We start from the raw sequence: 50,576 nt of genomic DNA, 5'->3' as shown, positions 1-50,576 counted from the left end.
AAAAATGTCAAAAATAAGAATTCGTTAAAAATAAAAAATAACGATTAATAATTGAAAAAACATAAAATAAAGAAAAAATATGTAGTTAAAATTTAAAAACAATAAAAATTAAGAAAAAATAGATTTATTGACAATGCCCTTTAAAACTAATATATTGTGTAAATTAACTTTAAATTATAATAAAAAACTTGATTAAAAATTAACAAAGTTTTTGAAAGTATTATTAATACTCTATTTTTATATAATATAAATCATATAAATAAACTCATATTTCGGTGAATATGATGATTATTAAAGCTGATGGAAAAGATATGGATACTATTTTAGAATATATTGGTAATGATTATGGTAAATGTTTGTATATATACATCGATTTGAAAAAATATGGGTTTACTAATGAAAATTTTAATGTTTGGATACAATATAATAAAAATGGTGAAATTTGTTGTATTATAAGTGAGTATTATAAAGGTATTCAACTTTTCAGTAAGAACTATAATTTAGTTGCTAATGAAATTTCTGAATTTATATTACAAAGAAATTCCGATGTAATTTTTGGTATGAATGAAGTGATTAACCGCATCAAAGAATATTTGCCTGAATTTACTGAAGAATTAGGATTTGTGGGTCACTTAACAAAAAGCATTGATTTATTAAGTAATGAACCTTATTCTGCTTCTTTAGATGAAATTCATGAAATTGTAGAATTAGTAGTTTCAGATGAGAATATTGGAAAGCCTTATGGTTTTGATTCATTATATGAACAGTATTATAGTAGAAAAGTTGAAAATTTTGGTCGTAATTTTGTATTACGCGATAATTCCACAAATGAAATTATTACTCATGCTGGAACTTATGCTGAACTTCCAGAATTAGCTATTCTTGGTGGTGTAATAACCTCCATTCCTTATCGTGGACATGGTTTTTCTAAAATAACTTTATCCTCATTATGCAATGAACTAAAATCAGAAGGAAAAGAAATATTTTCTTATTATTATATTCCTTCTGCAAAAAATATGCACCATAGTATAGGCTTCGAAGAAATTGGAATTTGGGCAAAATTAATTAAATAATATATTTATGATTTGTTGGGGTGTTTTTGATGTTAAATTTTAGCGTTGGACCTGTAATGAGTAGTGGGGAAGTTCTAAAAGTTGGTGGTGAACAAACTCCTTATTTTAGAAATGAAGAATTTTCGCAGATAATGTTGGAAAATGAAGAATTAATGAAAGAATTTGTTTATGCGGATGAAAATTCAAGGGCAATATTTATCACGGGTTCGGGAACTGCAGCCATGGAGGCTACGGTTATGAATGTTTTTAATAATTCTGATAAAGTTTTAATTGTTAATGGCGGTGGTTTTGGTCAAAGATTCGTTGAATTATGTCAAATTCATGATGTGTCTTATGATGAAATTAAACTTGATTTTGGATGCAATATTACTAAAGAAATATTAGATTCTTATTCTAATAAAGGGTTCACGGGATTTTTAGTTAATATTTGTGAGACGAGTTCTGGTGTATATTATGATATAGATTTAATATCTAAATTTTGCAGGGATAATAATCTTTTTCTTGTTGTTGATGCCATCAGTTCCTTTTTATGCAATCCTCTAAATATGTCTGCCCATAATGTTGATGTAGTTATTACTGGATCTCAAAAAGCATTAGCTTGTCCGCCAGGAATATCTATAATTGTTTTAAGCCAGGATGCATTAAAAAGAATTGATGATAATCATGTAAAATCTATGTATTTTAATTTAAAAGAATTGTTAAAGGATGGTGAAAGGGGACAAACACCATTTACTCCTGCTGTTGGAATATTACTACAAATCAATGCAAGATTAAAAGAAATAAAATTTCATGGGGGTGTTGAAGCCGAAATTAACCGAGTAAGTAATTTAGCAAAAGATTTTAGGGAAAAAATAAAAAATTTGCCAATGGAAATTAATACAGAATCTCTTTCAAACTCGGTCACAGCAGTATTTTGTAATAATGCTTCAACTATTGTTGATAAATTAAAATTTGATTATGGAATATGGGTAAATCCAAATGGAGGATATTTGTCTAATAAAATGTTTAGGGTGGGCCATATTGGTAATTTATCAATTCAGGACAATGATAAATTAATTAAAGCATTATATGATTTGCATAATGAAGGTGTGTTTTAAAATGAAAAAAGTTATTACATATGGAACATATGATTTGTTTCACTATGGTCATCAAAGACTTTTAGAACGAGCAAAAGAATTGGGTGATTATCTTATTGTTGGCGTTACTGCAGATGATTTTGACAAGCAACGTGGTAAAATCAATGTAAAACAATCATTAATGGAAAGAATTGAATCTGTTAGAACAACTGGTCTTGCCGATGAAATTATTATTGAGGAATATGAAGGTCAAAAAATTGATGATATTAAAAGAATGGATGTAGATATTTTTACAGTGGGTTCTGACTGGGTTGGACACTTTGATTATTTAAGGGAATACTGTGATGTAATCTATTTAGAAAGAACTGAGGGGATTTCTAGTTCAGATTTAAGATCTAAAAAGAGAAATGTGAAATTAGGTTTGGTTGGTTATGGTAGTGTTTTAAAAAAATTTTTTGATGAATCTAAACATGTTAATGGTATTGAAATCAGTTCAATATATGTTGAAAAGGATGATGAGAAAAAATTTTATAAAAATAATAATTTGATTTTATCGGATAGTTATGAAACACTATTGAATAATTGTGATGCAGTTTTTATTGTTTCTCACATTAAAAAACATTATTCTCAAATAAAACGGGCTTTAAATCAAGGAAAACATGTTTTGTGCGAATCTCCACTAACATTAAATGAACAAGAATTTATTGAATTAAAAAATTTGGCTAATAAAAATAATTTAATTTTAATGGAATCTATAAAAACAGCTTATTCTACTGCATATAATAGATTATTGCTTCTAATTAAAGGTAGAAATATTGGTGATATTTATTCTATAGATGTTACTTGCACTAGTTTAAGAGAACATGATGAATATTCTAGAAATAGTATTGGTTCATGGGGTCCAATAGCTCTCTTACCTATCTTTCAGATTTTTGGGGTTGATTATAATAATAAAACTATTAACTCATTAGTATCTGATGATGATTTTCATTATGATTTATTCACCAAAATAGATTTCCAATATAAAAACTCTGTTGCTTCAATTAAAGTAGGTAATGGTGTTAAATCGGAGGGTGAATTGATTATTTCAGGAACAAAAGGTTATGCATATGTTCCATCACCTTGGTGGAAAACAGATTATTTTGAATTAAGATTTGAGAAATTAGAAGATACTAAAAAATATTTTTATCAACTTGATGGTGAAGGAATAAGATATGAATTAGTGGCTTTTGCAAAAGCTATTGAATTAGGCAAAGACAATACTCTTATTGAGTATAATATCTCAAGAGCAATTTGTAAAATAATGGAGGATTTTGAAAATGATAATTTTAATAGGATTATAAGGTATTAAATTCCTTATTAAAATTTAGATTATTTTTGAGGGCATTGTCATTAAATCCATTTTTAATTAATTTTTCTTATTTTTGAAATTTATATACTAATTTTTTCTTCATTTTATTTTTTATCAATATTTTGGCCTTATTTTTAATTTTGATGAATTCATATTTTTGACATTTTTTAGTGTTTTTTGCAGGATTACTCCCTGTTCCAATCAGATCAATTTTAACAAATTTTTTAACTAAAAATTCTTCAAATTTTATTTAATAAATTCATATTCTTTTAATAACTTTAATTTAGTTTAATATTACTTAAAATTAAATATAATAAATTATAAATACTTTAAATTACATAATATTATATAATAATTATTTATATAATTATTAAGGAAAAATTTTACTATTTAATTGAAATTTTAATAGATTTCAATGAGTTTTAAGTGAAATTTTAGAAATATTGAAACCTTGTAGAAATTGAACATATTTGATAATATTTGATTTGCAATGTCCGTTATACAATTAGAAGAGTATAATGATGGAAGTATATTAAAAAAGCTAAAATGTGAGGAGGATTGTCCAAAATGCTGTTAACGATTGTTGATTTTGCATTGTCTGATGTGATTCAAAATTTAATGCATCAATTAGATTTAGAATTTGAATCTAAACGTGGATGACAGGCATATCCTCGAACACTACTTTTAATAGTAGTTTTGTACTGTTTTAGCATTGATATTTCCAATTATGCGAAAATGGAAGATGAATGTAAGAAAAATCGTTTTCTTTTAATTGCAACATGTGGATTAAAGCCATCACGCAATTCTTTCGCTAATTTTTTAAATAAAAGTGATGCAAAAGTAATTAAAAAAGTTTTCGTGGCCACATTCGTCTTGTTAAATGATTTACACTTCTTAGATTTTGTTAAATTATTTGTTGATGGAACTGATATGCTTGTGCGAGCTTCCAGATACTACAAAATAACAAAAAAAGAAGTTAATACACTATTCAAGTCAATAAATGGGGATTATTGCATGAAAACACACCACAATCAGTTAATCGCACAATCAATGGATTAAAAGAAAAATTAGAAATTCATAAAGATGATGAAGAACTGTGTAAAACAATTAATTTGGTCTTAAAAAGAATAAAAATTTATAATACTCGTATTTACGAAAAAAAGGATATTTATCTTAATATTATGAATGAAAGGGATGTCGATAATGTTTCAATTACATTTCCAACCACTTGTTGGATGAAAACAAAAAGAGGCATTTACGATTATGCTTTTAATCTGCAAGAAATCATGACAGAAAATCACATAATATTAACTGGAATGCTCTTTTCAGAATCAAATGGCCGGAAAACAATAAAATATGTTTTAAAAGACATTAAAAAACCATTAAACTATTTATTGAAATGCAAAAAGAATTTGGAGAAAGAAGGAACTATAAAGAAATACGACGAAGACTTCGAGGATATATTTTAATCGCTGATTCAGGTTATTTCAGTACAGAAAACCTCCATTACTTATTTAAAAATAAAATAAATGCATTAGTAATGCCTAAAAAGTTATCTGAAGATCATAACAATAAATTAAGGCGTAAAAATGGTCTTGAAGAAAAAAGAAAAAAATCTTCAAAAAAAAGATTTTGAAAGAGTTAAAAACGGATATATCTGTCCAAACGGCCGTTTTATGAAAAAAATAGAAGTTAAAACAATAAAACATAGGAAACCACATAAAGATGATAGTCTTCCGGACAATTGTAAGACAAAAAGGTATTTCTTTGAAACACATTCCTGTGAAGGATGCTCAAATATTGAAAACTGCAAAAATAAAACCTTAGTAATCCAATCTATAGACCTTAATTTTGAAATGACTGAAAAATTCTTGGATAAAAGACATAATCTCCATTATAAATCTCGTTTCTCAAGAAGTGAAGGTATTAATGGTTTTTTGAAAGGTGATAATGGAGTTTTGAAATTAATCGGAACTACAGATAATGCAGTAAACAACGAGATCCAACTAAGAAACACCATTTACAACCTTACAAGACTAATTAATCTCAAAGACACAGCATATTGAGTACTGAAATGCAAAAAGGAACCCAATAATCTATCATCAAGACAGACTGTACGCCGTATCATAACAACCATTTTTGAATCGAAACACATAAATCCAAAGAATGGAAGTTCAAATTTAATTTTTGAACTTCAAATCTAATAAAAATTACGATTAAAATCAACAAAAAAAACAAACAAAAATAAAGCACCACAACACTCAAAAATAGAAAATAAAAGAGAATTACTCTAAAAATTAACAAAAAAACTAAATTATTAAAAAACTAAATTATTGACAAAACCCTTGAAAAAATTTTTTAATGTTAATATATTTTACAACACTATTAAAACTTTATGTTTTGAAATTTTTTTAAAATGTAAAAACTCGTTGAAAAGCTATTAACACATCAGGCACCCTACAATTTTGCAATTATGGGACGATATGTCCCAACATCAGATATATTTGATAAAATTGAAGAAACTGGGCTGGGTGTTGGTGGAAAAATCCAATTAACTAATGCATTGTCAAAACTGAATACGGTTATGGAAATACTTTTGAAGGTAAAACCTATGATGCAGGTAATGGTTTTGAATGGTTAAAAACATCAATAGAATTTTCAATAGATGACTAAGAATCAAATGATGATTTGATGGATCACATGAAAGAATTGATTAAAAAATATTAATTACTATTTTTAATATTACTAGTAAATTTCTTTTAAAAAATTAATTCCCCCTTAATATCATGTTTAGTTACTAAAAATATATTAGAGTTAATTATTAATATTATTAATTAAAAGAATTTTATCTAATTTAGATAAATATTTAAATTTTTATCGTGTGATATTATGAGTAAAGTAAATGATATGTCGTTAGCTCCAGAAGGAGTTAGAAAAATTGAATGGGTTCAAAAACACATGCCTGTTTTGGAAACCATTAAGGAAGAATATTTGGAAACTCAACCTTTCAAAGGAATTACTATCGGATCATGTTTACATTTAGAACCTAAAACCATTAATTTAGGTTTAACATTAATGGCTGGTGGAGCTGAAGTTGCAATGACTGGATGTAACCCATTATCCACTCACGATGATGCAGTAGCTGGAGCAGCTGATTTAGGTTTAAACGTTTATGGCTGGAGAGAACAGGACGACGAAGAATACTACCAAACCATTAACATGGTACTCGACCACAAACCGGACATAATCATCGATGACGGAGCAGATATGATTATGGTACTTCACAACGAAAGAACCGAATTATTGAGCCACATCAAAGGAGCATGTGAAGAAACCACAACTGGTGTACACAGATTACAGGCAATGCACGCAGACGGAGCATTAAAATTCCCTGTCATTGCTGTTAATGATGCTTATACAAAATACTTATTTGATAACCGTTACGGAACCGGACAATCCAGTTTCGACGCAATAATGGGAACCACCAACATGGTAATCGCAGGAAAAACCGTAGCAGTATGCGGATACGGATGGTGTGGGAGAGGACTAGCACTTAGAGCAGCAGGTCTCGGTGCAGATGTTATCGTAACAGAAGTCGATCCAATCAGAGCTCTTGAAGCAAGAATGGACGGATACAGAGTAATGACCATCAGAGAAGCAGTAAAACAAACTGACTTAATCATAACCGTAACCGGAAACGCAGACATTATCTGCGGAGATGACTTCAAATACATGAAAGACGGATGTATGCTTGCAAACTCCGGACACTTCAACGTAGAAATCAACAGACCAGACCTCGAAGCAATCTCAACCGAAGTAAAAGAAGTAAGAGAAAGTATCGAAGAATTCACAACCAAAGACGGAAGAAAAATCTACTTATTAGCTGACGGAAGATTAGTAAACTTATCTGCTGCAAGAGGCCAAGGACACCCTGCTGAAATCATGGACATGAGTTTTGCAGTACAGGCATTATCTGCCAAACACATTCTTGAAAACGATTTGCCTGTCGGAGTAACCAAAGCACCTGACGAAATCGACTACAACGTAGCAAGCTTAAAACTCGACGCAATGGGTATTGAAATCGACTCATTAACCGAAAAACAAAAAGCTTACATGGCAAACTGGCAAGAAGGAACATAAAAAATGGTGAACTAAATGAGCGAAATATATAGAACATTCACATCAGAATCCGTAACCCAAGGACATCCCGATAAAGTTGCAGATATAATATCTGATGCAATATTGGATGCATACATGGAACAGGATAAAAATTCACATGTTGCATGTGAAACTTGCGTAACAACAGACTTCTGTATGGTATTCGGTGAAATAACCTCAACAGCAAATATCTCTGATGAAGAAATTGAAAAGATAATAAGGGACACAATCATCGAAATTGGCTATGATAATCCTGATTTAAAATTTGACGGACATAAATGCGAAGTTGTAAACAGACTACATGCACAATCTCCAGACATTAATCAGGGAGTAGACAGGGAAGAAGGCGAAACTGGTGCAGGAGATCAAGGAATGATGTTTGGATTTGCAACCAATGAAACAGATTCATTAATGCCATATCCAATTGACTTAGCACGTAAATTAACAAACAAATTAACTGAACTTAGAGAAAGTGGAGAAATTCCATACTTAAGACCTGACGGTAAAGCACAAGTATCCGTAAACTATGATAAAGACGGAAACGTCATCTCTTTAGATGCTGTTGTTTTATCAACACAACATGATGAGACAATGTCTGACAATCAAGAACAATTAAAAGCTGACATTCGTGAAAAACTCTTTAAAGCAGTTATTCCACAAGAATTAATGACTGAAAACACTAAAGAACATATTAATCCAACAGGTAAATTCGAAATCGGCGGACCTCATGGTGATGCAGGATTAACTGGTCGTAAAATCATCGTAGACACATATGGGGGTTATGCAAGACATGGTGGGGGAGCATTTTCCGGTAAAGACTGTACCAAAGTGGACAGAAGTGCATGCTACATGGCAAGATACATCGCAAAAAACATCGTAGCGAGCGGACTCGCTGAAAAATGTGAAATTCAATTGTCTTATGCAATTGGAGTGGCCGAACCAACATCTGTAATGGTTGATACCTTTGGAACTGGAGCAGATACTGGTGACATTTCAATGGATGAAATCGTACGTGAAAACTTCAAATTAACTCCTGATGGAATCATCGAAACTCTTAACTTAAGATATGCTGGTTATAAAGAAACTGCAAAATATGGTCACTTCGGTATTGACTGTCTTCCTTGGGAGAAAACCGACAAAGTCGATGATTTAAAAAAATATATCAAAGAATAAGCAATTGAAACTTAATTTAAGTTTCAACCTTTTTTTATTTTCACCAACAATAAATACCTAGACAAATCTTAAATAATTAAAAGTATATAAAATTAATAGGTTGTTGGAAAATATATTCCGATAAACTATTCATGATAACAAGGAAGTATTAATATGAGATGTGTTGGTACTGTAGTACGTGGTATAAGGACACCTATTATTAAAGAAAATGATGATTTGGCCACTATTGTTGTAGATTCAGTTATGGCTGCAAAAGAAAGCGAAGAATTTGAATTCAGGGACAAAGATATTGTTGCAATTACCGAAGCGGTTGTAGGAATTTCAGAAGGAAATTACGTAACCGTTGACGATGTTGCAAATGATATTCAAAACAAATTTCCATCCAAAAACATAGGAGTTGTAAATCCTATTTTAAGTAGAAACAGATTTTCAATCATCTAAAAGGAATTGCAAGAGGAATGGACAAAATTACATTATTAACATCTTTCCCTGCAGACGAAGTAGGAAACGGTATTTTAGATGAAGAAGTATTAGACAAAAGTGAATTCCATTTAGGAAGCGTAATATCCGAAGACGAATACAAAGAAACATTCGGAACATGGATTCACCCATTCACAGGCATTAACATGATTGATTTCTACAGAGAACTAATCGAAAGCGAAGACTGTGAAGTCGAATTCGTATTATCCAACGACATAAAAACAATTCTCGAATACAACAAAGATATTTTAACCTGTGACATCCACACAAGAGAAAAAACCGTAAAATTACTCAAAGACCTTGGAGCAAACGTATACGGATTACATCAAGTCCTAACCGAACCAATTGGAGATTCAGGATTCAATCCAGACTACGGATTACTCGGATCCAACAAAGCAACAGAAGAAAAATTAAAACTCTTCCCAAAAACAGGAGACGAACTAGTCAGAGAAGTTCAAAAAAGATTAATTGACCTAACTGGCAAACAGGTTGAAGTAATGGTTTACGGTGACGGTGCATTCAAAGATCCTGTTGGAAAAATCTGGGAACTGGCTGACCCTGTTGTATCACCAGCACATACTGGCGGGTTAATAGGAACTCCAAACGAAATCAAATTAAAATATGTTTCTGATAACAAATTCGCCGATTTAAAAGGTGATGAATTAAAAGAAGCTATCAAAGAAGAAATCAGAACCAAAGATAAAGACTTAACTGGACAAATGATTACCGAAGGAACAACCCCAAGAGTATTGACCGATTTAATCGGTTCTCTATGCGATTTAACAAGCGGTTCCGGAGATAAAGGAACTCCAGTTATATTCATCCAAGGATATTTCGATAATTTAGCAAATGACTAAATTATCTCTTTTTCACTTTTTAAAATACTTTTTATATCTTAAAAAAGTGAAACTACCAATACACATGAATTAACTTTCAATTAATTATTTATAATTTAAACACAAAAATATTTATATGAATTTGACTGTTATTGGAACCGGTTATGTCGGACTTGTAACCGGAACTTGTTTTGCGGAAATGGGAAATAAAGTATATTGTGTTGATATAGATGAAAATAAAATTAACAATTTAAAAAAAGGAATTATTCCAATTTATGAACCTCACTTGGCTACGATGGTTATTGATAATCAGGCTAAAAATAATCTATTTTTCACAACGGATTTAAGAGAAGCTTTAGATGATTCAAATATTATTTTTATTGCTGTTGGAACTCCTGAAGCCGAAGGGGGTAGTGTAAATTTGAATTATGTTTTCACAGTTGCAGAACAAATCGCCCATAATATTACAAAAAAATCATTGATTGTTACTAAATCAACAGTTCCTGTGGGAACTGGTTTTAAAATTAAAGAAATCATAAATCAAAATACTGATGTTAATATACAAATCGCATCAAATCCTGAATTTTTAAAGGAAGGTGTAGCAATTGAAGATTGTCTACATCCGGACAGAGTAATTATCGGAACTGAAGATGAAAAATCAGCAGAATTATTAAAGGAACTATATGAACCATTTGTTTCTAATCATGACCGATTCATATTTATGGATGTTAAAAGTGCTGAAATGACAAAATATGTTGCTAATGCAATGCTTGCAACTAAAATTTCATTCATGAATGAAATTGCAAACATCTGTGAAAAGACTGGAGCAAATGTTCAAAGTGTTCGATTAGGAATTGGATCAGATAAAAGAATAGGTTATAAATTCATTTATGCTGGTTGCGGATATGGCGGGTCATGCTTTCCAAAAGACGTTAAAGGCTTAATAAATACCTCTATCGAAAATGGTTATATTCCAAGCATTTTATCAATGGTTGATGAAGTTAATGAAAATCAAAAAATGATTATTGTCAATAAAATTACAAAGAGATTCGGGGATGATTTAAGTAACCTAACTTTTGGTGTCTGGGGTCTTTCATTTAAACCACAAACTGATGATGTCAGATCTGCTCCATCAATTACAATTATTTCTGAGTTAATTAAACGTGGGGCTAAAGTAAAGGCATATGATCCAAAAGCAGTTGAAACTTTTAAAGCAGTTGTATCTTCTGATGATATTGAATATGTCAAATCTAAATATGATGTTTTGGATGATTCAAACGCTTTAATTTTAATAACGGAATGGAAAGAATTCAGAAGCCTTGATTTGGATGAACTGGCCAAAAGATTAAAACAAAAAATTATTTTTGATGGAAGAAACATCTATCCAAAAAGAATTGAAGATGAAGGCTTTGAACTTTACCAAATTGGTTGTTAATTTTGAGAAAAATTTTTTTATTGATTAGATTCATATGTTTTTATGGAGAACCATTTTATTCATCATACATTTTTTGGTTCTCCATTTATTATCAAAAAATCAAATTAACAGAGGATAATATGAAAGCAGTAATTCCAGCAGCAGGATTCGGCACAAGATTTCTTCCAGCTACCAAAGCACAGCCTAAGGAAATGTTGCCAGTTTATGATAAACCCACAATTCAATATGTTATTGAAGAGGCAGTCAATTCAGGAATTGATGATATTTTAATAGTCACAGGAAGAAATAAACGTTCCATAGAAGACCACTTTGACAAATCTTTTGAACTTGAACAGATGCTTCAAAGAGCAGGTAAAGACAAATACTTAAAGCAAGTTAGAAAAATCACTGATCTGGCAGACATATGTTATGTAAGACAAAAGGAACAAAAAGGCCTTGGAGATGCCATTAACTGTGCCAAAAAACATATCGGCGATGAACCTTTTGCAGTGCTTTTAGGCGACTCAATTACCAAGGGTCCCAAACCATGCACCAAACAGTTAATTGACGTTTATGAAAAATATGGTGCATCTGCAATTTCTCTTGAGGAAGTTCCAAAAGAAAAAGTGGAAAGATATGGAATCATTAAAGGTATAGAAGTTGAAAAAGACATTTATAAAATTGAAAAACTTGTTGAAAAGCCATTAACACACCAGGCACCATCCAACCTTGCAATTATGGGACGCTATGTCCTGACACCAGATATCTTTGATAAAATTGAAGAAACTGAACCTGGTGTTGGTGGAGAAATCCAATTAACCGATGCACTGTCAAAACTGGATGCAATTTATGGAAATACCTTTGAAGGTAAAACCTATGATATAGGTAATCGTTTCGAATGGTTAAAAACATCAATAGAATTTGCCATGGATGATGAAGAGTCAAAAGATGATTTAATCTGTTACATGAAAGAAATGATTGAAAAATATTGACTTAATCTACATTAGCCAATATTAATTTTTATTTTTATTTTGCATATTTGTTTATATTAATTATTCGTTGAACAATTCGTATGGATTATTGATAAAACATTAATTTAATTTTATCAACTTTTTATTATTTTGATGGTTGTGTGTCTGCTATTGTCTCCTTTGATTTTTTTTAATTTTCATTTTTGAAATCTATATTTCATATTTTTAATTGTGTACATTTGTCAAATATGCTCATTTTTATGTGTTGTTTTTCTTTTCTTTCTTTATTTCTTTTAATATTTTTTTAAAGCTTTGTTGTTGGTCTGTTTGTGTATTTTCATTTTGTTACTCCTTTTGTTTTTATTCCTCTGAAATTGTGTGATTCAAGCAATATTTTGAATCCTCCTTCGGCATATACTCCTAGACCGGAATATGCAGTTTGTCATTATTCTGCATAATATTCCTGATTTTCCCTAATTAATTTTGCCTGTTGGGTCTATTCAGGAGAACTGTATGGATTGTGGTGATGAAGAAATTACGAGAACTATGTCGAAAATCCCGGTAAAAAACTATTTAAATAAAAAACATGGTTTTTTAAATGAATTTCTACAGAAATTTAATTTGAAATGAAAATCAAGAACAAGATTTTGAAAATCAACTCTTAGTTATATATTTATAAGATTTTTATAAATATATATTAATTAAAAAACATTGGAGGAGCATAATGGATGAAAAATGGATTGTAATAATAGGTATTATAATACTATTAGTCGTTGGCTTTTTCGTTTTCACTAGTTTCATGAATCAGGGAAGTGAATTTAAAGTTGGTGATGCAAAATTTAAAGTCCCTGATGGATACCATGTTGGGGATTCTAAAAAGAAGATGGTCAATCTGACAGATGGGAAAAAGAATATTTACATTAGGGAATATGATGATAAAAATATAAAAAAACATGTTAATTCATATATTAACCAATCTGAAAAAAATAACAAAACTGTTAAAATTTCAAACTTTACTGTAGGAAAAACATTAGTTTATAAATCTAATTTAAATAAATCCAATTCTGTTCATTATTGGTTTGTAAAAAATAATAAGACATATACCATTTATTCGGGGGATAAAAATCCAAAATTTGATTCCATAACTGTTAAATTAATTGAATCAGTTCATTGATTATATGGTTAATAAATAAACCAATTTTTGAAAAAGAATTCAGAAGCAGCCTTGATTTGGATGAACTGGTAAAATGATTAAGTCAAAAAATTATTTTTGATGGCAGAAACATCTATCCAAAAAGAATTGAAGATGAATGATTTGAACTTTACCAAATTGGTTGTTAATTGTGAGAAAAATTTTTTTATTGAGTAGATTCATATATTTTTATGGAGAATCATTTTATATCATCATACATTTTTTGGTTCTCCATTTATTATGGATTCAAATAATCGACAGAGGATAATATGAAAGCAGTAATTCCCGCAGCAGGATTCGGTACAAGATTCCTTCCAGCCACCAAAGCACAGCCTAAGGAAATGTTACCTGTTTATGATAAGCCTACAATTCAATATGTTATTGAAGAGGCAGTCAATTCAGGAATTGATGATATTTTAATAGTCACCGGAAGAAATAAACGTTCCATAGAAGACCACTTTGACAAATCTTTTGAACTTGAACAGATGCTTCAAAGTGCTGGTAAAGACAAATACTTAAAGCAAGTTAGAAAAATCACTGATCTGGCAGACATCTGTTATGTAAGACAAAAGGAACAAAAAGGCCTTGGAGATGCAATTTACTGTGCTAAAAAACACATTGGTGATGAAGCCTTTGCAGTACTTCTTGGAGACTCAATTACCAAGGGCCCTACACCATGCACCAAACAGTTAATTGATGTTTATGAAAAATATGGTGCATCTGCAATTTCTCTTGAGGAAGTTCCAAAAGAAAAAGTGGAAAGATATGGAATCATTAAAGGAATGGAAGTTGAAAAAGACATTTATAAAATTGAAAAACTTGTTGAAAAGCCATTGTCACACCAGGCACCATCAAACTTTGCAATTATGGGACGCTATGTCCTGACACCAGATATCTTTGATAAAATTGATGAAACTGAACCTGGTGTTGGTGGAGAAATCCAATTAACCGATGCACTGTCAAAACTGGATGCAATTTATGGAAATACTTTTGAAGGTAAAACCTATGATATAGGTAATCGTTTCGAATGGTTAAAAACATCAATAGAATTTGCCATGGATGATGAAGAGTCAAAAGATGATTTAATCTGTTACATGAAAGAAATGATTAAAAAGTATTAATTCATCTACATTACTTAACATTAATTATTATTTTTATTTTAGGGGTTTGTTTATATTAATAATATGATTCATTAAATGTGGGTTGAAAGTTTTAATTTTATTTTAATTATTCATTATTTTAATTTAAAGCATACTTAATGTTGAGCAATAATTATTTTATTTAGTTTTAGTATTTTTTATTAGCAAATCTAATTTAACCCTATTTTCAATTGTTTTACTAACTCCACCATAACCTGGAAATAAATACTCTTCTGAATATCCTTCAAGGTATAATTCATTTAGAATTTCTGGTTTAATTTCTTCAGAAATAATGAATTTATAAAATTCTTTTCATGTCTGGATAAAAGATATGATGTTAAATAAAATATTTTTTTAAATGTAATTCTCATAATTTTCATGTATCGTTTAATATTATCTATTTATATATAATATTGCTTTATATTCGTCTAATTGATTAATAAAATTTGTACAAAATTCTTCAATATCGTGGGATATATTGTCATCAAGTAATATTCGGTTTATGGTTTTTTCATAAAAATCTAGTCCATGATAACTGTCTAACTTTTTAAAATCGAATCTTATTTTTCTAAATTTACCTTCGAATGTGTGTTTTGTTTGTTGAATTGTTTGAAATTTGCTTAAAAATGATAATATTTCTTTGTCTGTTTTAACATTATTTAAAATATATTCTTTTACATCTTTCTTATTGTCTAATAATTCCCAATAGGATAACATATCTTGTAAAAATCTTTGATTTAGGAAATCTTTATTTTCACTATTTTTCTTAATATTTTGAACAGTGAGTGCTATTAATTCTTTTACATGATCTTCTTTTATGAACATTTCATTTTCTGATTTGATATTTTTATTTATTCCTGCTAAACCATAATCAAAAGCTAATGAATAAATATATTCTGTTGTGGTGAGTACATTGTTGTCATAGAATTTAATGCATTGTTCTAAAATTTCATAGCATTTATCCGATGAATTAATTATTTTAAATAAATCATCAAAAATCCATTCAAAATATCTTCTTGAGGCGTGATAGACATTCATCACGTCACCAGATTTCATTAAAGCTTTAATAAAATATTCAATATTTTCTTTCGGAATTTCAGGAATTAATTTACTAAATTTCCTTAATAATGAATGATTGAAATCTAAATCCGTACTTTGTGTGAAAAATTCAAATATTTCATTGACTTCATTGCTCTGAATTAATTGGCTTAGTGAAGTCATATTTACTTCATTTTTTTCAAGAGATAATGTAAAATAATTTTCAAAATATTTTTCAGAGCATATTCTATGTTCATTTTGCCATTCTTTATATAGTTCGCAGGTTAATTCTGTTGATTTGGTGTTTAATGTGGGAAATAAAAAGACCAATAATTCTTTAAGATAATGCCATTTTGTTTCGTTAATAATTTCTTCAAATATTTCAAGGTTATTTCTTGGCATTGTAGGTTTAAAATTCTCATCAAATTCATCTTTTTTTATAATTAATTTTTCTTTATTATTTTTTATTTTTAAAAATAATTCATGTTCAAAAAGATGTATGGCTAATAATAAAAAGAAATCATTAATATTTAGGCCTTCAAGGAAATTATTAGAATAAAAATTTAATATATTTTTATATCTTTTTAAATCACGTATGTCTTTTATAAATAATTTTAAATAATCAAAAATATCTCTAAACTCAGTATAATAAATATCAACATGTTCATTTTTTTGTTTGTCATAAATATCTCCTATTTGTTTCAAAATTAATTCATCCATTTTATTTTCATTAATTTTGGGCACATAAATTGGGATTTGAATAATTTTATCAACAAATTTGTCTGATTCATATGAGTTAATTTTTTTCAGTGCTTTTGAAATAATTAATCTATCAAAAGAGAGGATATAAATAAATTTTTTAAAATCTGCTATTGACTTAACTAAAGTAAATACTTGAGCTATTTCTTCATCTGATAATCTATCAATATCATCAATTACAACAATGATTTTTTGTTTAATTTTGGAGAAATATTCTTCGCATTGATTTTTATGGAAATTCAATGAATCGTATGATTCTAATGATGTAGATTCTGAGGAATAATATAAATTATCAAAATTTATTTCTATTGATGAATCTTTCAGGTAGTTAAAATAATCATTTATGGAATTATCTATTTTTCTGAACATCAAATGTTTCGGTTTAATTTTCCTTTCAAAAAGCTTATTGTTGTTCATTTCTATTTTTTTCAGTTCATTCAGTAGTAATTTAAAAAATTGTGAATATAAATTTTCTTGATTTGAAAAAAACCATGGATTAAAATGAATTATTATAAAATTTTCTTTTTTAAGAATATTTGTTGTTAAGTTTATTAAAGATGATTTCCCTGAACCCCAACTGCCCATAATTCCAATAGTTAATGATTCATCATATTCATATTTTTTAATACTGTCCGCTAATATTCTAGCAAAAGTATTTCTATTTAATTCATCATCAGTTTCATCTTTTATTTCATTTTCGGGTTGCATTTAAATCACTTAATTAATCATATTCATCAATTTCTCTTTTTAAATCTTTTAATAAATGTTTGATGTCATTATTGAGCATTTTAAACTTTGTAGATGTTGTTCGTTTAGTTTTTTCTCCCTTAATAGTAGTTATATAATTGTAAAATTCTTTCTGATTAATGTTAATCTTAGTGTAATTTTTAGAATTTTCGCCATTCTTTTCAATATTTTCATCATCATTAATTAAATTAGGTTTTATGAATGAAAATTCACAGTCATTATTTTCAAATGCAATGTCCGTAATTTGGGCTTTAATGGCCATGATAATATATTTGGAATTTTTATTGGGTAGATTTTCATTCTTGTTAATATTTTCTGGTGTTAACATAAGTTTTAAAAAATTTTTGTAAAAATGTGGTGTTAATAATCTAAATGCTTTTTGATTTTCATTCCAATATTTTAAGATTTCTGTTAACAATATTAGTTCATCTTTTTTAGTTCCTAATTTATATTGATTAAAATGAAATTCTAATTCAATTAATAAATTTGTTGATTTTTCAGGTATTGAAGATAATTTCATTGATTTAAAACTTTTATTTATGCTATAAAGTGTACATAATATTGTTCCAATTCCAATAAATAATGCTGCAAAAATACTCCAATCATCGAATTTTAAACCTATTACTGAAGAAAACATTTGTTTATTATCAATTGGATTTAATGGATAGAATAGTAGAAATATTATGATTTCTAAAAATAGTCCAATTAACAAATATTTTTCCCCGCTTTTTAGATACATATATTATTATATTTTTTATTTAATTATTTAAGTATATGAACTCCTAAGTGAGTGTCAATTTGCCAGGTCTTTTCTTGATATTGTAGGTTTATTTTTTTTAAGGTCCTTTTTCAGCATTCTTAATCTAATTAACTGATGCACTGTCAAAACTGGATGCAATTTATGGAAATACTTTTGAAGGAAAAACCTATGATATAGGTAATCGTTTCGAATGGTTAAAAACATCAATAGAATTTGCAATGAATGATGAAGAGTCAAAAGATGATTTAATCTGTCACATGAAAGAAATGATTGAAAAGTATTGACTTAATCTAATTAGTTAACATTAATTTTTATTTTTATTTTACAGGTTTTGTTATATTAATTATTCGTTGAAGTATTATTATATTTTACTTTTTAAGTAAGTGTTTTATTGTATGAATTTTTCATATTCTGAAAGGGATTTTTACTACCGGAGATCCTTGCTTAAATTTTCATGGAAAATATAGTGTATTTATCACAGTTTTGGTAAAATAAATATTTTCATCACTAATCAAAATTAAATTAATTTTTATATGTTGAAAATCAATATTTAATCATGCAATCAAGTATAGAACTTGCAATAATAGTGGATACTAATGTTTTCACTCCGAGTAAAAATAAAACAAGGGATTTATCTAAATTGCCTTTGGATGAATATTATAAAATTTTAAAAACTCTTGAATTAAATGATTTAAAATATGAAATAGATATTTTATTTCCAGAAATTGTGTTGCTTGAATTAATATCTCATCATAAAACTCGTATGTATGATGATCTTAAACAATTAGCGAAATTCAATAGGGAGTTTGCTAATTTTGAAAATATTCAAATTGAAGGATATAGTGATTTTGATGTTGAAAATTATTGTGAAGAATTAAAGGAAAAGTATTTCAAGGAATTAAAAATTATTAATATTCCATCACAAAAAGATAAACTATTTGAATCTATTCTGGGGATGTCATTATATAAAATGCCTCCTTTTATCAATGGAAAATCTGATAAAGGATTTAAAGATTCAATATTATTTTTATCAATATTGAAGTTTGCTGAAACAAAAATTTATGATAAGTATTTGTTATTTTCTAAGGATAATGGATTTATTGAAAATAAGAAAAAATTAGAATCCCAATTTCAAAATCATGTTAAACAGTTTAGAAAATTTGATAATTATGATAAATTGGAAATAATTAAGGGTAAAAATATAATGAAATATATTGATGAGGAATTTAAGCTTTTTAAAGATTTAAGAGAATATATTTCACATCATTTCTTCAATATACTTGATGAACAATATGAAAATGCAATGAATATTGAAATAAATAAGATGGATTATGATATTGATGAATGTGAATTAAATGAAGATGATACGACTATTCATCAGTTGGATGAAAATGAATTTGAAGTAGAATTCTTCATTCATGTTTATATTGTCTGTAGTGATTATTATGTGGATTTTGGGGGTTGGCATGATTCTATTGAAACCAAAAATATTATACAATCTGAAGGTTACTTATTCAGGAAAGATAATGACAAATGGAGTTATGAATTAAATTGGCGTACATATGATGTAGATTTTTATTAATCCTGTAAATGAAGTTTAAAGGAAAAATTTGGTTTTTTCCAAAAATTCAACTCAAATTTCTCACATGATTTATATAAATTTATTATATAATGAACTAAAATAATTTAATTAAATAAAATTACTAATGGATAATATGTTTTTAGAAAAATTCAGAATAAAAAATTTTAGAGGAATAGATGATTTAACATTAACTTTTAACAAAGGTTTAAATATTTTAATTGGTGAGAATAATTCAGGGAAAACTAGAATTATTGATGCTTTAAGGTTTTGCTTAAGTTATAAAGATGTTGATCGGACTATTTACATTAATGAAAGAGATTTCACAGTGGGGTTACCAGAAACTGAACCTATAGAATTTTCATTATATTTTCAAATTGAAACGGATGAACAAAACATATTTTTCGAAATATTCAATCCTGAAACAGAATATTTTGAAATACATTTCAAGTATTATATTAAAATGCAAAATAATCGGAAAAGAATTTATAATAAAGTCTGGGGTGGGCCTTTTGAAGGCCAACAAGTTCCTGAAGAAATTTTTCATATATTATATCATGTTTATTTGGATCCATTAAGAGATTATGGAAAATATCTACGTCCAGGTAGAAACAATATCTTAGGTAAGTTTTTCACAAAGATTAAATCTGAAGAATATGATAAAACAGAATTAATTCAAGATTTAAATGAAAAAATTAATCATCATGAAATCATAAATTTCATTGAAAATTCCAAAAAAGAGCATATTGATTATCATTTAGATGGAATGACTCATAATGACTTTCCACAATTTAATATTAATTTAATTCCAAATGAATATGATAAATTTGTTAAAAATTTTTTTATAACCCTACCTATTGATGGAGGTAATTTAGAATTATCACAAAATGGTTTGGGGTATAATAATTTGATTTACATGTCGATATTATTGGGAAATTTAAAAGATTCTGATAATGAAGAAATTGCATATACTGCACTATGTATTGAAGAACCAGAAGCTCATTTACATCCACAATTACAGAAATCATTTTTTAATTATTTAATGAGCTATTTGGATGAGGATTACCCTTTCCAAATTTTTATAACTTCTCATTCTCCAATTTTAGTTGCACATTCAAATTTGGATTCATTAATTATTTTAGAGAATATTAATAACAAAATAAATGCAATTAATTGGTATGCATTAAATTTGGATGAAAAAGATATTAATCATTTTAAAAAATTTTTTCCAATGGGAAAATCTAATTTATTATTTGCTAAAAAAGTTATTTTCGTTGAGGGAGCCACTGAACGATTATTATTGCCCTTTTTTGCAAAGATAAAACAAACTTCGTTTGAAAATGAAAATATTGAATTAATAGAACTTGGTAGTATCAATAATGTTTTTCATTATGCAAATCTGTTTTTAAATAGTGAAGAAAAAGAATATTTAAAAAAGAAATGTGCAATATTGGTAGATAATGACAAAGATAATCCCCATGATCAATGTAATGAAAATACTATAAAATTATGGGAGGAATATCGTGGAGACAATATTGGTATTTTTATTTCTGAAAAAGATTTTGAATTTGAAATTATTAATTCAAATAAAAATAATAATGAACTTTTGAGTTATTTATTATTGGATAAAAATATTGTAACTAATATAAAAAGAACTAAGAAATTTTTAAATAATTTAACTGAAGAATCAGTCTCAGATAATTTGGTCTATGATTATATAAATGAAGTAAAATTTAAAAAAACAAATTTACCGATAAAAATTATTGAGGAATGGGAAAACTTAGAAGGATTTCAGATTCCAGAAGTGATTGAAAATTTATTTAAGTTTTTAAAAGAGGATTAGATGGATTTTACAAAAAAACAAAAGGATATTTTGGATAAAAATAAAAATGGATTATTTGTTGTTAAAGCAGCTCCGGGTAGTGGAAAAACATATACAATCACTAAAAAAGCGATTGACATTATAAAAAATTGGGATTTGTCTGGGGGTTTAGCACTCTTATCTTTTACAAATATTGCTATTGATGAGATGAGGAATACATTTAAAAAATTTGACAGTTCCTTTGAAATCAAACATCCTCATTTTATAGGTACTTTAGATAGTTTTATTAATAATTATATTTTTCTACCATTTGGGCATCTAGAAATGGGTTGTAAATGTCGTCCACGCCTTGTTGGAAAACCATTTAACAATTGGGTTGGAAAATTTTATGCACAACAACAATTTTGTGAAATTGCTCGCAATATCTCTGGAGAATGGGACAGAGTTCCAGGTTCAAATTTGGAAAAGAATTGGAAATCAAAACCACAAATACTTCATGAAAAAAAGAGATTGATTAAGTTAGGTTATGCTAATCGTGCAGATGCACATTATTATGCTTTAAAAATTTTGAAAAACCATGAAAATATTTTAAAATTATTAATTAAACGTTTTCCATATATTATTCTTGATGAAGCGCAAGACACTTCAGAAATTCAGATGGAAATTCTCAATACTTTAGTTAATTATGGATTATCGAACTTAATACTGGTTGGTGATTCAGAACAAGCGATTTATGAATGGAATGATTCTAATCCTATGCTATTTGAAAATAAATTTCAAGAATGGAAATCTGATTCTATTAAATTGACTGAAAACTTTCGATGCAGTTCATCAATTTGTGAGTTTGTATCAAAATTTTCACATACTACTTTTGTTTCAAAAAATGATGAAGATATTTTAGAAATAAAACCTATTTTTAAAACATATTCTAATGAAAATACTGATATTAAAACTATTATTAATGAATTTAATCAATATTGTGATTCAAATAAAATTCAAAAAGATAATAACTCAAGAGCAGTCTTATTTCGGGGGGAATCATTTGCAAATAACTTTAAAGAGAATGGTTTTCAATTTAATATATATAAAATTTTTCCAGGTTATGATTTAGAAAATACATTTACAAGATATGTTGTGTTAGGTAAATATTTATGGGATTTGGAGTTTAAAAGTGAAGGATTTAATTTATTGGAAAAGGCATATCTTATGCTGGAAGAAAATGATGGGTTTGTGGATTATGAACAAATTAACTTATCAATTGAAAATAAAGGTTTATTAAAACATAGAAAAGATATTTTAAAGTTTATCGACGGAATTCCTAATGTTAATTCTAGTACAGATATAAATAATTGGATAAATCATATCAATTCGGTTTTTGAATGGACTATTGAATTAAAAAAACGAAAAAATATACAAAATTCAAATTTTGATGGAAAATTTAAAGATATCCAATTGGATTTAGATAAATACCATACTGATTGTCATTTTGGAACAATACACAGTGTGAAAGGGAGATCATTTAGAGCTGTTTTATTAGTTCTGAAAGAAAAAGCAGGTAATGGAAAAAAGTACAGTAAAATGTTTGAAAATTATGATTTATTAAAAGAGGAAGAATTAAGAATTCCCTATGTTGCTATGACAAGAGCAAAAGAGATATTGTGGATTGCAATACCTGAGCAGGAAAAAAGAGCTTGGAATAGAAAGGCAAGTATAAATCCAAATCCTCGTTCTATACAGCAAACATTATTCTGATAAATGATTCACTATCGGCAGGATTATTTGTAATATGTATTATGTAGGAATTAATTATTAAAAAGCATTAAATCTTAATGGTTAAGTTTTCACAAAAAACTAACAATTATAAAGACCAAAATCTAATAATTTATACAAAAGATAAAATAGGAGAAAATCAAATGAAAATTACAGTTGCAGGTGTAGGATATGTCGGTCTTTCACTAGCTGTCCTACTCGCTCAAAAACATGACGTTACAGCAATCACAACTACAGAATCAAAAGCAGAAAAGCTTAATCAGTTTATAAGTCCAATTCAGGATGACGAGATAGAAAGATTTTTCAAAGAGGTCCGTGAAGGACAAAGAAAACTGAACCTTCACACAACAACAGACAAGGAAGCGGCTTATAAAAGCGCCGATTTGGTTATCATTGCAACACCAACGAATTATGATGATGTCAATAACTTCTTTGACACCTCTGCCGTTGAGGATGCAATAGAGTGGACTTTAAAAGTCAACCCGGATGTCCTGATGGTCATCAAGTCAACGATACCTGTGGGCTACACGGAATCCGTCAGAGAAAAATACGGAATAAAAAACATCATATTCTCTCCGGAATTCCTCCGTGAGTCAAAAGCACTTTACGACAATCTCCATCCGAGCAGGATTGTAGTCGGATGTGACGACGAGCAAAAAGAAGATGGAGAAATGTTTGCAAATCTTTTGCTTGAAGGTGCAAGAGAGGAAGAAAAAAGAGCAGGTTCCTTCAGACAGGACATTCCAATACTTTTAACACACTTGACCGAAGCCGAGGCAATCAAGCTATTTGCAAACACTTACCTTGCAGTGCGTGTAAGTTACTTCAATGAACTTGATACCTATGCCCAGACCAAAGGCCTTGATACACAGATGATTATAGACGGAGTATGTATGGATCCCCGTATTGGCGGACACTACAACAATCCGTCATTCGGATATGGCGGATACTGCCTTCCTAAGGATACAAAACAGCTTTTGGCAAACTATAAGGATGTTCCACAGACCATGATAGAGGCCGTTGTCAATTCAAATAAGGTACGTAAGCATTTCATTGCCGATGAAATCATTTCAAGAAATCCTGAAACCGTTGGGGTTTACAGACTTACCATGAAAAGCAACAGTGACAACTTCCGTGCATCTGCAATACAGGACGTCATGAAACGCATAAAGGCAGAAGGAATTTCAATAATTATCTATGAACCTACCCTTGATGAGAGAAGTGAATTTTTAAAATCCGAAGTGGTAAATGACATTGACCGCTTTAAAAGTGAAAGTGATGTAATTCTTGCAAACCGTTTTGACACAGATATCCTCGGTGATGTTGCAGATAAGGTATATACAAGAGATCTGTTTAGAAGGGATTGATGATAAATAGTGTTTAATTGATTTAAACACTTCTTATTTTTTTTGTAGTAATCCTATTTTTTTCTTTTAAATTCATAAATCATTATCTGTAGTTAAATAGAATTTTTCCGCTTGTTTTTTTTTTACATTGAATAAAAATGGATATTGAAGTTAATTTTTTAAAACATTGGGGGAATGAAAATGGTGTGTGATTTCTGTGATTTAATTCCGGAGTGTTACATTAATAAGTCATTTTGATATCTAATTCATCACAATCATATTTTCCCAGTCAAATTGTATTTAATCATTACTCATATAGTTTTAAACATCATAATAGATTTTTTTTTAAAAACTTTGTGAGGATATCATAATAGCTATTTTTCACCAATGATTTGATATTTTTTTAATCGGTGATGTCCACATTATTTAAATAGAAGTTAATAGATAAATATTAACATACGAGGTGACTTAATGGAAAAGAAATCTTTAATTTTACTTGTTGTTTGCATACTCGTATTTTTCTTTGTAGCCTTATCATATGCGGGCGTTTTTGACCATGAAGAAAGCGTCAAAATTGGAGAAGTTACTTTTAAACTTCCTGAAGGCTATAAATATATTGGCGTTAACAAATACGGATATGAAACAGCTAGTAACGGATTGGATTCAGTTTATTTCGAATGTCATAATGACAAAAATATTTCAAAACATATCAAAGAGTATAAAGACGATTGTGATTCTAAAAACAAGACTTACAAAACATCAAATTTCACAGCAAACGGCATTAATGTCTACAAGCTTGTGGACAGCAAAAACGCAAGCCGTTACTGGTTTGTGCATGACGGCAAGACCTATTCCTTCCTCACCTGGAAGGAGGTAAATAAAATGGATGACATTGTAAAGTCTTTAATCAGCTCATCAATCGCTAAGGAGTGATTATCATGGAATTTAATAAAGAACATAAAGACATTATCGGTACTGCTTTTTTTGCATTGTCAATTGCAATGCTCGGTTATATGCTGGTATCTCCGTTAAATCAGATGATTATTCACGTTGATGAATATTTCACGTTGAGTGTTCTTCACTTCCCGATTACGGCTTTGCCGCAGGTCATTTCTTATGATGTTCATCCACCTTTCCACTATCTGCTTTTAAAGATAGTTACTGATATTTTAACCGCATTGGGACTTCAGGCTAACAAAATTTTTGCATATAAAATCATGTCAATTGTTCCTTATGCAATAATTCTTGTTTTGTCTTTTACAAAAATCAGAAAGGAGTACGGATATCTGACTGCAGGACTTTTTGCATTTTCAATGGCTGTAATGAGTGAATTTTTACCATATTATTCAGTAATAAGAATGTACAGCTGGGCGATGCTGTTTTTAATATTGGCATTTGTCTTTTTAAGGGATGTTATAGATAAAAACGACACAAAATCATGGGCTTTACTTACTGCTTTTTCAGTTCTTGCAGCATATAGTCATTATTTTGCCGCTATTCCAGTAATATGTATTTATGTGGCATTTTTCTTTTATTTCCTGCGTGATAAGAAAAAAATTAAAAATTGCCTTATATCAGCTGTTTGCGGCATAGTCCTATATGTGCCATGGATACTCGCTTTAATGAATCAGTTGGCATTTGTAGGTGGAGGTTATTGGATTCCTGAGATATCTGCTAAAAATATAATAGGATTTTTTGGATATTTCGTCACATCTTCAAGAAACCTTTACACATGCATGTTTGCAATAGCTATTTTGGCTGTTCTTATAGTTTATTCAGCAAGACAGTTCAGAGATATTGATGAAACGGATAGATTTTATATTGTTACTGGGGTTTTGGCATACTTTGGAACAATTGTTATCGGAACAGCCGTTTCAATCATATTCAAACCGATACTGGTGGACAGATACCTCCTGCCTTCAGCCGCAATCCTGTGGTTTGTAATTTCTATATGGGCAGGTAAAGTCGAGGCCAAAAAGGAATTTTTAATAACATTCGGATTGATTTTATTATTACTCGCTGCTGGAATATCACAACTGGGATCATGCAATGATTTCTGGACAACGAACAACTGGAACAAGGAAGCCTTCTTTGACCAGGTGGCCAATGACAACTCCTCAATTGTAATCAACCATCCAAGCAACAGGATGTTTTACATGGAATATGGAAACACAACCGAGATGTATCTCTTAAACCCTCCAGATAAACTCTACGGTTACAAGCTGAGTGAGCTGCATGATCTGTTTGACTTTAAGGAGATTTCCAAGGAGGATATTCCAAAACTGGTTCAGAACAATACGGATAAAAACATATACATCATATCCGCGAAACCTACTTTCGACAAGAATCTCACGACTCAGCCGATAATTAAAACAAACACCGTATCATTTTTAGAAGTTCAATAAATATGGGTTAACGCCCATATTTTTCAACTTTTTTTTAAAATAATATAAATATTAGCCACAACATATATCACTTTATGACAAGAAAACTTTTAATTTTATTTTCTCTGATTGCATTAATCTGTTCAATGGCCGCCGTATCGGCTGCAGATGATGCAAGTCAAACATTTTCGGACACGTCAATTCTGGCAAGTACCGACGGTGGTACTTTCACGGAGTTGCAGGAAAAGGTAAATAATGCAGAAGAAGGTTCAACAATAAATTTGGAAAATGACTATGCTTATGACGATGCTTTTTCAAATAATGGTATCTTTATCAATAAATCATTGACAATAGATGGGAAAGGACACACTCTTGACGGGAAAAACAGCGCCCGAATTTTCAGTATTGCTGATGAAGACCTTGTGGGATCTGAAATTAACCTCAATGTCACTTTAAAAAACATTAATTTCATAAACGCCAATGCTTCTTCAGGAGGAGCCATTGATATATGGGGAGTTAACATCACCATTTTAAACTGTACTTTTAAAGACAACACTGCTGGTATTGGCGGAGCAATCTGGATGGGATGTTCGAGGGCGTTAATTGACAATTCCCAATTTATAGGAAATGCACTTTCAGAGTCTATAAGCGGATGCGGTGCTGCAATCTGCTTTGCGTATAATTTTGATGGAACTGTAGTTTCAAATTCCGTATTCAACAACAACCAGGCACGTGAATACCTTGCCAGCGGATTGTGGCCTGATTTTGAATATGAAAACGGTGTTGTTTATCTCTTGAGCTCTGACGGATTGCTGGACCATCAAATTGATTTTTATGTTGACTGGGGAATTTATCCTACCATTACATTTACAAATGTTTCATACAATGAATTTAAAAACCAGTCATTTGTATCTGATGAGAAAAAATTAAGCTATGGCCTGGACAATAGGACAATAAGATTTGAAGTCTATGATGGGGATAATCTTTTGATTAACACAACAAATGTCACTGAAAACGGAAAAGCCCAAATTGATTACAAAAATGCAAGTTTAGGTGATCTGGTATTAATTGAGGCTTATTATAAAAACCTCACCTATGTCCAGTCATTTGAATATAAAAGGGATTCCAATTTCACGATGTCAGTTGAAAATATTCGCCTTGGTGAAGACTTGCTAATCAATTTTGACATTTCTCCCGAAATCGAAAATTATGATGAAGCTAAGGGCTACTGCAAAATTTGGAATATATATGGTGATTTTCCGGTTTATTCCAGTTATTTTAATTTTAAAGATAAAAACATCACCATAAAATATCCAAATTATTCATCTCCGGGAAATTATACAGTAACCCTTTATTTTGAAGGTGATGAGAATTTCTCTTCAAAATATATCACAAGGGCATTTGAAATCTATCCTGTTGATTACAACACAACCGGAAACAAAACGGTAATAACTGCAGATTACTTTTATAAAACATTTGGTGACAATAAAAGGTTATATGTTAATCTGACTGATGCTGACTTAAATCCTTTAAAAAACAAGGAAATTTCAATCGAGATTAATGGAATGACCTATACAAGAACTACTGATGACAATGGCCGTGCATCAATCGCCATTAACCTGGATGTGGGTTATTATACATATATTGTTTCATTTGGTGGTGACAGTGACTATGCGCCGAGCATTGATTTTTCATATATTTCAATCGACTCTTCAATTTCCATGGCTTACATGGAGAAATTCTGCAAGGGTCCGGAACCTTTCGAAGCCCAGTTTTTCAACAGTTACGGCAGTACCTTATCTGGAGGTACGGCAACTTTCAACATCAACGGAGTATTTTACGAGAGAAAAATCAACTCTGAAGGTTATGCAAAGTTAAACATCAATCTGGATCACGGCGAATATATCATTACTGCAACAAATCCTGTTACCGGTGAGATGAGCTCTTCAACAATCTGTATTTTACCTACAATTACAGAAAATCATGACTTGGTCAAGTATTACAGAAACGATTCACAGTATGTCGTTAAGCTTGACGGCGATTTGACAGATAAAAAGGTAACCTTTAACATCAACGGAGTTTTCTATGAAAGATATGCAAATGAAACAGGTCATGTTAAGCTTAACATCAATCTCCAGCCAGGCGAGTATATAATAACCGCCGAGCATAACGGATGTCGAGTTGCAAATAATATTAAAGTGTTACCTGTTTTAAATGCGACAGACCTGAAGATGACTTACAGGGACGGTTCCAAGTTCAATGTTACGCTTTTAAATGGTGAAGGTAAAGTATATCCTGGTCAAAACGTAACGTTTAACGTAAATGGTGTTTTCTATAATAGAACTACTGACGTTAACGGAGTAGCTCATTTAAACATCAATCTGATGGCAGGCGAGTACATCATCACCTCAAGCTACAACGGCTCAAACATTGCAAATAAAATTACCATTTCAAGTTAAAGATTAACCTCTTTAACTTGTATTTTTTATTAAATTTTTGTCTAATTTTATTTATCTGTTTAATTTTTCTTTTTTTTATTAAAAACGAAGTCATTTTCTGTTAAATCACCATATTTTTATACATCTTTTGATAAAATTTTATTCATAGTTAGTTATTTTTTTAAGAAATTATTAAAAGGATGGGTAATTAAAATGAAAAAGAAAATGATGATTATGATTTGTCTGATTGTATTTATATTTTCAATAGCTGGCGTATCGGCCGGAAATCAGGCAATTAATGGCACTGACAATAATGTTGGTGGTACGGATACATTAGCAGTATCCTTAGGTAATGGCGAAACTCTTGGAAGTGCTGACGGCGGCACTTTCGCAGAATTGCAAAAAAAGATTGATGAAGCTTTCGAAGGCTCAACAATCAATCTGGAAAATGATTATAGCTCAAAAGAATATACTGGGATGTCAATTACAAAATCCCTGACCATAAACGGGAATGGCCACACAATCGATGCGCAAAATAATGGATACATATTTGATATAGAATCCGATAATGTCGTATTGAAAAACATTACTTTCACCAATGCTTATGTGATTTATATGATTCCTTCAAGAAATTTTGGTGCTGCTATTAATATCGATGCAGACAATGCTATTATTCAGGACTGTAATTTCAGGAATAATTCAATGGATTTAGCCATTGGTGATGCTTTTGGGGGTGCAATTTCATGTAATGGAAATTTAAAGATTATAAATTCCGTTTTTGAAGGTAATGATGTCAATGGCGGCACCTCTTCTAACGGTGGTGCAATTTACTCTTCGGGTAATTTGAATCTTTTAAATTCACGTTTTATTTCCAATAGTGTTAGGGGTACTGAAGGAGAGGGTGCTGCAGTTTATTGTAATGGTCATTTGACGGTTAATGGCTGCAGCTTTGAAGATAATATTCTTGCATCATGGGATGCTGTTGATGGCGGTGCCATTCACTGTAACGGCGATGTGGATGTTGTCAATTCCAGTTTTATTTCCAATGGATGTGGTTCTGGTATCATGGGTTTTGGTGGAGCCATATATTCAAAAGGCACTGTTGATGTTTCAGATTCTAATTTTACAGGCAATTCACTCTCTTGTTATGATGTTGCTGGTGGAGCAATCTATGCAAGCACTGTAAATGCCAAAAATTCAGTATTCATCGACAATTATGTTGAAGCTGAATCCAATTCATATATTACTCCATCGGCTGTGGGGGGCGCAATACGATCTGGAAAAGCAGATATCCGTGGCTGTGAATTCATAAACAATTCTGCTTCAGGTGCTGATGAACAACCCGGCATTGGCGGTGCTATCCGTACAAATGACATTACAAATATTGAAGGGTCTAATTTCATAAGTAATTCTGCCGACGACGGTGAATCCCTATGGGTATATGAGGCTTTCACAAGCATTGAGAACTGCAGTTTTATCAACAATGACTATACTCTTGCAAATGCTTCTTTTAAAATTTATGCTCGGGAATTGGTTAAATATTATGGCGGTTCTGAACGATTTAATGCTGAAGTGACCTGTAATGATACTGCGGTTCGTGATGCCCGTGTCACGATTTCAATCAATGGCATTGATTACTATAGGTCTACTAACAGGTATGGAATGGTTTCAATGGCCATTAATCTGGGCTGCGGAAAATATGATGTTGCGGTTAAATATGGAACTTATATGGTCAATTCAACGATTACGGTAAAATCTACAGTTTCCGGTGAAAACATCACCAAAACATTCAGGAACGCAACACAGTACTATGCTAAGTTTGTAGATACCAATGGTTATTTGTTAATAAATTCCATGGTTCGCTTTAACATCAACGGTGTTTTCTACACTAGAAACACTGATTCTTCCGGTGTTGCCAAATTAAACATTAATCTAAACCCTGGTGAGTACATAATCACTGCCATTAACACAAATTCCGGTGAGATGTATTCAAATGTTGTTACGGTTCTTCCTAATATCGCTGAAAATCATAATCTGACAAAGTATTACAGAAACGATTCACAGTATGTTGTAAGGCTTTTGGATGATGGGGGAAATCCTGTCGGTGCAGGCGTTAACGTGACATTTAACATCAATGGTGTTTTATACACAAGAACCACCAACGCAACAGGTCATGCCAAACTCAACATTAATCTTGAGCCAGGTACTTACATAATTACTGCAATGTATAAAGACTTAATGCTTTCAAACACAATTACAGTACTCCCTGTTCTTGAAGCCAAGGATTTGACGATGAAATATCTTGACGGATCCAAGTTTGAGGCGAAACTGCTTGACGGTGAGGGCAATCCTTACTCAGGTCAAAATATAACGTTTAATGTCAACGGTGTTTTCTACGATAGAACTACTGATGATTCAGGCATTGCCCGCTTGAACATCAATCTGATGCCTGGTGAATACATTATCACCTCAAGCTACAAGGGTTCAAACATTGCAAACAGAATTACTATTTCAAGTTAAGGATTAATCTCTTTAACTTGTTTTTTTATTAAATTTTTGTCTGATTTTTCTATATTTGTTTAATTTTTCTTTTTTTTATTAAAAACGAAATTATTTTCTTTAAAATAGTCATATTTTTATACATCTTTTAATAAAATTTTAATTATATTTAGGTATTTTTTAAATTAATGTAAAATGGGGGTTATTTAAAATGAGAAAAATACTTTTAATAATGTCTTTGATTTTATTTATCTCAATAGCTGGCGTATCGGCAGAGGATTTAAATCAGGATATTTCACTAATGCAAAGTCCTGACGGCGGTACTTTCGCCGAACTCCAGGATAAAATTAACAATGCCGATGAAGGCTCAAAAATAAAATTAGAAAACAATTACACTTATGAAGATTCATTTAAAGACGGATACATTACAATTTCCAAAAACATCACTGTTGACGGTGACGGCCACACAATAGATGCAAAGTCTGCTTCAGGAATATTCAATATAAATGCTGCAGGTGTTGTTTTAAATAATATTATATTTGTCAATGCTGTTTCAGATAATGGTGTTGGTGGAGCAATTTATTCTACTGACACTTTAAGCATTAATAACTGTATATTTACAGATTCTATCTCTCCTATTTATTCAGAAAGTGATTTGACAGTCATAAATTCTACTTTCAAGGGAAATGTCAATGATTATAATGGCGGTGCGATTTATTCCAGTGGAAGTTTAACTGTTAAAGATTCTGATTTTAGGGAAAATTTCGCAAATTATGGTTCTGGTGGTGCAATTTATGCTGCTGGTGATTTAACTGTTGCTAACTGTAATTTTGACAGTAATGATATTTTGGGATGGGATTATGAAGGTTCTGCTTATGGCGGAGCAATCTATTCAAGTGGAGTTTCAAAAATTTCTGATTCCACTTTTACAAACAGTACCGGTGCAATTTATTCTGTATGCAACATGGAAGTTACAAATTCCAGATTTAAAGATAATGATAATGAATATGGTGGTGGTGCAATTTATTCAGAAGGTAATTTGAATATTTCAGATTCCATTTTTGAAGATAATGTCGCTGAAATGGGGGGTGCAGTTTACTCAAGAGGTAATTTAATGGTATCAAATTCTGTTTTTTCAGGTAATTTCGCTGAAGAGGGCGGCGCCATCTTTTTTGTGGGAAGTGCGACTGTTGAGGATTCCAATTTTACGGATAATGCTGCCCATTGGCTTGGCGGAGGTGCAATTTACGCCAACGGTGATTTAAGTGTTAACTCAAGTAACTTTATAGCTAATGATGCATTCGACTGGGATCATCAGGGAAATATCGGAGGAGCCATTCACTCATTAGGACCTCTTAACGTTACATACTCCAGTTTTATAAACAATACTGGCGGAGACGGACATGAAATAGCAAATAATGCAATATATGGCTATGCAGCATATGCAGATATTACATACTCCACATTCGTAAACAACAACGTAATCCTTGACAAATTTTCATCCGCCTTTGATCTGGATTTTAATTCAACGGCAGTTCCTTCAGGCGAGGGGGTCATGATTTCTGCCATATTCAATGATAAAAACATTACTGGAAATGTGACGATTCGGATAAACGATGGTGAAAAAGAAGTAGTTCCAATAGTAAACGGCACTGCTCATTTAGCACTCTTTGATTTGACTCCAGGAACATATACTGTAAATGCAGAATACCTTGAAAGCGAATACTGGTGGGGATGCTCTCGTAGTGCCATATTCAATGTCTATTCAGGACAATATGTCATTGAAGCACCATATCTCGTTAAATATTGCGGCGGTGAGGAACGCTTTGCCGTAAACGTGCGTGAAATTGACGGAAAGGCAGTTTCAGGTGAAAAAGTCATCATAATCATCAATGGTGAGGAATATTCAAGAACAACAAATGACGACGGTTACGCTTCAGTTGCCGTTAACTTAAACAGCGGCAAATATAATGTAACGGTTAAGTGCGGGGATTCGGAGGTCCCATCATCAATCACTGTAAAATCAACTGTAAGCGGTAAAAACATTACAAAAACATTTAGAAACGCAACTCAGTACTACGCTGAGTTTCTAGACACCGAAGGTTATCTGTTAACAAATTCCATGGTTCGCTTTAACATCAATGGCGTTTTCTATGATAGATTAACCAATGATGACGGTGTTGCCAAATTAAACATCAATTTAAATCCTGGCGAATACATTATAACTGCCATTAACACTAATTCCGGTGAAATGTATTCAAATGTGGTTACGGTACTCTCCAATATCGCTGGAAATCATAATCTGACCAAGTATTACAGAAACGATTCACAGTATGTCGTAAGACTTTTGGATGATGAGGGCAAACCTGTCGGTGCAGGCGTTAACGTGACATTTAACATCAATGGTGTTTTATACACAAGAACCACCAACGCAACAGGTCACGCTAAACTCAACATTAATCTGGAGCCTGGAACTTACATCATTACTGCAATGTATAAGGATTTGATGACGTCAAACACTATTACAGTACTCCCTGTTCTTGAAGCCAAGGATTTGAACATGAAATATCTTGACGGATCCAAGTTTGAAGCTAAACTGGTCAATGGCGAAGGTAATCCTTACGCAGGCCAGAACATAACCTTCAATGTCAATGGCGTTTTCTACGATAGGACTACTGATGATTCAGGTATTGCCCGCTTGAACATCAATCTGATGCCTGGCGAGTACATCATCACCTCAAGCTACAACGGCTCAAACATTGCAAACAGAATTACCATTTCAAGTTAGGGATTAATCTCCTTAACTCTTTTTTTTTAAAAAATACAATATGGGAGATTTTTATAAAATGAATTCTAACAATCATATTTGGAATTCATTAATTAGGCCCATGATAATACTTTCCATTGTCATACGTCCAAAGGTCTCCATCCTTTGTTGTGATTAGATATACTTCGCCGGTGACAGGACTTCCATCATCCCAATAATACCTTCTGCTCCATTGTGCATCGGCAAATCTTGATGAAGTAGATGATGATGAATCCGTTTGCTTTTGAGCTTCTTTTATGCTTATTTTTTGAGTCAAACTGGAATCGGAATAATTGTCATTTCCGCTATAGGTAATGTTAACAGTATATTCTCCAACAGTTAATCCGTTTAACTGAAGCATTCCATTTCTCATTTCATCAGTTGTTACTTGTTGGGGGTTTTTACCACCATTTGCATCAACAATTGTTATTTCAACTGTCTGATTGGTTAGGGGAGTGCCATTAATATCGGCCAGTGAAATGGAAAAATAATCTCCGTCATATAATGTATCATTGCTTGTTACTGCAATCACGGAATCCGTTTTTGTATCAAATGGATTTAACATTACAATTCCCAAAACAACAAGCAGTGCTATGATTATTAAAAGCATTGAAATTATGATTTTGTTTTCCATGATGTTATATTGGTGGAGGATAATATAATATTTGCGAAATTGCAAAATATCATGTGCTATGTCTTTATTTATTTTTTTTCACCAAAAAACCCGTAAATCATTATGTTTTTATACAGTGTAAGATAGAATTTTAACTATATAAATGGAGGTTATTTTAAATGAAAAAAATACTTGCGCTGATGTGTTTGATAGTATTAATCTGTTCAATGGCTTGCGTTTCGGCAAGTGATATGAATCAGACTGTTGATGATACATCAGCTAATGATGAAAGTCTTGAAAGTGCTGACAGCGGTACTTTTACAGACCTTGAAAAGAAAATAGCTGATGCCAAGGATGGCTCAACACTAACTCTTGAAAGCGACTACGCCTACGATGGGGGTTTTGCTAAATCAGGCATTTTAATCGCAAAATCATTGACAATCGACGGAAACGGACACACCATTGACGCTAAAAATAGTGGAAGAATTTTCAATATTCTATCTCTAACCGCCAAACCGGTAACTTTAAAAAACATTAATTTCATCAACGCCAACTCCTCTACAGGGGGAGCCATTGAGGCAGTTAATTCAAAAATTATAATTGAAAACTGTACCTTTATAAACAACACCGCAAATGCAGGTGGTGCCATTCATCTCTTCTTTTCACAGCTTTCAGTTGACAATTCACAATTTGTCAATAATTCAATTATTAGTGATGATTCCTTAAATTGCGGTGCAGCAATCTGTATCTATGGCCAGGGAGACTTTACAATTTCAAACTCACTATTCAACAATAATATGGCAAAGGATTCTCTTCAAATTGACGAAGACGGAATCGCCTATCTTAAAAGCAGTGACGGAATTGCAGACCATCAGATTGAAATTCTCATTGACTGGGGAGATTTCCCGACCATGACGTTTACAAATGTTTCATATAATGAATTCAAAAATCAATATTACGTATTTAAAGAAGAAGACTTGAACTATGGATTAAATAATAAAATAGTCAGATTTGAGGTCTATGATGACGATGAACTTTTAATCAACACGACCGGTGTCACAAAAAACGGGGAGGCTCAAATCGACTACAGCAGTCTGGATGTTGGCTATTATCTCTTAAAATGCTATTACAATAACCTCACTGACGAAGCGACAATTCATGTAAGAAGGGATTCCAATTTCACAATGTCTGTTGAGGACATTACAATCGGGGATGATTTAATAATCAGTTTTGACATTTCCTCTGAAATTGAAGGCTACGGTGAAGTTACTGGATCCTACTCAATCTGGTCAGGTCATGGTATGCAATATGATGACTTACCAGTATATGAGGGCATATTCAATTTCAAGGATAAAAATATCACAATATTCTATCCGTTTTCCGGTAACTATACTGTCAGGCTTGATTTTTCAGGCGATGACAATTTCTATCCGAAATATCTCTCCCAGACATTCAATATCTATCCTGCAGATTATAACACCACAGGAGAGGAAACGATTGTAAAAGTCGATAGCTTTTCAAAAAATTACGGTGAAAACAAAAGATTATACTTTGAATTGACTGACACCAACTCAAATCCTTTGAAAAATAAGGAAATCTCAGTTAAAATCAACGGTGTCACATATAAAAGAACCACTAATGACAAAGGCCAGTCATCAATTGCAATCAACCTGGATGCAGGTCAGTACTGGGCTTTTGTTTCATTTGAAGGCGACAGCGCTTACGCACCAAGCACAAACGTTTCACTGGTCAATGTTTACTCCACGATTTCCAGTTCTGATTATATGCACAAATACTGCAAGGGTCCGGAGCCGTTTGAAGCCCAGTTTTTAGACGTGAACGGAAATAATCTAACCGGAGGCATGGCAATTTTCAATATCAACGGAGTGATGTATGAAAGAAAAATCAGCTCTGAGGGTTATGCAAAGCTAAACATCAATTTGGACCACGGTGAGTATATCATCACTGCAGCCAATCCTGTAACCGGTGAGATGAAGGCTTCAACAATTGTAATTTCACCAACAATTACTGAAAATCATGATCTGGTCAAGTATTACAGAAACGATTCACAGTATGTAGTTAAACTTGACGGTGATTCACTGCTCTGGCTTGGCGAAAAGGTAACGTTCAACATCAACGGAGTATTTTATGACCGCTACGCTGATTTATTTGGTAACGTTAAGCTCAACATCAACCTTGAGCCTGGCGAGTATATAATAACCGCCGAGCATAAGGGGTGCACGGTTTCAAATAAGATTACGGTATTGCCTGTTCTTGAGGCCAAGGATTTGAACATGAAATATCATGACGGATCCAAGTTTGAAGCGAAACTCCTTGACGGTCAAGGTAATCCTTACGAAGGCCAGAAAGTAACATTTAACGTCAACGGTGTTTTCTATAATAGAACAACCGACGCCAATGGTGTTGCCCGCTTAAACATCAACCTGATGCCCGGTGTATACATCATTACCTCAAGTTACAACGGAATGAATATAGCAAACAAAATTACCATTTCAGGTTAGGGATTAACCTCCTTAACTTTAATTTTTTTTAAACACAATTGTTCGCAACAAATCGAACAATAATCAGTCTATTTTCATATATATTTTAGTATAAAAATTTTAACAAAAATTTTCCATATCTACGTTCAGTTTTCAACCAAAAACTTACTTGTTCATTCATTATTTTTTTTCATAATCCTTAACTAAAAATAAGACTTTCAGTTAATTTTCATACAAATTGCGCATTTTTGAAAAAATATATATATTTACATATACTATAATTATAATGGATAAGAATTATCGCCTATAATTTTTATTCGCATTTTATAAATTAACTGGATCAGGGGGTGAAAATCGAAAATGAAAGGCAAGACGTTTATTGTGATAATGGCTATATTTATTATTCTGTGCTCAATTCAAGCGACAAGCGCATTTGAAGATAACAATTTAACTCAAAGTGATGTTTTAACTGTTGAAAATATTCAAGTTACAGATGTTATACCTAATCATGATTTAAATCAATCCGCCAATCAGTCCCTTCAAGCTTCACATAATCAAAGCTCAGATGTTTCAAAGGCATCTTCTCAAAGCTCTGATGATTTATTGAAGATTGGTGTCAGTAGTGAAGATATTTTGGGAGCGGTTCATACTCCAGGTATCTTCATTTATGGTTATGATTACGATCCTGACAACGTAGATAAAGATGAAGTGCCTCTAAAAAGGTTTTTCGAGGCTGTTTACTGGGGAATAAGGGATTATGTGAAAGATCACGGTAATTCTCCTAAGGAATGGGATGTTTTCTTATGTAACAAAACATTCACTGGAGGTTACGGTGATGCTGGTGTAGGTACAATCGAAACTGGTTATCTCTCTCCAACCGGATCTCGTGTTCGTTATCTGACTTTCAATGGTATGAATTATAACCAGAATGTTGCGTTAACTATCCATTTATATGGTGGTTATACTAAAGACGATGGGCTGACTTCAACATTGGATTTAACAAATTATGGTGCAGACTGCGCAATTATTGACTTTAGTACTGCAGATTCTTCAATCACAGGTATTAATTTCAAGAATTTCAATGTTTATGATCACTCAGCTACTGAGCAACCGGGTTCAACCGTTCCGTTCATCAAGTTAGGTGATGCAAGTAATCCTCGTGACATGCCTGAGGCTTTAATCAAAAACTGTACATTTGAAAATATTACACTCAATCCAAAACAGCCTTTATATGAGGTTGGTCAAGTTGGTGAGCTGTCCTATTATTATGATACTTCATCATTGGACAGGTTTTTCAAATTTGTCTTTTGGGGAATTCAGGAAAGAATGGAAACCAGCCTTAAGAGTGGAAAAGCACCAATTACCGAATGGAATGTTTACCTGAACAATCAGACATTCACGGGCGGATATGGTGATGCTGGTGTAGGTACAATAAATACCGGTTATGTTACATGGAGTGACGATACACGTGCCACATATCTGACATTCAGGAATTACTTCAAAAATAGGTGGGGTAAAGATTTAAATGTAACTATCCATTTATATGGTGGATATGAAAAAGACGACGGATTAACATCAACTTTAGACTTAACAGACTATGGAGCTTCCCATATACTTATGGATTTAAGTGGTGGCTCTTCTTCAATCACAGGTTTAAATATCATTAATTTCAATGCTTTAGATCATTTCAATACTGATAGGGAAGATACTTCAATGCCGTTCATATTCTTCGGTGATGAAAAAATATCAAATTATCAGTCAAATGTAATAAATTGTACTTTCCAAAATATCACATTAAATCCTAAACAGCCTATTTTAAGGATGGCATTTGTTGCTGATTCTCAGGACAGTTCCAATAAAGTATATTCTGGAGGTCTTGTTGAAAACTGTACATTCAGAGGCAATAATGCATCTCAGATGATGGCTATAAGCGGTCCGATACTGGACAGCAATCATAGTGATTGGGGACCAATTTTCTATGGGTTTAGGGCAAATAACAACTTATTTGAAAATAATGTAGGTAGACAGGAATTCGATTCAAATGTAAGGTCATTAGGTTTCTGTATAAAAGTCTGGAACGAAGCATTCAATGCAAGTTTTGATAACAACCGTTTCATAAACAATACCAATGCAGTGCACGGTGCAGCTTACTGTATTATTGGTTTCAATGCAACTATTACCAATAACTACATTGACAGTAATGAAGCCGTATTCGGTGCAGGTATCGAAGCTCACAATGGTAACATTACCATTAAAGACTGTATCTTCGTTAACAACGTTGCAAAAGGTAATCATTCTCAGCATCCATATAGGGATGGCAGTGGTGCAGCTATTGCACTTTTGGGAACTAACAACCTTATTGAAAACTGTACTTTTATTAACAACACTGCATATGGTCACGCCGGTGCTATTGATATTGTAGGTGGTACTAAAGTATTGCCTGACGGTACTTCTTACTATTTAGTCGCTAACAACACTGTAATTAAGGATTCAAGATTCTATGAAAATCTTGCGCTTGATTATGCGGGCGGTGTACATATTAACGGTACGAATACTGTTATTGACAATTCTACTTTCTTCTACAATAATGCGTCACATGCCGGTGCAGTTAAATTAATCGGTGAAAACACTACTATAGTAAACTCTTCATTTACAGCCAACAATGCTATAGAAGGTGGTGCTGTATATCTTGAAGGTAATTACTCAAAAATTATTGATTCCACATTCGCCTACAATAATGCAACACACGATTTAGATAAAGTATGGGCTAATGCCTCTATGATTGCTGCGGGTGGTGCAATATACCTTGTAGGTAGTTATGCTAATGTAACGAACAATACATTTACTGCTAACTCTGCAGTAGGTAAATATACTGATAGTGGTGTTGAAGGTTTAGGTGGTGCTATTTATATTGATGGTCAAAACCTTACTTTCCATAAAGATGATTTCATTGATAATGTGGCTGTATTAGGTGGTGGAGTATTCATTGATGGTGATACCATTTCTGCTACTGTAATGAACTTTACTAGAAACAGGGCTGTTAAAGGTGGAGCTGTTTATGTTGAAGGTAATCATATTATAATTGATGATTCAAGTGCTTCAGATAACGCTGCTATTCAAGGTGGTGCTGTATACATTGAAGGTACTAATACAACAATTACTAATTCAGAATTTACACTCAACAATGCAACAAACATAATAGATGGTCTAGATACAAGTGCTACAGGCAGTCTTGAAATAAGTGGTGGTGCTATAGATATTATAGGATCTCAAACTAATATTACTGATTGTACATTTAGCAACAACACTGCATTAGGTATAAATAACTTAAGTTACGGTGGTGCTATAGCAGTACACGGATATGACACTTCACTTACCGAATCCGACTTCCACTATAATGAAGCGATTCTCGGCGGTGCACTGTACTTCGACGGTACTGTTGAAGATGTAGAAAATACAAACTTTACTCACAACAATGCTATACGCGGTGGAGCTGTTTATATTGCAAACTCAGACGCAGTATTCAATCATACTCTGTTCCATAACAACTCTGCAACCCACGATTTAAGATTCAATTTAAATTCTCAGGAATTAAAAGAATTGACTACTATGGGTGGAGCTGTTCACATACCGGGTAACAGTATTTATGTAACCAACTCTGAATTTATTAACAACACTGCTTATGGTGTTTTTGAAAAAGGTGGTCTCGGAGGAGCTATTGCTGTTAATGGTTCTAACGATTACATTGTAAATTCCACATTTGAAGATAACCAGGCTATTAAAGGAGGAGCTTTCTACTTAGAAGGTGATAATACTAACATTATCGATTCCAACTTTACTAAAAACTATGCTATTAAAGGAGGAGTAGGTTTCATCGACGGGTCACAAAGTTTGGTTAAAGGCTCAATATTCGAGGAAAACCAGGCAACACACGACGGCTTAAGATACAGCTTAAATGAAAATTTAACTAAAATGCCTACAACTGCAGGTGCAATTCACATTGTTGGTGAAAATATTAATATTACTTTAAGTAATTTCACTAATAACGATGCTGTTGCAACAAATCCGACTAACAGTATTGGTGCTGGTGCAGTTTATGTAGAAGGTAACAATGCTTCAATTACAGAATGTAACTTTGATTCAAATACCGCTATTAAAGGTGGGGCAATATTTATCGTAGTTAACAATACCGATGTTATAGATTGTAACTTCACCGGAAATTCCGTAACAAACTTCACATATATGGAAGGTTTAGGTGGGGCAATTTATCTAGAAAACGCAACAGATTCTGATTTCATCAGATGCAACTTCATTAACAATATCGCATCCATCAATGGTGGTGCAATCAATTGGTTTGAAGGTTGTGTTGACGGTCAAATTTCAGAATGTACATTCATAAATAACTCTGCTGCTTCTAATGCAGGTGCTATTTTCTGGTTTGGCGAAGGAGGAATTATTAAAGATTCAAATTTCACAAACAATAGTGCTAACGGAACTTCCCAATCTATGATGGGTAACGCCGGAGACGGTGGTGCTATCATGTGGACAGGTTCTAACGGCAAATTGGATAACTGTACATTTGAAGATAATTACGCAAAAGACCGTGGTGGTGCTGTGTTCTTACGTGGTGTCGCAGGTCGTGCTGATTGTAACAATAATACCTTTGTTGATTCCAAATTTATAAATAACACTGCTGATGTTAACGGTGGAGCTGTTACATGGGATGAAGGTGCTACTGACGGCAAAATAGAAAATTCATTATTTGAAGACAATTCTGCTAAAGCTAACGGTGGTGCTGTATTCTGGTATGGTCGTTCAGGTACTATCCAAAGTTCAAACTTCACTAATAACCGCGCTAACGGTACTGCTCAAGGTACTTACGGCGAATCCGGTATGGGTGGAGCTGTAATCTGGACAGGTTCTGACGGTATTGTAGATGATTGTATATTTGAAAACAATTATGCAGCTAAAAACGGTGGAGCAGTTTACTTAAGAGATCTGGACACTGGTCACTGTAATAATACTACTTTCTCCAATTCCAAGTTCATCAAGAACACCGCTGGTGTTAACGGTGGTGCTGTTGATTGGAATAAAGGCGCAACCAACGGTAAAATTGAAAACTCTACATTTATAGAGAATTCTGCTAAGGCTAATGGTGGTGCTGTATTCTGGTATGGTGTAAATGGTACTATTAAAGGATCAAACTTCACTGACAACCGCGCTAACGGTACCGTTCCTGGTACTTATGGTGATTCCGGTATGGGTGGAGCTGTAATCTGGACTGGTTCCAATGGTACTGTGGATGATTGTTTATTTGAAAACAATTTCGCTGCCAAAAACGGTGGTGCAGTATATTTAAGAAACTTAACTGCTAATGACTGTGATAATAACGTATTTACCAATTCCAAGTTCATCAATAACACTGCTGGTGTTAACGGTGGTGCTATCGACTGGCATCAGGGCGCAACCAACGGTAGAATTGAAGATTCAGTATTTGAAAACAATTCTGCTAAAGCTAATGGTGGTGCTGTATTCTGGTATGGTGAAAAAGGTACAATCCAAAGTTCCAACTTCACTGGTAACCGCGCTAACGGTACTGCTCAAGGTACTTATGGTGATTCTGGTATGGGTGGAGCTGTTATTTGGACTGGTTCCAATGGTACTGTGGATGATTGTTTATTTGAAAACAATTATGCTGCCAAAAACGGTGGTGCAGTTTATCTAAGAAACATTACTGCTAATGACTGTGATAATAACGTATTTACCAATTCCAAGTTTATCAACAATACTGCTGGTGTTAACGGTGGTGCCGTTAACTGGCATAAAGGTGCAACCAACGGTAGAATTGAAGATTCAGTATTTGAAAACAATTCTGCTAAAGCTAATGGTGGTGCTGTATTCTGGTATGGGGATGTTGGTTCAATAAAAGGTTCTAATTTCACCAGTAATCGTGCTAACGGTACTGCTCAAGGTACTTATGGCGAATCTGGTATGGGTGGAGCTGTAATTTGGACCGGATCAAACGGTATAGTTGATGACTGTATCTTTGAAGATAACTATGCTGCCAAAAATGGTGGTGCAGTTTACTTAAGAGATTTAGAGACCAATCATTGTGATAATACTACTTTCTCCAATTCCAAGTTCATCAATAACACTGCTGGTGTTAACGGTGGTGCTGTTGACTGGCATGAAGGTGCTGCAAACGGTAGAATTGAAAACTCTACATTTATAGACAATTCTGCTAAAGCTAACGGTGGTGCTGTATTCTGGTATGGTGAAAACGGTACAATCCAAAGTTCAAACTTCACTAATAACCGTGCTAACGGTACTGCTCAAGGTACTTATGGTGATTCTGGTATGGGTGGAGCTGTAATTTGGACTGGTTCCAACGGTACTGTAGATGACTGTATATTTGAAAACAACTATGCAGAAGCTAACGGTGGTGCAGTTTATTTAAGAAACTTAACTGCTAATGACTGTGATAATAACGTATTTACCAATTCCAAGTTCTTCAATAACACTGCTGGTGTTAACGGTGGTGCAATTGATTGGCATAAAGGTGCAACCAACGGTAGAATTGAGGATTCAGTATTTGAAGACAATTCTGCTAAGGCTAATGGTGGTGCTGTATTCTGGTATGGTGAAAAAGGTTTAATTAAAGGTTCTAACTTCACCAGTAATCGTGCTAATGGTACCGCTCCTGGTACTTATGGTGATTCTGGTATGGGTGGAGCTGTTATTTGGACAGGTTCTCACGGTTTGGTTGATGACTGTATCTTTGAAGATAACCATGCTGCTAATAGTGGTGGTGCGGTTTACTTAAGAGATTTGGATTCAGGTAACTGTGATAATACTACTTTCTCCAATTCCAAGTTCTTCAATAACACTGCTGATGTTAATGGTGGTGCGGTTGATTGGAACAAAGGTGCAACCAATGGTAAAATCGAAAATTCAGTATTTGAAGACAATTCTGCTAAGGCTAACGGTGGTGCAGTATTCTGGTATGGTGAAAAAGGTACAATACAAAGCTCTAACTTTACAGGTAACCGCGCTAACGGTACCGCTCCAGGTACTTATGGAAATTCAGGTTGCGGTGGAGCTATCATCTGGACTGGTTCCGATGGTACTGTAGACGATTCCATATTCGAAAACAACTCAGCTGCTGATAGCGGTGGTGCTGTATACTTACGTAGTATCGGTACAACTCAATGCAGAAAAACAGCATTTACAAATTCCAAATTCTTCAATAACACAGCTGTAAATGACGGAGGTGCTATTGACTGGGGTGAAGGTGCTGTTAATGGTAGGATTGCAAGTTCAACATTTGACAACAACTCCGCCGGTAAAAACGGTGGTGCTGTATCATGGACTGGTCACGTAGGTAGGATTACTGATTCCAACTTCACATATAACACTGCTGATAAAGGTGGTGCTGTATCATGGTCCGGAATTTCAGGAACTATTTCAGGTTCCAGATTCATTTCAAATAATGCTACAAACGGTGGTGCAATCTATTTACAAAACTGTACTCACGATGATTTAATATCCGTAACTATTACAAATTCATACTTCGAAAATAACACTGCTATAGAAGATGGAGGTGCAATCAACTGGCATGAAGGTTCTGTTGTAAGTATTGGAGGTACATTCGTACGCAACACTGCAAATCGTGGTGGAGCAATATTTACCAACGGTACTGATGGTGATGTAAGGCCATCTACATTCATATATAATGAAGCTATTCAAGGTGGTGCTGCATATATCAACAACGATGAGTTAACAATTTCAACTTCAGATTTCACTTACAACAATGCAATTGAAGGTGGTGCAGCATATATTGCCGGTAAAAATAATAAGATTACCGGATCCAACTTTAATTTCAACAATGCGACTTACGATTTAAGATTAAATACTCAAGGAACAAATAAGAAAACTAAAGGTGGAGCTGTTTATATTAGTGGTCAAAGCAATGTCGTAGAAGGTTCAAACTTCTATAAAAACCATGCGGTACCTACTAATGAATCAACTGAAATCGTTCAAACTACTCCTGGTCTTTTAGGTGCTTACCTGGATATCACAGGTGTTGATGATGACGGTTTAGGTGGAGCAATTTATGTTGACGGAAACAATAACAAAATCAACTCAAATACATTCAATGACAACACAGCTCGTAACGGATCTGCAATATATAACGACGCATCAGGCACATCATTCAATAATGGCTTATTCATTAAGAATCAGGCATGGTCATACATATTGGAAGTAAATGCTACTCCGGAAAAAGCATACTATGGAGACAACGTTTCCATCAATGTTTACAACTATGTTGCTGGAGATAACCTATTGAACGCTATCTACAATGCTAGGGGCGTCAATGACGTTACATTCAATAATGTGGGCTATATTATTGACGATGATGAATCTAAAATTGAAAGAACACCTGCAACTAATACACATCCTGTTTTAGGTGCTACAGAAGGCAAATTATATCAAGATTCACGTGAAAGATATCAGCCAATGGTAGTTGAGGTATATAAAGGCCGCACATTCGCTGAGGCTAAACTAATCGATAATAGAACTGTCTTAACTGACCTGTATGGTAACAACACATTCGATCTTGTGGGATTAACTCCTGGAAACTATTCCATATTGGCTTACCACCCAGAAGATAGAAACTACAAATGGATTATTACTCAAAACATATTCCAGGTTGAACCAATCGTTGATATTAATGTCACAAAAAGTGTTTCAGATAGCATTGTCCTTTTAGGTGATGAAATTACTTTCACAATTGCAGTAAGTAATGCTAAAAACGCAACAAATGCAACAAACGTAACTGTTAAAGATATACTTCCGCAAGGATTAAACTTAACTGGTGTGGTTGCTTCAAATGGAGTATATAACACTACAACAAACACATGGACTATTGCTAACTTGGCAAATGGTACCAGCGAAACATTAACTTTAGTATTCAAGACTTTAAAAGTTGGTGTATTCAACAATACCGTAAACGCTTCATGTGTTGAAAAAGAATGGAATTATACAAACAATAATTTCACAGTTCCTTACGAAGTAGTTATAATCAATTTAACAATCAATAAGACTGTAGTCAATAACAGAACATTCTATGTTAACGAAGACATTACTTTCGTAGTTAACGTAACAAACAATGCTAAATTGAACGCAACAAAAGTTGTTGTAAACGATTTAGTTCCTGAAGGATTCAAATTTGTTTCATCCAATGCTTCTGGATATGACCCAGCAAAAGGTATATTAAACATAGGCGTATTAAAACCGGGTGAATCCTACGCATTTAATCTTACATTAAAAGCGATTACAAACGGAACATTAACAAATCATGCTAATGCAAGTTGTAAGGAAAATAAAACGCCTGTTTTCGATAACGCCAGTGTTTATGTAAAACCGGTTGTTATATTGAACGTTACTAAGATTGCAGACAAGGAAATCTATGGTGTTGGAGATATTGTTACATTTACAATTTCAATAACAAATAACGGTCCGTCCAATGCGACTAAAGTCTTTGTAAATGATACTTTACCGGATGGCTTAACCTTGTTTGACGGTAGCTTGATTCGGACTATTCCATTCCTTGGAGTAAATGAGACTGTTAATGTTACTGTTAAGGCTAAGACAACTAGGAAAGGTAACTTTACCAATGTGGTAACCGTAAATTGTTATGAAAACAGTACTAATAAATCCGCTAACGTGACTGTATTTGTTTACTTACCGGAGCTTGTGATTAACAAGACTGTGGATAACAGTTCAGTTTTAGTTAATGATTTAGTCAACTTTACTGTTGTCATCAAGAATATTGGTATTGTTCGTGCTACTAACGTTAATATTACTGATGATTTAGTGAGTGCATTTGAAATTGTCAAAGTTGGAGGTAATTACACTAGAAATAATCAATTGATCGTTTGGGATGTTGGTGAATTGGCTGTTAACGAAACCTATACTACTTGGGTTCAGGTTAGAGTTAAAACCAATGGAACATTTGATAATATTGCTAGTGCTAATTGTACTGAAAACACAACTGTTGTTAAGGATAATGACACTGTTACTGCTAGATATGATGTTGTTTTAAACGTTACTAAAGTTGCAGACAAAGTAATCTATGGTGTTGGTGATATTGTTGAATTTACAATTTCAATTACTAATGTTGGTAAGTCTAATGCTACTAACGTTTCTGTTGTAGATGCTCTTCCTGCTGGTTTAAGTCTTTATGAAGGTAGCTTAACTCAGATTATTCCGTTCTTAGGAGCTAATAAGACTGTTAATGTTACTATTAAGGCTAAGACTACCAGAATAGGTAACTTCACTAATGTGGTAACTGTTAACTGTTATGAAAACAGTACTAATAAATCCGCTAACGTGACTGTATTTGTTTACATGCCAGAGCTTGTGATTAACAAGACTGCAGATAATAATTCAGTTTTAGTTAATGATTTAGTCAACTTTACTGTTGTCATCAAGAATATTGGTATTGTTCGTGCTACTAACGTTAATATTGCTGATGAGTTAGTGAATGCATTTGAAATTGTCAAAGTTGGAGGTAATTACACTAGAAATAATCAATTAATCGTTTGGAACATTAAGGAATTGGCTGCTAATGAAACCTACACTGCTTGGGTTCAAGTTAGGGTTAAAACCAATGGTACTTTCGATAACGTTGCTAGTGCTAATTGTACTGAAAACACAACTGTTGTTAAGGACAATGACACTGTTACTGCTAGATATGAAGTCGTTTTAAACATTACTAAAGTCGTTGATTATGATGATACTATTATTGGGGATATAGTGACTTTCACTATCGTTGTTACTAATAATGGTCCGTCCAACGCTACTAAAGTAAATATTACAGACGTATTACCTGACGGTTTAACTTTAGTTGCAGGTGATTTAAACCATGTTGTAAATCTTTTAGAACCTGGCGCTAATTACACATTCACAGTTAAAGCTATGACCACAAGGTTAGGTAACTTCACAAATGTTGTATCTGTAAACTGTTATGAAAACGATACTGTTAAAACTGATAATGCTACTGTTGAAGTATTCTTAACCGATATTAAGATTAATAAAACCGCTGACGTACATTCCGTGCTCGTCAATGATTTAGTTAACTTTACTATCGTTATTCGTGATCATGGTGGTCTTCGTGCTACTAATGTCACAATCTATGATACTTTATTGGACGCATTCGAGTTTGTTGCAGCTGGCGGTAATTACACACGTGATGGTCAAAAAATCGTTTGGAATGTCGGTACTTTAATTCCTGAGCAGAATTACACTACTTGGGTTCAAGTTAAAGTTATTAAAAACGGTACATTTGATAACGTTGCTTATGTAAACTGTACTGAGGAACCAAGACTCCAAGACGATAAAGACACTGTTACTGCTGTATATGACGTTGTTTTAAACGTTACTAAAGTTGCTGACGGTGAAATTTACGGTGTCGGTGATATTGTTGAGTTTACAATTACAATTACTAATGTTGGTAAGTCTAACGCTACTAACGTTTCCGTTGTAGATGCTCTTCCTGCTGGTTTAGAGCTTTATGAAGGTAATTTAAAACAAATTATTCCGTTCTTAGGAATTAATGAAACTGTTAAGATTACTGTTAAGGCTAAGACCACGAGAAAAGGTAACTTTACTAATGTTGTGACTGTAAATTGTTATGAAAACAGTACTAACAAATCTGCTAATGATACTATTGAAGTATTCTTACCAGAGCTTGCAATCAACAAGACTGCTGATGTTAATTCAGTTTTAGTTAATGATTTAGTCAACTTTACTGTTGTCATTAAGAATAACGGTATTGTTCGCGCTACTGACGTTATTATTGCTGATGAGTTAAATAATGCATTTGAAATTGTCAATGTTGGAGGTAATTACACTAGGGATGGTCAAAAAATCGTTTGGAACATTAAGGAATTGGCTGCTAACGAAACCTACACTACTTGGGTTCAGGTTAGAGTTAAAACCAATGGTACTTTCGACAACATTGCTAGTGCAAATTGTACTGAAAACACAACTGTTGTTAAGGATAATGACACTGTTACTGCTGTATATGACGTTGTTTTAAACGTTACTAAAGTTGCTGACGGTGAAATTTACGGTGTTGGTGATATTGTTGAGTTTACAATTACAATTACTAATGTTGGTAAATCCAATGCTACTAACGTTTCCGTTGTAGATGCTCTTCCTGCTGGTTTACAATTAACTGATGGTAATTTAACACAAATTATTCCGTTCTTAGGAGCTGGCAAATCTGTGAACGTTACTGTTAAAGCTAGAACCACTGTGAAAGGTAACTTTACTAATGTTGTGACTGTAAATTGTTATGAAAACAGTACTAACAAATCTGCTAATGATACTATTGAAGTATTCTTACCAGAGCTTTCAATCAACAAGACTGCTGATAATAATTCAGTTTTAGTTAATGATTTAGTCAACTTTACTGTTGTTATTAAAAATAACGGTATTGTTCGTGCTACTAACGTTAATATTACTGATGAGCTAAATAATGCATTTGAAATTGTCAATGTTGGAGGTAATTACACTAGAAATAATCAATTGATCGTTTGGAACATTAAGGAATTGGCTGCTAATGAAACCTACACTACTTGGGTT

30 protein-coding genes and 1 pseudogene are annotated in these 50,576 nt (G+C 32.4%); 28 read left to right on the top strand and 3 right to left on the bottom strand.

Features of this window, described 5'->3' with window-relative positions:
* The first annotated feature begins 284 nt into the window (after window positions 1–284).
* The 16 genes from ACKI44_RS02620 (at window position 285) to galU (ACKI44_RS02545) (ending at window position 14,845) form a co-directional block, all read left to right on the top strand.
* The gene (locus ACKI44_RS02620; RefSeq protein WP_407421284.1) at window positions 285–1,073 is read left to right on the top strand and encodes a GNAT family N-acetyltransferase; all 789 of its coding nucleotides are present in this window, start codon (window positions 285–287) and stop codon (window positions 1,071–1,073) included.
* A gap of 29 nt (window positions 1,074–1,102) precedes the next feature.
* The gene (locus ACKI44_RS02615) at window positions 1,103–2,170 is read left to right on the top strand and encodes a pyridoxal-phosphate-dependent aminotransferase family protein (protein ID WP_407421282.1); all 1,068 of its coding nucleotides are present in this window, start codon (window positions 1,103–1,105) and stop codon (window positions 2,168–2,170) included.
* A 1-nt stretch (window position 2,171) separates the two neighbouring features.
* Window positions 2,172–3,500: a Gfo/Idh/MocA family oxidoreductase gene (locus ACKI44_RS02610; RefSeq protein ID WP_407421280.1), complete on the top strand. Its 1,329-nt coding sequence runs from the start codon at window positions 2,172–2,174 to the stop codon at window positions 3,498–3,500.
* 696 nt (window positions 3,501–4,196) lie between these two features.
* The gene (locus ACKI44_RS02605; RefSeq protein WP_407421278.1) at window positions 4,197–4,559 is read left to right on the top strand and encodes a hypothetical protein; all 363 of its coding nucleotides are present in this window, start codon (window positions 4,197–4,199) and stop codon (window positions 4,557–4,559) included.
* Window positions 4,511–4,969, top strand: a complete 459-nt coding sequence (locus tag ACKI44_RS02600) for a hypothetical protein (protein ID WP_407421276.1) — start codon at window positions 4,511–4,513, stop codon at window positions 4,967–4,969. Before ACKI44_RS02605 ends, ACKI44_RS02600 begins: the two co-directional genes overlap by 49 nt.
* Window positions 4,900–5,136: a transposase gene (locus tag ACKI44_RS02595; protein WP_407421274.1), complete on the top strand. Its 237-nt coding sequence runs from the start codon at window positions 4,900–4,902 to the stop codon at window positions 5,134–5,136. Before ACKI44_RS02600 ends, ACKI44_RS02595 begins: the two co-directional genes overlap by 70 nt.
* On the top strand, window positions 5,090–5,566 hold the full coding sequence (locus ACKI44_RS02590) for a transposase (RefSeq protein ID WP_407421272.1): 477 nt from the start codon (window positions 5,090–5,092) through the stop codon (window positions 5,564–5,566). The genes ACKI44_RS02595 and ACKI44_RS02590 overlap by 47 nt, the downstream gene beginning before the upstream one ends.
* Window positions 5,567–5,973: 407 nt before the next feature.
* A complete protein-coding gene (locus tag ACKI44_RS02585) occupies window positions 5,974–6,141 on the top strand; it encodes a hypothetical protein (protein ID WP_407421270.1) in 168 nt (55 codons plus the stop codon).
* 248 nt (window positions 6,142–6,389) lie between these two features.
* Window positions 6,390–7,640: an adenosylhomocysteinase gene (locus tag ACKI44_RS02580; protein WP_407421268.1), complete on the top strand. Its 1,251-nt coding sequence runs from the start codon at window positions 6,390–6,392 to the stop codon at window positions 7,638–7,640.
* Between the two features lie 15 nt (window positions 7,641–7,655).
* Entirely contained in the window at window positions 7,656–8,831 is a 1,176-nt protein-coding gene (gene metK, locus ACKI44_RS02575) for a methionine adenosyltransferase (protein ID WP_407421266.1), read from the top strand.
* A gap of 153 nt (window positions 8,832–8,984) precedes the next feature.
* Window positions 8,985–9,272: a coenzyme F420-0:L-glutamate ligase gene (locus ACKI44_RS02570; protein WP_407421264.1), complete on the top strand. Its 288-nt coding sequence runs from the start codon at window positions 8,985–8,987 to the stop codon at window positions 9,270–9,272.
* Window positions 9,273–9,289: 17 nt separating this feature from the next.
* The gene (locus ACKI44_RS02565; protein WP_407421262.1) at window positions 9,290–10,168 is read left to right on the top strand and encodes a coenzyme F420-0:L-glutamate ligase; all 879 of its coding nucleotides are present in this window, start codon (window positions 9,290–9,292) and stop codon (window positions 10,166–10,168) included.
* Window positions 10,169–10,283: 115 nt separating this feature from the next.
* A complete protein-coding gene (locus ACKI44_RS02560) occupies window positions 10,284–11,582 on the top strand; it encodes a UDP-glucose dehydrogenase family protein (RefSeq protein WP_407421260.1) in 1,299 nt (432 codons plus the stop codon).
* Window positions 11,583–11,701: 119 nt separating this feature from the next.
* Entirely contained in the window at window positions 11,702–12,553 is an 852-nt protein-coding gene (galU, locus tag ACKI44_RS02555; protein ID WP_407421258.1) for a UTP--glucose-1-phosphate uridylyltransferase GalU, read from the top strand.
* A gap of 703 nt (window positions 12,554–13,256) precedes the next feature.
* The gene (locus ACKI44_RS02550; RefSeq protein ID WP_407421256.1) at window positions 13,257–13,706 is read left to right on the top strand and encodes a hypothetical protein; all 450 of its coding nucleotides are present in this window, start codon (window positions 13,257–13,259) and stop codon (window positions 13,704–13,706) included.
* A 287-nt stretch (window positions 13,707–13,993) separates the two neighbouring features.
* Entirely contained in the window at window positions 13,994–14,845 is an 852-nt protein-coding gene (gene galU / locus ACKI44_RS02545) for a UTP--glucose-1-phosphate uridylyltransferase GalU (RefSeq protein WP_407421254.1), read from the top strand.
* 411 nt (window positions 14,846–15,256) lie between these two features.
* Here galU (ACKI44_RS02545) and ACKI44_RS02540 read toward each other — a convergent pair whose 3' ends face one another.
* Complete coding sequence (locus ACKI44_RS02540) at window positions 15,257–17,368, bottom strand: P-loop NTPase fold protein (RefSeq protein WP_407421252.1); 2,112 nt, start codon at window positions 17,366–17,368, stop codon at window positions 15,257–15,259.
* A gap of 13 nt (window positions 17,369–17,381) precedes the next feature.
* Window positions 17,382–18,119 carry a hypothetical protein gene (locus ACKI44_RS02535; protein WP_407421250.1) on the bottom strand — a complete coding sequence of 246 codons (738 nt, stop codon included), beginning with the start codon at window positions 18,117–18,119 and terminating at the stop codon, window positions 17,382–17,384.
* A 155-nt stretch (window positions 18,120–18,274) separates the two neighbouring features.
* On the opposite strand from ACKI44_RS02535, the pseudogene ACKI44_RS02530 reads away from it, so the two are divergent.
* From ACKI44_RS02530 to ACKI44_RS02485, 10 genes and pseudogenes are all read left to right on the top strand, one after another.
* Window positions 18,275–18,451: pseudogene (locus tag ACKI44_RS02530) on the top strand (UTP--glucose-1-phosphate uridylyltransferase); the annotation flags it as partial.
* Between the two features lie 272 nt (window positions 18,452–18,723).
* Entirely contained in the window at window positions 18,724–19,749 is a 1,026-nt protein-coding gene (locus ACKI44_RS02525; protein WP_407421248.1) for a PIN domain-containing protein, read from the top strand.
* A gap of 133 nt (window positions 19,750–19,882) precedes the next feature.
* Window positions 19,883–21,589 (top strand): ATP-dependent nuclease, encoded by a 1,707-nt coding sequence (locus ACKI44_RS02520; protein WP_407421246.1) that lies wholly within the window; start codon window positions 19,883–19,885, stop codon window positions 21,587–21,589.
* Complete coding sequence (locus tag ACKI44_RS02515; protein WP_407421244.1) at window positions 21,590–23,320, top strand: UvrD-helicase domain-containing protein; 1,731 nt, start codon at window positions 21,590–21,592, stop codon at window positions 23,318–23,320.
* 161 nt (window positions 23,321–23,481) lie between these two features.
* Window positions 23,482–24,705 (top strand): nucleotide sugar dehydrogenase, encoded by a 1,224-nt coding sequence (locus ACKI44_RS02510; protein ID WP_407421242.1) that lies wholly within the window; start codon window positions 23,482–23,484, stop codon window positions 24,703–24,705.
* A gap of 450 nt (window positions 24,706–25,155) precedes the next feature.
* Window positions 25,156–25,617, top strand: a complete 462-nt coding sequence (locus ACKI44_RS02505) for a hypothetical protein (protein ID WP_407421240.1) — start codon at window positions 25,156–25,158, stop codon at window positions 25,615–25,617.
* A gap of 5 nt (window positions 25,618–25,622) precedes the next feature.
* Entirely contained in the window at window positions 25,623–27,089 is a 1,467-nt protein-coding gene (locus ACKI44_RS02500; protein ID WP_407421238.1) for a hypothetical protein, read from the top strand.
* A gap of 74 nt (window positions 27,090–27,163) precedes the next feature.
* Entirely contained in the window at window positions 27,164–29,527 is a 2,364-nt protein-coding gene (locus ACKI44_RS02495) for a hypothetical protein (protein WP_407421236.1), read from the top strand.
* A 192-nt stretch (window positions 29,528–29,719) separates the two neighbouring features.
* Window positions 29,720–32,026, top strand: a complete 2,307-nt coding sequence (locus ACKI44_RS02490) for a hypothetical protein (protein WP_407421234.1) — start codon at window positions 29,720–29,722, stop codon at window positions 32,024–32,026.
* 190 nt (window positions 32,027–32,216) lie between these two features.
* Window positions 32,217–34,793 (top strand): hypothetical protein, encoded by a 2,577-nt coding sequence (locus ACKI44_RS02485; protein WP_407421232.1) that lies wholly within the window; start codon window positions 32,217–32,219, stop codon window positions 34,791–34,793.
* Between the two features lie 88 nt (window positions 34,794–34,881).
* On the opposite strand, the gene ACKI44_RS02480 is transcribed toward ACKI44_RS02485, so the two are convergent.
* On the bottom strand, window positions 34,882–35,445 hold the full coding sequence (locus ACKI44_RS02480) for an Ig-like domain-containing protein (protein ID WP_407421230.1): 564 nt from the start codon (window positions 35,443–35,445) through the stop codon (window positions 34,882–34,884).
* Window positions 35,446–35,603: 158 nt separating this feature from the next.
* On the opposite strand from ACKI44_RS02480, the gene ACKI44_RS02475 reads away from it, so the two are divergent.
* Window positions 35,604–37,946: a hypothetical protein gene (locus ACKI44_RS02475; protein WP_407421228.1), complete on the top strand. Its 2,343-nt coding sequence runs from the start codon at window positions 35,604–35,606 to the stop codon at window positions 37,944–37,946.
* Window positions 37,947–38,285: 339 nt separating this feature from the next.
* Window positions 38,286–50,576: right-handed parallel beta-helix repeat-containing protein (locus tag ACKI44_RS02470; RefSeq protein WP_407421226.1), on the top strand; the 12,291-nt coding region annotated here is incomplete at its 3' end.

Source organism: Methanobrevibacter sp. (genome assembly GCF_045646205.1).
In the GTDB taxonomy this organism is placed as follows: domain Archaea; phylum Methanobacteriota; class Methanobacteria; order Methanobacteriales; family Methanobacteriaceae; genus Methanocatella.
This window is presented reverse-complemented; position numbering and strand designations above follow the sequence as displayed.

Bases quoted from the DNA above. Each gene is read 5' to 3' on its own strand.
- galU (WP_407421254.1), top strand. From the start codon at position 13,994: ATGAAAGCAGTAATTCCCGCAGCAGGATTCGGTACAAGATTCCTTCCA.
- ACKI44_RS02595 (WP_407421274.1), top strand. From the start codon at position 4,900: ATGCAAAAAGAATTTGGAGAAAGAAGGAACTATAAAGAAATACGACGA.
- ACKI44_RS02520 (WP_407421246.1), top strand. From the start codon at position 19,883: ATGTTTTTAGAAAAATTCAGAATAAAAAATTTTAGAGGAATAGATGAT.
- ACKI44_RS02620 (WP_407421284.1), top strand. From the start codon at position 285: ATGATTATTAAAGCTGATGGAAAAGATATGGATACTATTTTAGAATAT.
- ACKI44_RS02475 (WP_407421228.1), top strand. From the start codon at position 35,604: ATGAAAAAAATACTTGCGCTGATGTGTTTGATAGTATTAATCTGTTCA.
- ACKI44_RS02585 (WP_407421270.1), top strand. From the start codon at position 5,974: ATGGGACGATATGTCCCAACATCAGATATATTTGATAAAATTGAAGAA.
- ACKI44_RS02565 (WP_407421262.1), top strand. From the start codon at position 9,290: ATGGACAAAATTACATTATTAACATCTTTCCCTGCAGACGAAGTAGGA.
- ACKI44_RS02505 (WP_407421240.1), top strand. From the start codon at position 25,156: ATGGAAAAGAAATCTTTAATTTTACTTGTTGTTTGCATACTCGTATTT.
- ACKI44_RS02570 (WP_407421264.1), top strand. From the start codon at position 8,985: ATGAGATGTGTTGGTACTGTAGTACGTGGTATAAGGACACCTATTATT.
- galU (WP_407421258.1), top strand. From the start codon at position 11,702: ATGAAAGCAGTAATTCCAGCAGCAGGATTCGGCACAAGATTTCTTCCA.
- ACKI44_RS02495 (WP_407421236.1), top strand. From the start codon at position 27,164: ATGACAAGAAAACTTTTAATTTTATTTTCTCTGATTGCATTAATCTGT.
- ACKI44_RS02490 (WP_407421234.1), top strand. From the start codon at position 29,720: ATGAAAAAGAAAATGATGATTATGATTTGTCTGATTGTATTTATATTT.
- ACKI44_RS02590 (WP_407421272.1), top strand. From the start codon at position 5,090: ATGGTCTTGAAGAAAAAAGAAAAAAATCTTCAAAAAAAAGATTTTGAA.
- ACKI44_RS02515 (WP_407421244.1), top strand. From the start codon at position 21,590: ATGGATTTTACAAAAAAACAAAAGGATATTTTGGATAAAAATAAAAAT.
- ACKI44_RS02500 (WP_407421238.1), top strand. From the start codon at position 25,623: ATGGAATTTAATAAAGAACATAAAGACATTATCGGTACTGCTTTTTTT.
- metK (WP_407421266.1), top strand. From the start codon at position 7,656: ATGAGCGAAATATATAGAACATTCACATCAGAATCCGTAACCCAAGGA.
- ACKI44_RS02560 (WP_407421260.1), top strand. From the start codon at position 10,284: ATGAATTTGACTGTTATTGGAACCGGTTATGTCGGACTTGTAACCGGA.
- ACKI44_RS02615 (WP_407421282.1), top strand. From the start codon at position 1,103: ATGTTAAATTTTAGCGTTGGACCTGTAATGAGTAGTGGGGAAGTTCTA.
- ACKI44_RS02525 (WP_407421248.1), top strand. From the start codon at position 18,724: ATGCAATCAAGTATAGAACTTGCAATAATAGTGGATACTAATGTTTTC.
- ACKI44_RS02485 (WP_407421232.1), top strand. From the start codon at position 32,217: ATGAGAAAAATACTTTTAATAATGTCTTTGATTTTATTTATCTCAATA.
- ACKI44_RS02610 (WP_407421280.1), top strand. From the start codon at position 2,172: ATGAAAAAAGTTATTACATATGGAACATATGATTTGTTTCACTATGGT.
- ACKI44_RS02580 (WP_407421268.1), top strand. From the start codon at position 6,390: ATGAGTAAAGTAAATGATATGTCGTTAGCTCCAGAAGGAGTTAGAAAA.
- ACKI44_RS02550 (WP_407421256.1), top strand. From the start codon at position 13,257: ATGGATGAAAAATGGATTGTAATAATAGGTATTATAATACTATTAGTC.
- ACKI44_RS02540 (WP_407421252.1), bottom strand. From the start codon at position 17,368: ATGCAACCCGAAAATGAAATAAAAGATGAAACTGATGATGAATTAAAT.
- ACKI44_RS02510 (WP_407421242.1), top strand. From the start codon at position 23,482: ATGAAAATTACAGTTGCAGGTGTAGGATATGTCGGTCTTTCACTAGCT.
- ACKI44_RS02480 (WP_407421230.1), bottom strand. From the start codon at position 35,445: ATGGAAAACAAAATCATAATTTCAATGCTTTTAATAATCATAGCACTG.